General features: G+C 71.7%; 48 protein-coding genes (2 of these 48 cut by a window edge). 24 read left to right on the top strand and 24 right to left on the bottom strand.

The features are described from left to right. The 13 genes from HD593_RS10185 to HD593_RS10125 all read left to right on the top strand — a co-directional run. Positions 1 to 930 carry the 3' portion of a lanthionine synthetase LanC family protein gene (locus HD593_RS10185; protein WP_312903417.1) on the top strand. 168 nt of this gene lie to the left of the window's left edge, so the window shows 930 of its 1098 coding nt (coding positions 169-1098); its start codon lies off the left edge, out of view; the stop codon is at positions 928 to 930. Continuing rightward, positions 927 to 2189: a YcaO-like family protein gene (locus HD593_RS10180; RefSeq protein ID WP_185101932.1), complete on the top strand. Its 1263-nt coding sequence runs from the start codon at positions 927 to 929 to the stop codon at positions 2187 to 2189. The genes HD593_RS10185 and HD593_RS10180 overlap by 4 nt, the downstream gene beginning before the upstream one ends. Next, positions 2186 to 3496, top strand: coding sequence for a TfuA-like protein (locus HD593_RS10175; protein WP_185101931.1), 1311 nt, complete (start codon positions 2186 to 2188; stop codon positions 3494 to 3496). The genes HD593_RS10180 and HD593_RS10175 overlap by 4 nt, the downstream gene beginning before the upstream one ends. Then, entirely contained in the window at positions 3493 to 4278 is a 786-nt protein-coding gene (locus tag HD593_RS10170) for a twin-arginine translocation signal domain-containing protein (RefSeq protein ID WP_185101930.1), read from the top strand. Before HD593_RS10175 ends, HD593_RS10170 begins: the two co-directional genes overlap by 4 nt. After that, entirely contained in the window at positions 4275 to 5096 is an 822-nt protein-coding gene (locus tag HD593_RS10165; RefSeq protein WP_185101929.1) for a hypothetical protein, read from the top strand. The genes HD593_RS10170 and HD593_RS10165 overlap by 4 nt, the downstream gene beginning before the upstream one ends. Beyond that, positions 5093 to 6802: a tryptophan halogenase family protein gene (locus HD593_RS10160; RefSeq protein WP_185101928.1), complete on the top strand. Its 1710-nt coding sequence runs from the start codon at positions 5093 to 5095 to the stop codon at positions 6800 to 6802. Before HD593_RS10165 ends, HD593_RS10160 begins: the two co-directional genes overlap by 4 nt. Positions 6803 to 6832: 30 nt before the next feature. Next, positions 6833 to 7387 carry a bacilysin biosynthesis protein BacA gene (locus HD593_RS10155; RefSeq protein ID WP_185101927.1) on the top strand — a complete coding sequence of 185 codons (555 nt, stop codon included), beginning with the start codon at positions 6833 to 6835 and terminating at the stop codon, positions 7385 to 7387. Continuing rightward, positions 7384 to 8631, top strand: a complete 1248-nt coding sequence (locus HD593_RS10150; protein ID WP_185101926.1) for a DUF6421 family protein — start codon at positions 7384 to 7386, stop codon at positions 8629 to 8631. The genes HD593_RS10155 and HD593_RS10150 overlap by 4 nt, the downstream gene beginning before the upstream one ends. Before the next feature lie 14 nt (positions 8632 to 8645). Next, the gene (locus tag HD593_RS10145; protein WP_185101925.1) at positions 8646 to 9143 is read left to right on the top strand and encodes a nuclear transport factor 2 family protein; all 498 of its coding nucleotides are present in this window, start codon (positions 8646 to 8648) and stop codon (positions 9141 to 9143) included. Further along, positions 9140 to 10054 carry a branched-chain amino acid aminotransferase gene (locus HD593_RS10140; RefSeq protein ID WP_185101924.1) on the top strand — a complete coding sequence of 305 codons (915 nt, stop codon included), beginning with the start codon at positions 9140 to 9142 and terminating at the stop codon, positions 10052 to 10054. Before HD593_RS10145 ends, HD593_RS10140 begins: the two co-directional genes overlap by 4 nt. Further along, positions 10051 to 10722, top strand: coding sequence for an AzlC family ABC transporter permease (locus HD593_RS10135; RefSeq protein WP_185101923.1), 672 nt, complete (start codon positions 10051 to 10053; stop codon positions 10720 to 10722). The genes HD593_RS10140 and HD593_RS10135 overlap by 4 nt, the downstream gene beginning before the upstream one ends. After that, complete coding sequence (locus HD593_RS10130; RefSeq protein ID WP_185101922.1) at positions 10719 to 11036, top strand: AzlD domain-containing protein; 318 nt, start codon at positions 10719 to 10721, stop codon at positions 11034 to 11036. The genes HD593_RS10135 and HD593_RS10130 overlap by 4 nt, the downstream gene beginning before the upstream one ends. A 61-nt stretch (positions 11037 to 11097) precedes the next feature. Continuing rightward, a complete protein-coding gene (locus HD593_RS10125) occupies positions 11098 to 12009 on the top strand; it encodes an ADP-ribosylglycohydrolase family protein (protein ID WP_185101921.1) in 912 nt (303 codons plus the stop codon). Positions 12010 to 12022: 13 nt separating this feature from the next. Here the strand turns inward: HD593_RS10125 and HD593_RS10120 are convergent, their stop codons facing one another. After that, the gene (locus HD593_RS10120; RefSeq protein WP_221524702.1) at positions 12023 to 13072 is read right to left on the bottom strand and encodes an alpha/beta fold hydrolase; all 1050 of its coding nucleotides are present in this window, start codon (positions 13070 to 13072) and stop codon (positions 12023 to 12025) included. An 85-nt stretch (positions 13073 to 13157) separates the two neighbouring features. Between HD593_RS10120 and HD593_RS10115 the strand changes: the two genes are divergently transcribed. Then, positions 13158 to 13730, top strand: a complete 573-nt coding sequence (locus HD593_RS10115) for a helix-turn-helix domain-containing protein (RefSeq protein ID WP_185101920.1) — start codon at positions 13158 to 13160, stop codon at positions 13728 to 13730. Between the two features lie 7 nt (positions 13731 to 13737). Here HD593_RS10115 and HD593_RS10110 read toward each other — a convergent pair whose 3' ends face one another. Then, the gene (locus HD593_RS10110) at positions 13738 to 15579 is read right to left on the bottom strand and encodes a serine hydrolase domain-containing protein (RefSeq protein ID WP_185101919.1); all 1842 of its coding nucleotides are present in this window, start codon (positions 15577 to 15579) and stop codon (positions 13738 to 13740) included. 212 nt (positions 15580 to 15791) lie between these two features. Here HD593_RS10110 and HD593_RS10105 point away from each other — a divergent pair, with 212 nt between their 5' ends. Together HD593_RS10105 and HD593_RS10100 are read left to right on the top strand one after the other, a co-directional pair. Beyond that, the gene (locus tag HD593_RS10105; protein ID WP_185101918.1) at positions 15792 to 16457 is read left to right on the top strand and encodes a hypothetical protein; all 666 of its coding nucleotides are present in this window, start codon (positions 15792 to 15794) and stop codon (positions 16455 to 16457) included. A 251-nt stretch (positions 16458 to 16708) separates the two neighbouring features. Continuing rightward, a complete protein-coding gene (locus HD593_RS10100; protein ID WP_185101917.1) occupies positions 16709 to 16939 on the top strand; it encodes a hypothetical protein in 231 nt (76 codons plus the stop codon). Positions 16940 to 16949: 10 nt separating this feature from the next. On the opposite strand, the gene HD593_RS10095 is transcribed toward HD593_RS10100, so the two are convergent. After that, entirely contained in the window at positions 16950 to 17369 is a 420-nt protein-coding gene (locus HD593_RS10095) for an HIT family protein (protein WP_185101916.1), read from the bottom strand. 100 nt (positions 17370 to 17469) lie between these two features. Here HD593_RS10095 and HD593_RS60260 point away from each other — a divergent pair, with 100 nt between their 5' ends. Then, positions 17470 to 19536: a serine/threonine-protein kinase gene (locus HD593_RS60260; RefSeq protein WP_312903416.1), complete on the top strand. Its 2067-nt coding sequence runs from the start codon at positions 17470 to 17472 to the stop codon at positions 19534 to 19536. Positions 19537 to 19634: 98 nt separating this feature from the next. Further along, a complete protein-coding gene (locus HD593_RS10085; RefSeq protein ID WP_185101915.1) occupies positions 19635 to 20579 on the top strand; it encodes a hypothetical protein in 945 nt (314 codons plus the stop codon). 68 nt (positions 20580 to 20647) lie between these two features. Here HD593_RS10085 and HD593_RS10080 read toward each other — a convergent pair whose 3' ends face one another. The 4 genes from HD593_RS10080 to HD593_RS10065 all read right to left on the bottom strand — a co-directional run bounded on the left by HD593_RS10080 (position 20648) and on the right by HD593_RS10065 (position 29823). Continuing rightward, entirely contained in the window at positions 20648 to 23230 is a 2583-nt protein-coding gene (locus HD593_RS10080) for an FtsX-like permease family protein (RefSeq protein WP_185101914.1), read from the bottom strand. Beyond that, positions 23227 to 26298, bottom strand: a complete 3072-nt coding sequence (locus HD593_RS10075) for an ABC transporter permease (RefSeq protein WP_185101913.1) — start codon at positions 26296 to 26298, stop codon at positions 23227 to 23229. Before HD593_RS10075 ends, HD593_RS10080 begins: the two co-directional genes overlap by 4 nt. A gap of 157 nt (positions 26299 to 26455) precedes the next feature. Beyond that, positions 26456 to 27991 carry a DUF2961 domain-containing protein gene (locus tag HD593_RS10070; RefSeq protein WP_185101912.1) on the bottom strand — a complete coding sequence of 512 codons (1536 nt, stop codon included), beginning with the start codon at positions 27989 to 27991 and terminating at the stop codon, positions 26456 to 26458. Beyond that, the gene (locus HD593_RS10065; protein WP_221524700.1) at positions 27988 to 29823 is read right to left on the bottom strand and encodes a DUF4185 domain-containing protein; all 1836 of its coding nucleotides are present in this window, start codon (positions 29821 to 29823) and stop codon (positions 27988 to 27990) included. The genes HD593_RS10070 and HD593_RS10065 overlap by 4 nt, the downstream gene beginning before the upstream one ends. A gap of 226 nt (positions 29824 to 30049) precedes the next feature. Here HD593_RS10065 and HD593_RS10060 point away from each other — a divergent pair, with 226 nt between their 5' ends. Then, a complete protein-coding gene (locus HD593_RS10060) occupies positions 30050 to 31027 on the top strand; it encodes a LacI family DNA-binding transcriptional regulator (protein WP_185101911.1) in 978 nt (325 codons plus the stop codon). 22 nt (positions 31028 to 31049) lie between these two features. On the opposite strand, the gene HD593_RS10055 is transcribed toward HD593_RS10060, so the two are convergent. From HD593_RS10055 to HD593_RS10000, 12 genes are all read right to left on the bottom strand, one after another. Continuing rightward, the gene (locus tag HD593_RS10055; protein WP_185101910.1) at positions 31050 to 32483 is read right to left on the bottom strand and encodes an FGGY-family carbohydrate kinase; all 1434 of its coding nucleotides are present in this window, start codon (positions 32481 to 32483) and stop codon (positions 31050 to 31052) included. After that, positions 32483 to 33463, bottom strand: coding sequence for a substrate-binding domain-containing protein (locus tag HD593_RS10050; RefSeq protein WP_185101909.1), 981 nt, complete (start codon positions 33461 to 33463; stop codon positions 32483 to 32485). Before HD593_RS10050 ends, HD593_RS10055 begins: the two co-directional genes overlap by 1 nt. Next, positions 33460 to 34494: an ABC transporter permease gene (locus HD593_RS10045; protein WP_185101908.1), complete on the bottom strand. Its 1035-nt coding sequence runs from the start codon at positions 34492 to 34494 to the stop codon at positions 33460 to 33462. Before HD593_RS10045 ends, HD593_RS10050 begins: the two co-directional genes overlap by 4 nt. Next, positions 34491 to 35999: a sugar ABC transporter ATP-binding protein gene (locus HD593_RS10040; protein ID WP_221524699.1), complete on the bottom strand. Its 1509-nt coding sequence runs from the start codon at positions 35997 to 35999 to the stop codon at positions 34491 to 34493. Before HD593_RS10040 ends, HD593_RS10045 begins: the two co-directional genes overlap by 4 nt. Continuing rightward, positions 35996 to 38407 carry a glycoside hydrolase family 172 protein gene (locus tag HD593_RS10035; protein WP_185101907.1) on the bottom strand — a complete coding sequence of 804 codons (2412 nt, stop codon included), beginning with the start codon at positions 38405 to 38407 and terminating at the stop codon, positions 35996 to 35998. The genes HD593_RS10040 and HD593_RS10035 overlap by 4 nt, the downstream gene beginning before the upstream one ends. After that, complete coding sequence (locus HD593_RS64270) at positions 38394 to 39812, bottom strand: L-fucose/L-arabinose isomerase family protein (protein WP_185101906.1); 1419 nt, start codon at positions 39810 to 39812, stop codon at positions 38394 to 38396. The genes HD593_RS10035 and HD593_RS64270 overlap by 14 nt, the downstream gene beginning before the upstream one ends. A gap of 211 nt (positions 39813 to 40023) precedes the next feature. Continuing rightward, positions 40024 to 41025 (bottom strand): LacI family DNA-binding transcriptional regulator, encoded by a 1002-nt coding sequence (locus HD593_RS10025; RefSeq protein ID WP_185101905.1) that lies wholly within the window; start codon positions 41023 to 41025, stop codon positions 40024 to 40026. Between the two features lie 77 nt (positions 41026 to 41102). Beyond that, on the bottom strand, positions 41103 to 42182 hold the full coding sequence (locus HD593_RS10020; RefSeq protein ID WP_221524698.1) for a glycoside hydrolase family 172 protein: 1080 nt from the start codon (positions 42180 to 42182) through the stop codon (positions 41103 to 41105). 13 nt (positions 42183 to 42195) lie between these two features. Beyond that, the gene (locus tag HD593_RS10015) at positions 42196 to 42993 is read right to left on the bottom strand and encodes a carbohydrate ABC transporter permease (RefSeq protein WP_185101903.1); all 798 of its coding nucleotides are present in this window, start codon (positions 42991 to 42993) and stop codon (positions 42196 to 42198) included. Further along, complete coding sequence (locus tag HD593_RS10010; RefSeq protein WP_185101902.1) at positions 42990 to 43934, bottom strand: carbohydrate ABC transporter permease; 945 nt, start codon at positions 43932 to 43934, stop codon at positions 42990 to 42992. The genes HD593_RS10015 and HD593_RS10010 overlap by 4 nt, the downstream gene beginning before the upstream one ends. Before the next feature lie 76 nt (positions 43935 to 44010). Further along, positions 44011 to 45366 (bottom strand): ABC transporter substrate-binding protein, encoded by a 1356-nt coding sequence (locus HD593_RS10005; RefSeq protein WP_185101901.1) that lies wholly within the window; start codon positions 45364 to 45366, stop codon positions 44011 to 44013. A 100-nt stretch (positions 45367 to 45466) separates the two neighbouring features. After that, the gene (locus HD593_RS10000) at positions 45467 to 46714 is read right to left on the bottom strand and encodes a cation:proton antiporter (RefSeq protein ID WP_185101900.1); all 1248 of its coding nucleotides are present in this window, start codon (positions 46712 to 46714) and stop codon (positions 45467 to 45469) included. A 433-nt stretch (positions 46715 to 47147) separates the two neighbouring features. On the opposite strand from HD593_RS10000, the gene HD593_RS09995 reads away from it, so the two are divergent. After that, positions 47148 to 48422, top strand: coding sequence for an HEXXH motif domain-containing protein (locus HD593_RS09995; protein ID WP_185101899.1), 1275 nt, complete (start codon positions 47148 to 47150; stop codon positions 48420 to 48422). Here HD593_RS09995 and fxsT read toward each other — a convergent pair. Next, a complete protein-coding gene (gene fxsT / locus HD593_RS09990; RefSeq protein ID WP_185101898.1) occupies positions 48419 to 50956 on the bottom strand; it encodes an FxSxx-COOH system tetratricopeptide repeat protein in 2538 nt (845 codons plus the stop codon). The two genes, HD593_RS09995 and fxsT, sit on opposite strands and share 4 nt — an antisense overlap. A gap of 289 nt (positions 50957 to 51245) precedes the next feature. On the opposite strand from fxsT, the gene HD593_RS09985 reads away from it, so the two are divergent. Further along, complete coding sequence (locus HD593_RS09985; RefSeq protein WP_185101897.1) at positions 51246 to 51416, top strand: hypothetical protein; 171 nt, start codon at positions 51246 to 51248, stop codon at positions 51414 to 51416. 169 nt (positions 51417 to 51585) lie between these two features. Then, positions 51586 to 53553: an nSTAND1 domain-containing NTPase gene (locus HD593_RS09975; protein ID WP_341850702.1), complete on the top strand. Its 1968-nt coding sequence runs from the start codon at positions 51586 to 51588 to the stop codon at positions 53551 to 53553. Here the strand turns inward: HD593_RS09975 and HD593_RS09970 are convergent. Continuing rightward, on the bottom strand, positions 53508 to 54110 hold the full coding sequence (locus tag HD593_RS09970) for a hypothetical protein (RefSeq protein WP_185101894.1): 603 nt from the start codon (positions 54108 to 54110) through the stop codon (positions 53508 to 53510). The genes HD593_RS09975 and HD593_RS09970 overlap by 46 nt on opposite strands. 545 nt (positions 54111 to 54655) lie before the next feature. Between HD593_RS09970 and HD593_RS09965 the strand changes: the two genes are divergently transcribed. Continuing rightward, positions 54656 to 55660 (top strand): ArsR/SmtB family transcription factor, encoded by a 1005-nt coding sequence (locus HD593_RS09965; protein WP_185101893.1) that lies wholly within the window; start codon positions 54656 to 54658, stop codon positions 55658 to 55660. A gap of 18 nt (positions 55661 to 55678) precedes the next feature. On the opposite strand, the gene HD593_RS09960 is transcribed toward HD593_RS09965, so the two are convergent. Both HD593_RS09960 and HD593_RS09955 read right to left on the bottom strand, forming a co-directional pair. Beyond that, positions 55679 to 55993 carry a hypothetical protein gene (locus tag HD593_RS09960; protein WP_185101892.1) on the bottom strand — a complete coding sequence of 105 codons (315 nt, stop codon included), beginning with the start codon at positions 55991 to 55993 and terminating at the stop codon, positions 55679 to 55681. 55 nt (positions 55994 to 56048) lie between these two features. After that, on the bottom strand, positions 56049 to 56516 hold the full coding sequence (locus HD593_RS09955) for a hypothetical protein (RefSeq protein ID WP_185101891.1): 468 nt from the start codon (positions 56514 to 56516) through the stop codon (positions 56049 to 56051). A 167-nt stretch (positions 56517 to 56683) separates the two neighbouring features. Here HD593_RS09955 and HD593_RS60255 point away from each other — a divergent pair, with 167 nt between their 5' ends. Then, entirely contained in the window at positions 56684 to 57583 is a 900-nt protein-coding gene (locus HD593_RS60255) for a helix-turn-helix domain-containing protein (protein WP_221524697.1), read from the top strand. A 17-nt stretch (positions 57584 to 57600) separates the two neighbouring features. On the opposite strand, the gene HD593_RS09945 is transcribed toward HD593_RS60255, so the two are convergent. Further along, on the bottom strand, positions 57601 to 57671 hold the final stretch of the coding sequence (locus tag HD593_RS09945; protein WP_185101890.1) for a TetR/AcrR family transcriptional regulator C-terminal domain-containing protein. 565 nt of this gene lie beyond the right edge of the window; the window shows 71 of its 636 coding nt (coding positions 566-636); its start codon lies off the right edge, out of view — the gene reads right to left on this strand; the stop codon is at positions 57601 to 57603.

Here is a 57671-nt window from a genome sequence, read left to right as displayed (position 1 = left end):
CAGCTGTCCCGGTACACCGGCATGCAGCTCAAGGGCCTCGACAGGTTCGACGGCATGATCCTCGACTGGATCACCAACTTCCCCGACGACCATGACGTGGACCTGCCCAGCGGCCTGCTGGGGCTCGGCGTCTACGCGCTGTCCCATCCCGATCCCGCCGTGCGGGAGAAGATGACCGCGCAGCTCGTCACGGTCGTCGAGAGCCGGGCGGAGCACGACGAGCACGGCCTGTTCGTCCGGCTCGCGCCGTACGAGGCGAGGCTGCGCACCCGGCCCGAGGTCGTCGGGCACCGCGACCTGGGGGTGGCGCACGGCAGCGCCGGGCTGGTGTCCTTCCTGGCCTCGCTCGCCATGAGCGGGCTGCCGTCCGCCCAGCGCGGCGAGGAGCTGCTGCGCTCCGCGCTCGGCTGGCTGATGCACCACCGCCGGCCGCTGGAGGGCACCGTCTACCCGCACTCGGTCGAGAGCCGGTACGAGCCCTCGCGCAGCGCCTGGTGCTACGGCGACCCGGGGACGGCCATGGCCCTGGCCGTCGCCGCCCGCGCCACCGGGTCGGCCGAGGTCGCCGCCGAGGCGCGGGCGGTGGCGCGGGCCGCGCTCACCCGGCCGCCGGAGCGGGCCAAGGTGATGGACGCCTGCCTGTGCCACGGCGCGGCGGGGCTGGTGTGGTTCGGCTGCGCGGCGCGCGCGGAGTGGGAGCCGCCCGAGGCGGCCGACTTCGTCCACCACTGGTCGGGCTACATCCACCAGCAGCGCGCCGACGGCCCGCTGCACTACCTGGTGCGGGGCGGCTTCCACCGCGACCACTCCTTCCTCGAAGGCGATCTCGGGGCCGCCCTGGCGATGCTCACCCTGGCCACCGGCGTGCCGCCCGCGTGGGCGGGGCGCATGCTCGGCGCGGCCGTCCTGCCGCCGGAGCCACGTCCATGACGGACCGCACGTCACCGCCGCCCGCAGCGATGTCCCCCACGGAACTGGCGTCGGTGCTCTCCGGGGAGACCGCGAAGGGTTACTCGGACGGCACTCAGCGGACCGTTCCACCCGAGGAGACGCTCGCCCGCATCAGGACGTACCTGCCGCGCGCGGGGATCACCAGGCTGGCCGACATCACCGGCCTGGACAGCCTCGGCATCCCGGTCACGCTCGCGGTGCGCCCCAACGGCCGGGTGCTCAGCGTGAGCTCGGGCAAGGGGCTCACGACGGCGGCCGCGCTGGTCTCCGGCGCGATGGAGTCGATCGAGCTGCACCACGCCGAGGTGGAGTGGTCGCCGCGCACCGTCAGGCGCTCCTACGCCGAGATGCGCGCGGAGCACCTGGTGCCGGACGCGGCCGACCTGCCGCTCGCCAGGTCGGCCCCGTTCCCGCACGACTGGCCCTACCTGTGGACGTGGGGCTGGGACCTGGCCGGCGCGGCCGAGGTGGCGCTGCCGGTCTCCATGATCCACATGGGCAACCGGCACGCCCGCGTCTTCGACCTGTTCTCCTTCCAGGTCACCTCCAACGGCCTGGCCTCGGGCAACACCCTGGCGGAAGCGCTGCTGTCCGGGCTGCTGGAGGTGATCGAGCGGGACGCGGTCACCTGCCACACCGAGCGCTGGCGCAACGGGACCCCGCCGCCGCTGTTCGACCTCGACGCCGTCGCCTTCCCCTCGGTCGTCCCGCTGCTCGACCGGCTGGCCGCGGCCAAGGCCAGGGCCATCGTCTTCGACTGCACCCTCGACACCGGGGTTCCGGTCTACATGGCGCACGTCGTCGACGAGAGCGGCCTGATCTCCGGCACGTTCACCGGCTACGGCGCGCATCTCGACCCCGAGATCGCCCTGTCGCGGGCCATCACCGAGGCGGCGCAGGCCAGGACGGTCATCATCGCCGGGTCCCGCGACGACATCTACCGCCACCGCGACCTGGCCAGGCGCGTCAGCATGGAGCGCTGGCGGGAGTGGCAGGACGGCGCCGGCGACCTGCGCACCGTGCGGCCCGACCCGCTCTCGCGGTCCGGCGCGACGTTCGAGGAGGACATCAGGACGCTGCTCGCCCGGCTGCGCGCGGCCGGCCTGGAGCGCGTGGTGGCCGTCGACCTGAGCACGCCGCACTTCCCCGTCTCGGTGGTCAAGGTGGTCGTGCCCGGCCTGGAGGGCTACCGCATGGAGAACTACGCGCCGGGGCGCAGGGCCAGGAGAGCGGCATGAGCGTCGCGGTCTTCCTCGGGCCCAGCCTGCCTCTGGACGAGGCGCGCCGGCTGCTGCCCGGCGCCACGTACCTGCCGCCCGCGCGCCAGGCCGACCTGGTGTCCCTGCTGGACGACCCGCCGGCCGCCATCGGGCTGATCGACGGGGAGTTCCACCAGGCCCGATCCGTGTGGCACAAGGAGATCCTGCTCGCGCTGGAGCGGGGGGTGCACGTCTTCGGCGCCTCCAGCATGGGCGCGCTGCGCGCGGCGGAGCTCGAACGGTACGGGATGGTCGGCGTCGGCACGGTCTTCGAGCAGTACGCCTGCGGCCGCCTGACCGACGACGACGAGGTGGCGCTGCGCTACAGCCACGACGACGGCCGCTACGTGCCGCTGTCGGAGCCGATGGTCAACATCCGCGCCACGCTGCTGGCCGCCCGCGCGGCCGGACTGCCCGAGAGCCTGTGCGAACTGGCCGAGCGGGAGGCCAAGGCGCTCTACTACCCCGACCGCTGCCGGCGGGCGGTGCTGGACCGGCTGCGGGCCTCGGGGGCGGGCCCGGCCGAGGTGGCGGCGCTCGACGCCTTCTGGCGGGAGCACCCGGTGGACGCCAAGGCGGACGACGCCCGTGCCCTGCTCGACGTGCTCGCCGCGTTCGCCGCCGATCCCCCGCCGCCCAGGCCGCCGGGCGAGCCGGTGTTCCGCACCGCCGGGCTGGACACGCTGCACGACCGCGAGCGCCGGGTGCGCGTGGACGGGCGCGAGGTCGCGCTGGCCGACATCGCCGACGCCGCGCAGCTGTGGCACCGCGACGCCGCCACCGCCAACGCCGCCGCGCTGGACCGGGGCCTGGTACTGGTCCTGGCCGACCTGCTGCGCATCGAGCCCGCCGAGGAGGACGTCGGCAGGGAGATCGAGCGCTGGCGGATCAGGCACGGCCACACGTCCGACGACTCCTTCGCCGCGTGGCTGCGGCGCAACCACCTCGACCACGACGGGTTCCGCGACCTGGCCGCCGGCGCGGCGCGCCGCCGCCTGCTGTGGCGGTGGCTGCTCTACTCCCGTCACGTCGAGCGCAGCACCCGGCTCGTCATCGACCGGCTGCGCTGGGACGACGAGTACGAGCCGTGGGCCCGCGCCGCCGCCGAGGCCGGCGAGGCCGCGGAGATCGAAGAAGAGCTGCTGTTCAGCGCCGACCCCACCGCCCTGGCGCGCGAGCGCGGGCTGTCGATCGACACCGACCTCGCCACCTGGGCGGAGGAGGCCGGCTTCAACTCCCCCGAGCACCTGTTGCTCGCCCTGGCCAGAGAAGTGAGGCACCCATGACGCAGATCAACCGCCGCCAGGCCCTGCGGGCGGCGCTGGTCGCCGGCGCCGCCGTCGGAGCCGGCGCGCTCGCCGTCCAGCCGGCCCGCGCGGACGACGACCAGGCCGGGACGCTGGGCCACCACCTGCCGCCGGTCCCCGGCATGCACGGCGACCGGCGCGCCAACGAGCTGTGGTACGTCTACGAGCAGGACTTCTACCTGCAGCCCTCCCCCGAGGTCGTCGCCGCCTACCAGGCCGTCGGCGCGGTCGCCGGCGGCTCCATCGAGGGCGTGCTCTACCTCTACCGGGGCAGCAGGCAGTACGGCACCTACCCGGACAAGTTCGTCGAGCGGCTCGCCCCCGCCCGCGACGCGCTGGCGCTGCTGTCCGGCCTGCAGCTGGGCGTGCTGCACCGCTACTACCGCCACAGCCGGCTCGACGAGGGCTTCTACTACCTCGGCGAGGGCACCTGCTACGACCCGCGGATGCCGGACGGCGGCAAGGTCCACATGATGAACACCGGCCCGAACGGCGAGCCGGCGGTGAACTGGCACCTGTGGCACGCCATCGCCAGGGCCATGACGTTGCTCGACGTGGACGCCAGGGCGTGGACGTCGATCGACCCGATGATCGGGCTCGGCTGGGCGGCCCAGTCGGTGGCCCAGCCGAAGCCGGAGACGGTCAACCCGCCGCTGGAGCCGAGGGTGCGGCGGCGGCTCTTCCGGCAGTGGCGCGGCGTGGGCCCGGACGAGATGGACGTCCGGTTCGACTCCGTCCCCTACCCGCCCGAGATTCCGTGACCGGGGTCCTCGTCCGCGAGGTGTCCCTGCGGGACCCGGCCGCGGTGGAGTCGCTGGGCGCCGAGCGGCCGCCCGGCGCCTACCACCCGGCCGCCGTCGCGCGGCGGCCGCCCCCGCTGCCGCCGAACGTCAACAGGCACCTGATGACCCGGCGGCTCGCCGGCCGGATGCGGCGCCTGGCCCAGGCCGGCGGGATCGACGACCTGCACCTGCGGGTGATCAGCCACGCGTTGCGCCTGGACGGCCGCGAGGTGCCCGCGCCGCTGCACTTCGCGCTCGCCTTCCGCCACGAGGACCTGCGGGTGGCGGGACCGGTGTTCGTCTCGGTGCTGCACGAGGCGGGGCTGACCGTGCCGCCCGGCGTGCTGGCCGAGCCGTGGGCGGCGGGGCTGCGGGAGGTCGGCTCCCCGCTGGACGCGCTCGACCGCCGCCTGCTGCTGGAGCACTACCTGCGGGAGTACCGCGACGGGGCACGCGCGACGACCGACCTGACCGTGATCTGCGTGCCCGCCAGGCCGCCCGCCGCGCGCGCGGCGAGCCCGACGCACCAGGCGCTGCTCGCCCTGTCCGGAGCCGCGCCCCTCCCGGTCGGCTCGTGGGACGGCTACCCCGTCTGGCACGCCGGGCGGCCACGGCCGCTGCCGCCGCCCCTGCTGGACAGCCTCGACCTGCTCAGGCGGGAGTGGTCCGAGCAGACCCGCCTGGCCCACGAGAGGGGCGGCTCGAACCGGCAGAGCCACGTCGAGATCGCCGTCCTCGTCGACTGGATCCGTTCGTCCTGGCGTTCCGCCATGATCAGTAAAGGAGCAGTCCCATGATGACGAGCCCGAGCCTGGAGGCGCTCGCGGCCGGCCTGCCGTCCGAGGAGGCCGCGGCGGTACGCGCGTGGCTCGGCCATGGCGACGCGCTGACCCCGCGCCCGCTCGCCGTCGGCGCCGAGCACCTGGCGACCGGGATCAGCCGGCCGCGGCCCGGGGACGACGCCGCCGTGCGCCGGGTGGGCGTGATCGGCGGCGGGACCGCCGGCTACCTGACCGCGCTCGCGTTGAAGGCCAAGCGGCCGTGGCTGGAGGTCACGCTGGTCGAGTCGCCGGTGGTGCCCATCATCGGCGTCGGCGAGTCGACCACGCCGCTGATGGTCACCTTTCTCCACCACTACCTGGGCGTCGACCCCATGGACCTGTACCGGGAGGTCCGGCCGACGTGGAAGCTGGGCATCAAGTTCGACTGGGGGCCCGACCCCGACGGGTTCGCCGCGCCGTTCGACTGGGACACCAACTCCGTCGGCATTCGCGGCTCGCTGGCCGCCCAGGGCGACATCAACGCCGCGACGGTGCAGTCGCTGATGATGACGGCGGGCCGTACGCCCGTCTTCGACGTCGGCGGGCGGATCGTGTCGCTGATGAACCACCTGGCCTTCTCCTACCACCTCGACAACGGGCGCTTCGTGGCCTTCCTCACCAAGCTCGCGGCCGAGCGCGGGGTGCGGCACCTCGCCGCGCAGGTCGCCGACGTCGAGCTGGACGAGCGCGGGTGGGTCTCCAGGCTGCGCACCGGCGATGGGCAGGAGCTCGACTTCGACCTCTACGTTGACTGCAGCGGCTTCCGCTCGCTGCTGCTCGGCAAGGCGCTGGAGACGCCGTTCCACAGCTACGGCAGCAGCCTCTACACCGATTCGGCCGTGACGGGCAACGTCGAGCACGGCGGGCGGCTGAAGCCGTACACGACGGCGCGGACCATGAACGCGGGCTGGTGCTGGGCCATCCCCACGCGGGAGAGCGACCACCTCGGCTACGTCTACGCCTCCTCCGCGCTGTCCGACGACGACGCGGCGAACGAGCTGGCCAAACGTTTCCCCGGCGTGACGGAGCCGAAGTTCGTACGCTTCCGCTCGGGCAGGCACGCCGAGGCCTGGCGCGGCAACGTCATGGGCATCGGCAACTCCTACGCCTTCGTCGAGCCGCTGGAGTCCAGCGGCCTGCTCATGATCACGTGGGGCATCATCGCGCTGGTCAACCTGATGCCCTCGTCCTGGTCCGAGCCGTGCCCCCGCGACCTGGTCAACCAGGCGCTGGCGGACCGGTGGGACGCCATCCGCTGGTTCCTGGCGATCCACTACAAGTTCAACACCCGCCTGGACACGCCCTTCTGGAAGGAGGTGCGGGCCGGCGCCGACGTCACGGGCATGCAGCCCCTGCTCGACCTGTACGCCTCCGGCGCGCCCCTGCGGCTGCGCGACCCGCTCGCGCGCGGGTTCGCCGACGCGACCTCGCCCACCTTCTACGGCCTGGCGGGGGTGGACACGATCCTGCTCGGCCAGAAGGTGCCCGCCAGGCTGCTGCCGCCGGCCGAGCCGATGGCCCGCTGGCACGCGCGCAAGGCGGCGGCCGACGTCCTGGTCAAGCACGCCTTGCCGCAGCACCTGGCGTTGCGCGCGTACGACAGCGAGCCCCGGCTGCACGAGGAGCTGCTGCGGCAGCACGACAGCTGGGCGAGGGCGTCCGTCGCGGGTGCCGTGTTCTGACGTGGCGAGCCTGACACCTGGAGCCTTGCGATGCATTCCCTGAACACGACGGCTCGGACGCCGATCACCCACGTGCACACCCTCGGTCCGAGCGGGACCAACCTGGAGGCGGCCGCGCACGCATGGCTGACCCCCCAAGGGGGCGGCGAGGTGGTGCTGCACGCGAGCCTGGAGAGCGCGATCCCGCTGATCCCGCGAACCGGCACGCACGCGCTGCTGGCCTGCGCGGTCTACCCGGACCTGCACACCCTGGTCTTCTCCAACCTCGCCGCCCTGAACATGATCGACAGCTTTCTGATGCCGACGCACAACATGGTGCTGGCCAGCAGCGGGACCACGACTCCGAAGATCGTGGCCACCCACCAGGCTCCGTCCAGCCTCGTGCCCGACGAGACCGACAAACGCATCGTGCTGAGCAACGCCCAGGCCGCGATCGACTGCGCCGACGGCCTGGCCGACGGCTGCATCACCACGATCGTCGCGGCCAGGCAGCGGAACCTGAAGATCATCCATGACTTCGGGCCGGTACCGATGATCTTCACGGTGCACCAGGTGATGCCGGACGGCCAGGGAGGACGGGGATGAGACCGGATGACGTAGCGGAGCTGAACGGCGTGCTCGGCCGGCGGGTGATCCCGCTGGTGGACGCCTTCCGCGACCGCCAGGAGCTCGACGGAAGCCTCACCGGGCCGGACGAGGACGACACGCGCCTGCTGACCCGGATCAGGGACGAGGCGACCGCCGTCTACCTGGACCTCGGCCTGCCGCATCAGGCCGAGGCGCTGGCGCTGGACGTCGCCGGCTGGCTCGAGGCGGGGCTGTCGGAGCCGCCGGACTTCGCCCGCTCGCGCGACGCGCTGCGCTCCCCGGCGGAAGGCGAGCTCGCGCTCTTCCTCGCCCCCGTGCAGACGACGAACTCCACGCCGCCGGTCGGCCGCCGGATGGAGTGTTTCCTCGCCCGCCGGCGCGAACCCGTGACCTTCCACGACCTGGGCGAGAAGTTCCCGCATCCGAAGAACAACTGCCAGTCCATGGTGCTCCACGCGGCGAGCAAGGGCGTTCGCGAGGGCAACTGCCTGGTCTTCTTCCCGGAGAACGTCGCGGCCCGCGACCGGGTGACCGCGCAGGCGTACGCGATGTTCTTCTTCAGCAAGTTCCGGAAGATCCACGAGACGTACGCGATTCCCGCCGCCGTCTCCGTGCTCGGCTGCCGGCCCGGCGACCTGAGATCGTACGGGCTGGACCCGGACGAGTGCTACGAGGCCCGCGCCACGTGGGGCTACCTGCACGACTACTTCCACTACCAGGGCCGCTGGCCGTTCGACCAGAACATCTCGCTGAAGATGAACTGGTTCGTCGGCCTGCTCGAAGAGACCAAGGTCGACGCGAAGACCATCCTGCAGTGCGCGGGAGGCGGAGTCCCGCACGCCGAGCAGCAGATCGACATGATCCTGCTGGAGCGGATCTTCCGCTATCCCCTCGCGGACGACGCCACGCGCAACTTCGACTCGGGCACCGGCGTCTTCCTCTACTCGTGGCTGCGCGAGCACGGCGCGATCGGCACCGCCGGCGACCACCGCACGTTCTCCCACGCGGCGATCATCCAGGCGGTCCAGAAGTACGTGGACGTCATGGAGGACCTGGAACGCAGGGTGAACTCACCGGACGAGTACAAGGCCGAGGCGAAGGCGCTGGTACGGCAGTTCCTCGCCGAGGACCCGGAGGGCGGGGACCGCTTCGTGTTCTCGGCGGAGCAGCGGGTGCTGCTGCGGTCGCGGGCCGAGATCGACCGCGTTCCGCCCCTGACCTTCGTTCCAGGCGAGCTGTGAAGGAGATGCCCAGGATGGCCTTCCGGGACCGCGACGCCATGATCGCCGCGATTCGGCTCTACTTCGAGGGGTGCAACGAGGTGAGCGAGGAGAAACTGAGGCGCTGCCTGACCGCGGACGCCGTGCACTACCTGCCCGCCGGCATGGGGCCGCCGATCCACGGAGTCGAGGCGGTGCTGGCGCGCTGGGGCGCGGACGTCCGCGCCAACGGCTCCTCCTGGACGGTCCAGGAGGTGTTCGCCGACACCGAGGCGGGGATCGGCGTCGCGGAATGGACCGGGCTCAAGCCCGGTCTCGGCAAGGTGCTGCGCGGCGCGGAGCTCTACCGCTTCACCGAGGACGGGCTCATCGACGAGATCCGCATCTACTACGCCTCACCCCGCGACGACGGCCGCGCGGTGAACGAGCTCGACGGGTACGCCTACGCCGACAGGCCTCTCGTCGACGCTCTCGTGAGCGGGCACGTGGGCGGGCTCGTGGGCGGGCTCGTGGGCAGGGTGGTGAGCCGATGACGGGGGACTTCGCTCATCGGGAGGGCGTGATCTGGCTCGACGGCGAGTTCGTCCGCTGGCAGGACGCGACCCTGCACGTGCTGACCCACGCCCTGCACTACGCCAGCTCCGTCTTCGAGGGCATCCGGGTGTACGGGTCGAAGATCTTCCGGCTCACCGAGCACACCGAGCGGCTGGTCGCCTCGGCCGCCGAGCTCGGCTGCGTGCTGCCGTTCACCGTCCCGGAGCTGGACCGGGCGGCGTCGGAGCTGGCCGCCAGGAACGGCATGGTGGACGGCTACCTGCGGCCGGTCGCCTGGCGCGGCAGCGAGACGATGGGCATCGGCGCGCCGGGCACCTCGGCCCACGTGGCCATCGCGGCCTGGGAGTGGCCGGAGGTCTTCGAGCCGGGCGCCAAGCTCGACGGCATCTCGCTGCACGTCTCGCGGTGGCGCCGGCCGCCGCCCGAGTGCGCGCCGGTCCGCGCCAAGGGGGCGGGCCAGTACGCCATCGGCACCCTGGCCAGGAACGAGGCCGAGGCGGCGGGGGCGCAGGACGCGCTCCTGCTCGACCACCGCGGCCACCTCACCGAGGCCACGGGCGCCAACCTCTTCCTCGTCGTGGACGGCGAGCTGCACACCCCCGTACCCGACTGCTTCCTGGACGGGATCACCCGCAGGGTGGTCATCGGGCTCGCCCGCTCCTACGGGATCCGCGTCGTCGAGCGCCACATCCCGGTCGGCGAGCTGGAGTCGGCCTCGGAGGTGTTCCTCACGGGGACCGCGTACGAGGTGCAGCCGGTCCGGTCGATCGGCGGCCTCACCCACGCTTCCGCCTCCCGTCCGGGCGAGGTCACCCGGACGCTCGCCTTCCGGCCGGGCGAGGTCACCCGGACGCTCGCCGACGCCTACGCGAAGCTGGTGCGGTCTTGAAGGTCAGCCCTGCGGCGAGGCCGCTGATGGGCGGGGCGCGGGCGGCCGTCCCGTTCGCCGTCCCCGTCTTCGCCTTCGGCGTCTCGCTGGGCGTGCTGGCCAAGGGAGCCGGATACCCCTTCGCCGCCACGGTGCTGATGTCGTCGCTCACGTTCGTGGGGTCGTCGCAGTTCGCGACCGTCTCTGTCATGGCCGGTGGGGGCGGCCTGCTCATGGCGGTCCTGGCCGGGGCGCTGCTGAACCTGCGCTACCTCGTCATGGGGTTCGCGATCTCGCCCGCGCTGCGCGGCGGCAGGCTCCGCCGCGCGCGCGACTCCCAGCTCGTGATCGAGGAGTCGTGGGCCATCGCGGCGACACCGGGCGGCGGTTTCGACTACGCGCGGCTCATGGGCTCCGGCCTCGTGCTCTGGGCCGCGTGGAGCCTGGGCACCGCGATCGGCGCGGCGGGGCCGTTCAGCGGCGCCGACCTCGAACGGTTCGGCTTCGACGCGATCTCGCCCGCGCTGTTCTTCCTGCTCCTGACCTCCCACCTGGAGACCGGCGAGCAGCGCGCGGTCGCCGCCGCCGGCGGCCTGCTCTCGATCGGCTTCCTGGCCACCGGGCTCGTCAACTGGGCGATCTTCGGGGTCTGCGCCGCGGCGCTGTGGTGGACCTGGCGCCGCCCGTGACCGCGACCCTGGCGTGGGCGTCCGTCGCCGGCCTGGTGCTGGTCACGCTGCTGCTCAAGGCGTTCGGGCCCGTGGTGGCGGCCGGCAGGCGCCTGCCGGGCTGGTTCCCCGGGTTCGTGGGCCTCCTCACGCCCGCCCTGCTCGCCATGCTGGTGGTCACCCAGCTCCTGGGCTCGCCGGACGGGAACGTCGTGCTGGACGCGCGCCTCGCGGGCCTGGCCGCGGCCGTCGTCGCCTGGCGCCTCAAGGTCCCCACCCTGTGGATCGTCGTGATCGCCGCCGCCGCGACCGCGCTCACCAGGCTGATCAGCTGACCGGCGGCCCGAGCGGCTCTCCCGCGCACGCGAGGCCGCCCGTCCTCCACAATGGGGAGCGATGTCAGCTCACCTCCTCGCCCGGGCCGCCTCCTCCCTCCACGGCCTGGCTCTCGGCGACGCCTTCGGCTCCCAGTTCTTCGTCCCGGCCAACCGTCACGCCCTCGACTCCCGCCTCCTCCCGCCGGCCCCCTGGCAGTGGACGGACGACACCGAGATGGCCTGCTCCGTCTACCGCGTCCTGGCCGATCACGGCACCATCGACCAGGACGCGCTCGCCACGAGCTTCGCCACCCGCCACGACTTCGACCGCGGCTACGGCCCGGCGACGAACCGGCTGCTCCGGCTGGTACGCGAGGGAGGCGACTGGCGGGCGCTGTCGGCCGGGCTCTTCGACGGCAGGGGCTCGTGGGGCAACGGCGCGGCCATGCGGGTGGCGCCGCTGGGTGCCTGGTTCGCCGGCGACCTGGCCGAGGCCGTCCGCCAGTCCACCCTGTCGGCCCAGGTCACCCACACCCACCCCGAGGCCGTGGCCGGTGCCGTGGCCGTGGCGGTGGCGACGGCCGTGACCGCGACGGAGCCCGGCCTGCCCGCCGGGCATTTCCTCGATCGCGTCAGCGAGCACGTCCCGGACAGCCTGGTCCGCGACGGCCTCGCCGAAGCCCGGCAACTGCTCACCATCAGCGACCCCTCGCTGGCCGCCCGGATGCTCGGGAACGGCCGGCAGGTCACCGCGCACGACACGGTGCCGTTCGCGCTGTGGGTGGCGGCCCGTCATCGCCACGATCACGAGGCGGCGATGTGGACGACGGCGGCGGCCGGCGGGGACGTCGACACCACGTGCGCCATCGTCGGCGGCATCGTCGGCGCCGCCGAGTCCGGCCACCTGCCGCCGGAGTGGAGACGGCGCTGCGAACCCCTACCGTCCTGGTCCGGCGCCCCGCCCCTCGACCACCACGACCCCACCCCCTGACGCCCCCTGACCGTCACTCGGCCGTGAACGCGAGGATCTCCCGCACCACGGCCTCGGGGTTCTCCTCCGCGAGCCAGTGCCCCGACTCGGGGATCTCCGCCGCGCGCGTGATGTTGCGCAGCAGCGGCGCCACGGACGGCCGGGTGGCGGCGAGCGAGCCGGTGGCCGTGAGCAGGAGCGTGGGGGTGTCCACCGGGGTGGCCGCGACGTTGTCACGCTCGTCCTCGTCCAGGGTCCGGTAGAGCTCGAACCCCGCGCGCAGGACGTCCCGGCGGCTGTAGGTGCGGACGAACTCGTCGACCTCCGCGTCGGTGAACGGCGACCGCGTCCTCGTGCCGCCGAACGCCGCCCCGCCGTAGGCGACCTGCGGGTAGAACGCCGTGAGGTAGTCGCGCACGTCGCCCGGATCGTCGACGAGCCGCTCCGGTACGGCCTGCTGGCTGTTGAAGGCCATGTGCCAGGAGAAGGTCCGGTACTGCGCGGCAGGCAGCTTCGGCCCGGGGAGCGGATAGTCCAGATGCACGTACGACCTCACCTGCGCGGGGAACCGGGAGACGTACTGGAAGCCGACCCCGCCGCCGAGGTCGTGCGCGACCAGGTCGAAGCGGTCGAGCCCGATCCGGTCACGCAGCAGGCCGTGGACGTACCCGGCCAGGGTCTTCTTGTCGAAGCTCGCCGGGCGGCCCTGGCTGTCGCCGAGGCCGGGGAGGTCGAGGGCGTAGACCGTGTGACGCTCGGCGAGCGCCGGCATGACCTTCCGCCATTCGTACCAGGTCTGCGGCCAGCCGTGCAGCAGCACCAGCGCCGGCCCCTTGCCGCCGGTGACGTAGTGCATGCGCACGCCGCGGACGGTCGCGAACCGGTGCTTGAACGTCGCGTTGAACGCCGCGTCGTGCCTGGTGGCGGCGTCGTACGAGGTGGCCGGACCGTAGGGCGTCGAGGCGGCGGCGGCGGGAGGCGCCGCGTCGAGCACGTTCCATCCGGCGGCACCGCCCGCGGCGAGGGAGAGGGTGAGCGCGCCGGCTCCGAGAAGCAGGCGCTGTCGGCTTCGCATCAGTGTCATGCACCCAGCTTGAGCTGCGGACTTGCAGTTCGGCACACTTTTTTGCAGCATTGCAAGAACTGTCCGGGTGGGAGGTGGTCAGCCAGTGACGGAAGACGAAGCGGTCCTGCAGAGCGTCGGCCCGAGGCTGCGGCACTTCCGCAAGGCCCTCGGCCTCACCCTCGCCGACCTGGCGGAACGCACGGGGCTCACGCCGAGCACCATCTCCCGGCTCGAACGCGGGCACGTCCGCCCCACCCTCGAACAGCTCCTGCCGCTCGCCCGCGCCTACGCGGTGCCGCTGGACGAGCTCGTCGCGGCCCCGGCCATCGGCGATCCGCGGGTCCACCTGCGGCCCTTCACCAAGCACGGGCTGACGTTCGTGCCGCTGGGCGTGAAGACGGGGGGCGTGCAGGCGTACAAGGTGATCTATCCCCCCGTTTCGCAGCTCCCGCCACCGAAGTTCCACCGGCACCCCGGCCGGGAGTGGTTCTACGTGCTGCACGGGTCGGTCCAGCTCGTCCTCACCGGCACCCGGACGGTGCTGACGGCGGGCGAGGCGGCAGAGTTCGACACCAGCACCGCGCACTGGATCGGCAACGCCCGGGACGACCTGCCGGCCGAGACGATCGCCATCTACGGGCAGCAGGGCGAACGGGTGCACATCACGGAGGTCTGAGGGCGGATCAGGGCCAGCCATACACCTTCCTGACGGCGGCGGCGATCTCGGTGACCAGGCTGGTGCTGCTGCCGTTGGCCAGGACGGCGAAGCCCGCACCGAGCTTCGGGTAGCCGGTGAACACCGACTTGAAGCCGTAGTTGGAGCCGTCGTGGCTGTAGGAGAAGCCGTCGGTGCCCGCTCCGGAGAGGAACAGGCCGCGGCCCATGCCGGGCTGGGGCCCCTGGCTGAGCAGCGTACGGACCGAGGCTCTGGTGAGCGGGCCGGCGAGGTCGCCGGAGGCGGTGTAGGCCCGGTTGAGGTAGGACACCAGGCGGCACAGGTCCAGCACGTTGGTGTAGAGGCCGGCGGCGGCCGACTCGGGGTAGCGGTTGCGCCTGCCGGGGATCACCGCGCCGGTGGTGGTGTGGCCGGCGGCCGGCTCGAAGCCGGGGGTGAGGGCGTAGGAGCTGGTGGTCATGCCGAGCGGCGCGAACACCTCCTGCTGCATGTACTGGGCCAGCGTCATCCCGGTCTGCTGCTCCACCATCCGCTGCAGCAGCACGAACCCGGCTCCCGAGTAGTGGTACTCGGCGCCCGGCGCGGTGGTCAGCTCGATCTTCGGGGTGTTGCCCGCGCCGTTCATGATCTCCAGCAGCGTGGGCACGGTGGCGTCGGGGCCGTAGCCGGGGAAGCCGCCGCCGCCCGCGTCGAACCCGGTGCAGGCGCTCGCCGGGGTGGTCGAGCCGCGGCCGATCACGCCGGCGCGGTGGGTCAGCATCCGGTCGATCGTGGGCACCGCCGTGGACGTCACGCAGGAACGGCGGGGCAGGTTCCAGCCGAGGTAGGGACGGATGTCGGCGCCGAGCGCGATCTCGCGGGTCTGCAGCAGGCGCAGGACGCCGACCGCGGTGACGGCCTTGCTGATCGAGGCGGCCTGGAACGCCGTCTCGGGATGGGCCGCCGCGGCGCCGCCGGCCTCCAGCCACCCGTACCCGGTCGACCAGGCGATCTTGTTGCCGATGACCACCGCGACCGCGACCCCGGGCGTCCGGTACGCGTTCATCCGCTGCCAGATCGTCGAGCCGCCGACCGCGTTCTCGACCTGGCGCACCTTGTCGGCGGGCAGCGCCGGAGCCTTGCCGCGCGAGGCCAGCGCCCAGCCGCCGGACGGAGAGAAGGCCACGCTGTGCACCTGCCAGCCGCCGCCCGCCAGGGTGTTCATGCGATCGAAGCAGGCGCCGGGGATGCCGCGGGCGTGGAACTCGTCCTGGGCGACGACCGTCCAGCCGCCGGCGCGCGGGAAGGCGACGCGGGTGATGCGGCGCCCGCCCTGCGTGAGGTTGCGCATCATCTGGTAACACTCGTCGTCCACCCCCTTGGCGTGGAACCCGGCGGAGGCGGTCACCACCCAGCGGTCGCCGCCGGCCGGCGGGAAGGCGACGTCCACGACCTGCTGCCCGGCCTGGTAGAAGGACTCGGCGCGCTGCCGGCAGGCCTCGGGGATGCCGCGGGCCGTCACCCCGCGGTCGGTGGTGATCACCCACCGGTCGCCGCCCTCCGGCGGGAAGGCCACGCAGTGGATCTTCCTGCCGGCGGCGCTGAGCTTGCCGAGCTCGGTGAAGCAGGCGTCGGGGATGCCGCGGGCGAAGTACCGGCCGTCCTGGGTGACGACGACCCAGCCGCCGGACGGGGTGAAGGCGAGCGCCGTGACACCGTACGCGGCCAGCTCGCCCAGCTTGGTGTGCGCCTCGGCGGGGATGCCGGCGTCGTAGTGGGGGTAGCTCGCGGCCTGGGCGGGGGCGACGTGTCCGGCCGCGGCACCGAGGCCGGTGGCGCCTGCCAGGGCCAGGAAACGTCGGCGATCCATGCGGTGACTCCTCCTCGGGACGGGGCCCAACGATCTTAGACCCACGCCGGGACGGCCCCACGTCGAGGTCTTTGCCGCATTTGCCGTCATCGGCGGCCGGAGAGCGTCCCCGGCATGAAGCTTTCCAGCGGCTTCCTTGGTCAAGTCATGGGTGACCGGCTCCCCGTTGCGGAATCCTGGAGCGGGCGAGAACGAGTGCGATCGGCGGATCCGTGGAACAGCTGGAATACCGGAAGCTCATCAAGGTGCTGGAGCAGGTGGCCGGGGCCCGGCAGGGGGCGCTCTATCCGGTGCTGGCCGAGGCGCTGGCCGTGCACCTCGGGTGGGTCGACGCGTTCGTGGCCGAGAATCCCGCGTATCTGGCGGCGGGCGGCGACGGCGAGGAGCAGTACCTCACCACGTTCCGGCCGGACTTCGTGGAGGAGTACGTCGAGCGCTGGCGCTGGAACAATCCGTTCGCCTCGCACGACGGGGTCGCCTGCCTGACGCGCCACGGCGTGGCGACCCTCGGGCGGCTTCGCCTGCGGGCGACCGGCCCGGAGCGGGACTTCGCCGACCAGTTCCTGCGGCGCAACGGCATCGACGACATGCTGAAGATCGTCGTCAGGTCGGCGGCCACGGGCGCGGTCAGCACGCTGGGGGTGCCGTTCGACGGTGCTCGGCGGGCCATCGAGCCGCGCGACCGGCTGATGGCGGCCACGCTGGGCCCGCTGCTGAGCCCGTACTTCGGCGCGGCTCCCGGACCGCGCCGGTCCGCCGACGGGGCGAGGTGCGGGTCGGAGGTGGCCGGGCGCACCCCACCGCTCCCGCGCCTCGCCGTGCCGTCCGAGGTCGTGCGGGGTGGGGCTGGCTACCCGCCGGCCAGCCAGCCCCGGTAACGCCGCAGGAGCAGGGCGCGGCGGCGCGCGTCCAGGCGCAGCGCGGCGTCGGGGTCGGTGGTCTCGGGAGCGGTTCCGCGGGCGGCGGTCCGCCGCAGGATCCAGCGGACCGCCGCCTGCTTCGCGGCGGAGACCGTGGCCTTGTCGGACGACGGCGAGGCGGGCAGCGGCTCGGGGCCGGGACGTCCGGAGAGCCAGTCGCACGGAAGGGCGCGTCCTCCTGCTGGAAGCCGCCGCGCTGGAAGTCCGCCGTGTTGAGCTTGACGCCGAGCGCCGCGCGGGCGGGCATGGCCGCGCGTACTGCCCGCACGACCTCGACCAGCGCGCTGCGCTCCATCGGCTTCGGCGGCGTCACCGTCTTCGAGCTGATCGACCTCGAACCGCCGCTGCCACGCCTGCACGGCGACCTCGCCACCTTCGGGAAGCTGGGCTGGAGCGTCGAGCAATCGGGCGCGGTGCCCTGGCACCCGTCCAGTACCTGACCAGGAACTCTCAGTGAGCCGCGGCGGTCCTGATCCGATCGGCCAGTGGCGACAGCGACGACAGCGGCAGCTCCCGGTGCGTCCAGGCCCGCCTGAGATCTTCGGGGTCGTAGCGGGGCAGCAGGTGCAGGTGGAAGTGGAACACGCTCTGCCAGGCCGTGGCGCCGGTGGCGTGCCAGATGTTCATCCCGCCCGGCTCCAGCGCGCGCCGCAGCAGGGCGGCGGTGTGCACGGCACCCCGCATCAGCAGGCCCGCGCGGTCCGGGCCGATGTCGGTCAGGTCGCGGCAGTGCTCGCGGGGGACGACCAGGGTGTGACCGTGAGTCGCCTGCGAGATGTCGAGGAAGGCGACCGCGTGCTCGTCGGAGTAGACGATCTCCGCGGGGATCTCTCCGGCGATGATGCCGCAGAACGTGCAGGGTCCGGTCATGGCCACCTTTCGTCCACCTGATCGAGGCAGAGTGTAGCGACGCCGGGACCGATCCTGCCGCCCACCGAACCAAGAACATGTCCGCAACGTCTTCTATGACGTGATTACTCCAGACACGGTGCTGGCCGGCCGGTATCGCCTCCTGTCACGGCTCGGCAGCGGCGGGCACGGTGAAGTCTGGCGCGCGCAGGACACGCTGCTCGCCCGGGTCGTCGCGGTGAAGACGATCCGGGCGGCGCTGGCCGACGATCCCGAGTTCGCGACCCGGTTCCGTGCCGAGGCCCGCTCGATGGCCACCATCGACCATCGCGGCGTGGTGAGCGTGTTCGACTTCGGGATCGCCGAGACGGCCGGCGGGCGCACACCGTACCTGGTCATGCAGTTCCTCGACGGCGAGCCGCTGCACCTGCTGCTGGCCCGCCGGGGGCGGATCGCGCCGGGCGCGACGATGGACCTGGTCGCGCAGGCCGCCGAAGCGCTCCAGGCGGTGCACGAGGCAGGGGTCGTGCACCGGGACGTCAAGCCCGGCAACCTCATCATCCGGCCCGACGGGACGGTGGCGCTGACCGATTTCGGCATCGCCAGGGCGGCGGAGGGGCACAAGCTGACGGCCTCCGGGATCGTGCTGAGCACCGCCACCTACTGCGCCCCCGAACAGGCCGAGGGCTCCCCGCCCACGCCGGCGATGGACGTCTACGCGCTGGGCGTGGTCGCGTACGAGTGCCTGGCCGGGCGCGTGCCGTTCGAAGGGGACAACGCGGTCGCGATCGCGCTCCAGCACCTGCACGACCCGCCCCCGCCGCTCCCCGGCGACGTCCCGGGCGGTGTCGCGGAGGTCGTCATGCGGGCCATGGCCAAGGATCCGGCGAGCCGATGGCCGGACGCCGCCGCCCTGGCCGCGAGGGCCCGCGCGCTCGTGCACGACCTGGACGCGGAGCCCGGTTCGATCGCCCGTCCGGCCGCGGGGCGCAGTGCCGTCAGCGCGACGGAAGCCCGTCCGGCCACGGGCGGCGCGGAGCCCCGGGACGCGAGCGCCGCGCCACCGGATCCCGCTCCGGCCGCCGCGGGCTCGGGCGAGGACCGGAGCCGCGGCCAGGTCACCGAGTCGCGGCAGGCGCGCCGCCCTCGGCGAGCGGCGGTGCTGGCGGGGAGCACGATCGCCGCGGCGATCGCCGCGGCTCTGGCCTGGAACCTGCTGCAACCCGGCTCACTGACCCCGACGACGAACCAGGCACGCATCGGCCAGACACCGTCCAGTGCCGCTCCTTCTCCGAACCTCGTCACCCAGCCCGAGGACGACGCTTCCGCGAAACCCGACAAGTCGGCGAAGCCGGATGAATCGCCAAAGCCGGAGACCTCGGCGAAGCCTCAGGACCGCCCCACCACCCCGAAAACCGGCCTGATCGTCGGCGGCATCCTCCACGTCGGCGGCGCCTCTCCCGGGCCATCGGCCACCGACGGCTACCAGCCCGGCCTGGTCGAGGTCTTCACCGGCAAGAACAAGCGGGTCACGGGCAAACGTTCGGACCAGAGCGGTTTCCGCTTCGCCCTACCTCAAGGCGGCTACCGCCTCCAGACCCTGATCGGCAAGGAGACGTGCACGACCACGGCCGAGGTCAAGCAGGGCCGGACCACGCGGGCGGACCTGAAGTGCGACGTCTCCCAGCCTCCGCCACCGGGCTCGCAGAGCGCCTCCGTCCAGGACAAGCGGGGCGACGCCAAGGGCGGCCCGAACGCGGGCGAGGCGCCGCCGCACGCGGACCTCGTGAGCGCCGTCGTCAGGGGCGGCCCGAAGGGGGCGACCGCCGAGTTCACCACCGCCGGAACCATCCCTCCGAGTGCCCCGTCCGAGGGCAACAGCCGCAGCACCTGGACCGTCACGATCGAGCAGGGCGGCAGGACGGCCATCGTGTCGCTCACCGGCGCCAAGGGCGCGTGGACCCTGCGGTGGGCGGCCAGGAACGGCAAGACAGGCCTGCCCGACGAGAACGACCAGGTGACGGCCGCGGCCAAGCCCGCGATCTCCGGAGCGCGGATCTCCGTCGCGCTCGCCGCCCGCGCCCCGCTGAAGACGGCGCCGATCGACTTCGCGCAGCCGTACCGGATCGCCGGCGCCACCTCGAACGTGATCAACGTTTTCCACGGCTGGACGGACTCCGCCCCGTGACTCGATAAATGCCTTCTTGTCCGATTAGTGAGCTGATCACCCCCGATCGATGATCCCCTCCCTGGTCCACGAACCCGCAGGTCAGCAGGCTGGGTTCCATGACGAACACACTGAAGACCGCACACCGGCCGCTGCTCCACTGCACGGCCGCGATGCTGGCACTGGCACTCGTGAGCGGCATCGGACTCCTCATGGACGATCGGACCGTCCTGGGCGAGCCCGTCTGGCTCAAGCCGTTCAAGTTCTCCGTGTCCTTCGCGCTGTACGCCGTCACGCTGGCCTGGCTGATCGGCCAGGTGGACCGCTGGCGGCGGACGATGTGGTGGCTGGGCACCGTGATCGTCGCGGGCTTCGTCGTCCCCGAGATCTCCGCCATCACGTTCCAGGCCGCCCGCGGGGTGAGCAGCCACTTCAACCTCACTCCCGGGCTGGACGAGACCGCGTTCATGGTCATGGGCGGCGCCGCCTACCTCGGGTGGCTGTCGACGTTCGTGCTGGGCGTCCTCCTGATGTTCCAGCGCCGCGTGGACCGGGCCATGGCCTGGGCGATCCCGCTGGGCTTCGGCATCTCGCTGGCAGGCATGTCCGTCGGCTACCTGATGACCGCCCCGACCCCTGACCAGGCGCTGAGCCTGGCCGCCGGGATCGACCTGACCACCATCGGCGCGCACAGCGTCGGGGTTCCCGGCTCCGGCATGCCGCTGACGGGCTGGGAGACCGGCGCGGGCGACCTGCGCGTCGCGCACTTCGTCGGCATCCACGCCCTCCAGGTGCTGCCGCTGCTCGCCATCGTGCTGGGCCGCCTGTCGTGGCACGTTCTGGACGGCGCCAGGACCGGCCTCGTGGTCGTCGCCGCCGCGGGCTACGCGGGCCTCACCGGCCTGCTGCTCTGGCAGGCCCAGCGCGGCCAGGCCCTCATCCACCCGGACGCCCGCACCATCGCGGTGGCCGCGACGCTGGCCGCGTTCGTCGCCGTCGCCGCGGCGGCCGTCCTCCTCTTCTCCGCCCGGCGCGCCCCCGCCGTGGCGCCCACCGCCGGTTGACCACCTTCGCGGCCCAGCAACCCCGCATCCCGGCCGGACACCCGCCGCCCTGCCCGATCGACTCCTGGTCAGGGGTCGCCCACGCGGAGGGCCGCGTCGAGCTTGCGGCGGCGGGTCATGGTCGTGTGCACGTACGCCCCGAGCACCGCGCACAGTCCCAGCCCGGCCGCCAGCGCCACGGGCCTGAGCAGGCCGGGGGTGTGATCGGCGACGGGCAGGCCACCGGCGAAGGCGGACATGTCCACCCCCGGCCCGAGCGCGGCCGGCAGCCCCATGCCCAGCGCCACCCCCACCGGCGCCGTGACGAGGACGACGGGCAGCAGCTCCAGCAGGGTCAGCCGCCTGGCCTCCCGATCCGACAGCCCGAGGGTCCGCAGCAGCGCGACCGACCTCGCCCGCCCGGCCGCCCCTGCGACCAGCGACAGGACGATCGCGACCAGCGCGTACGCCCCCAGCGCCACCGTCACCACGACCATCGTCGTGCGGACCGTCCCGGTGAGCGGGTCGGCCTGGATGGCCGCCAGCGCCGCCTCCTGCGTCTCCACGGTGGCCGACGGGACCAGCCGCGCCAGCTCGGCGGGCGGGATGTCACCCTTGATCAGCAGGGCGTTGGCCGCGGGCCAGGGCAGCACCTCCCACGGCACCAGGAGGAACTGCCCGCTGGAGTAGAACCCGGGCACCGCGTCGATCACGCCCTGGCTGGTCAGCCGTACCGGCGACAGCCACCTGAGCTCGAAGGCGCCCCGCCCGCCCAGCGCGGGTGAGAGCAGCGCGGACGTGCTCCCGGACAGCGTGGGCAGGCTGATGGGCGCGCCCTCGTTGACCCGCCGCCACTGCGCGAGGTCCACGGCGACGGCGTACGGCCACTCCCCGGTTTCCCCGATCTGCACCCGGCCGGTCAGCGCGAGCGCCACCTGCTCCACCCCGGGCGCCCGGCGTACCCGCTCGACGGCGGCGGCCGGGAGGTTCCCGACCGACGTCAGCTTGATCGGCGCGCCCACCTTCTGCCAGGACGCCAGCCGCTGCGTCGTGCTGATCCCGTCGTGGACCACCGCGGCGAACACCGACAGGCTCAGCGCCGGCAGCAGGATCAGCACCGGCAGCGCGCCGGCGGACCGCTCCCTGGCCGCCCTGGTCAGCCCCAGGAACGGCACGGCCGCCCGCCCCCGCGCGGCCAGCCGGACGAGCAGCCGCAGCGGGTACGGATAGCACCGCAACGTGACCAGCGCCGCCGCGACCGTCAGCGCGACCGGGATCAGCAGCAGGAACGGATCCTGCTGCGCGGTGCCGGACGGCCCCCTGGCCCGCAGCAGGTACGCCCCGGCCAGCGCGAGCACGACGACCAGCGCCTCCACCGTCACCCGCCGCGCGGACGGCCGGGCGGCGACCAGGTCCGCCCGGTGCTCCCGCAACGGCGCGCGATGCGTGAGCACCAGGCGTGCCGCGGCGAAGCCCACCGCGACGACGGCCACGGCCGCCGGCCCGAGGTGCACGACCGGCAGCACGGGGCCCGGCAGCAGGAACGACAGGGCGTATCCGGCGAGGGCGGCGGGCCCCACCGTGAGCGCGGTCAGCGCGGCCCCGGCCGACACCACCTGCCGCAGGGAGGCGCCGCGCGCCCGCGCCAGGGCGAGCGTGCGCTCCATCCGGTCGGTCAGCAGCCGCACGCCCAGCACGATCACGCCGAGCCCGACCGCGAACAGGCCGCCGAGCACCAGGTACATGACGGTCTGCGCGGAGGACAGCACGGCCAGGAAGCCGGCGAGCAGCTGGGGCAGCCCGGTGACCAGGCGGTAGCTGGTGGCGCCGGTCCCCTGGACGTCCACCTGCCGCTGGAACTCGGCGACCGCGGCCTCGACGGCCGGCACGTCCAGGGCGCTCGCGGCCCGCCCGTCGAGCGGGAGCACCCAGTGGTAGGTCAGGGTGCGGGCCTTGTTGGCCAGCGCGCCCAGCCCTTCGTCCGGCATCAGCGCGGTGATGTGCAGCTCCTCCGGCGCGTCCGCCGGCAGGACCCTGGTGACGTGCAGGAGGTCGGCGTCGTGGCTCCAGGCACGATCGGCCGGGTCCCTGGGCTCGAAGACGCCGACGATCTTCACGGCCGTGTGCACGCTCTCGCCGAGCAGCCTGGTCCGGCCGACGTCCAGGCCCATCCGGGTCACGGCCTCCGCCACCACGCCCACCTCGATGACCGGGATCGTTTGGCCCCCGTACCGCATGGTGGACGGCGCGCCGGGGGCGCGGCCCCGCACCCACTGCACGCGCCGGTCGGCGTCGGACAGCCAGCCGAGGTTGACGAAGGAGCGGATGTCGCCCGTCTCGTTTACGGGCGTGCGGTGGGTCTTGGCGCTGATGTGGCCGCCGGACCCGATCAGGGGCCGCAGCGCCGCCGGGAGGAGCCGGCGCCAGTGGAGGTCGCCGCCCTCGAACTGCGCGCGCGAGTGCAGCTCACCGGCGGGCAGGACCGGAGCCCCGGCGACGGTCAGGTCGGCCCGCACCGCCTCCGCCCCGGACAGCGAGCGGCGCAGCGCCTCGTCGAACGACGCCTGCATCGTCCTGGGCAGCCCGGCGACGAGCAGGCAGGCGACCACCGTCAGCACGACGAGCAGCGCCGACGTGCCCGCGTGCGTCCGGGCACCCAGGGGGATCCTCACCGCTCCTCCAACGTCCGCCCCCGCCACATGCGCCGGGCCAGCCCGGCGACGATCGCGACCAGCACCAGCGTCACCAGCGCCAGCATCGCGGCCACGGACGCCCACGGGACGTGGAACAGCACGCCTGGCGTGACCGCCGACGCCTGCCCGGTCAGCACGATCCGCGGGACCACCAGGTTCCCGACGACCACGGCGAGCCCGGTGCCGGCCGCGAGCGACAGCCCGATGACGAACGCCTGCTCCGTGGCCAGCATCCCGAACAGCTGACGGGAGCCCGCGCCCAGCGCCCGCAGCACGGCGAACTCGGCCCGCCGTTCCCGCGCCGCGACCACGGCGTTCACCAGGAACCCGAGCACCGCGAACCCCAGCGCCGCGGCGAACCCCAGGGTCAGCCCGCCCTGCAGCGCCCCGGCCAGCGGGTCGTCGCGCAGCGTGGCCGCCAGCTCGCGCCGGTCCACCGCGGTCACGTCCCATTGGGGGTTGCTTCTCAGGATCTCCCGCGCGGCCGCTGAGCCGGTGGTGGCGAGCCACCATTCGGTGGCGGCCCGGGACGGCTGCGCCGCGGCCAGCTCGTACGCCTGCAGCGTCTCCCAGTCGGCGAGCACGCCCTGCTGGTCAGGGGCGCTCGTGGGCATGCTCGCCACGAGGCCCACCACCTCGATCCGGACGACCCGGCCGGCGAAGCGGACGGAGCCTTCCTGCCCGGGGTTCAGCTTGAGCGTGGCGGCCAGGCCGGAGGTGAGGACCACGGGCAACGACCGGGGCTCCCGCGCCGGCCCGAAGCCGACCACCCCGTGCGGCAGCGCGACGGCCCCGGTCACCGGCACATCCCGGCCATCCCCGTCCTGGCCATCCGCGCCCGGCACGTCCCGGCCGTCCACGCTCAGCCCGGTCAGCCTCAGGCCGGACTCGTCGCCCGCCACGAGACCCCGTACCGACAGCGGATAGGCGATCGTGCCCGCGCGCCCGGCCAGCGGGGTCAGGTCGAGCTCGATCCGGTTGCCGCCCAGCCGCAGCTCGCCGAGCGGCAGGTCGCGCCACACGCCCAGCGCGTCGGACAGCACCAGCCTGGCCGGCGCGGCGGCGCGGGACTCGGCCCGCACGGTGAGGGTGCGCGGCCGTCCCGGCAGCTCCAGCCGGCCCGCCCGGTCCCCGGGGAGCGCCGCGGAGAGCTGCGCGACCGTCAGCTCCGACAGGTCGCGGCGCAGGCGGAACAGCTCGGGGAGCCGGCCCGCGTCCAGGGCGAGCAGGAGCGCGCTCTGGCCGCCCACCTCGGTCGGCGCCCGGAACGCGGGCGAGGCGGCGGTGACGCCGGGCAGCGCCGTGAACGCCGTGCCCCGGCCGAGCGCCCCCAGCTCGGGCCCCTCGGACGGGCCCGACAGCCGCAGGTCGGCCGCCGCCTGGTGATCGGCCTGGTCGCGCTGCGAGTCCTGCCAGGTGGAGGTGGTGGCCATGGAGATGACGCCGATCGCGACGGCCAGGGTCAGCAGCAGCGCGGGGCCCGCGTACTTGAGCGGCCGCCTGCTGACCTGCCAGGCGCCCAGCGCGGGCGCGAGCGTGGGCCGGCGCGAGGTCAGCCGCTCGGCCAGCCGCGACACGCGCGGCACCAGCCGCAGCCCCAGCAGGCCGCCCGCGAGCAGCGCCAGGGCCGGGCCGGAGATGATCAGCGGGTCGATGCCGAGCCCGCCCGCCGCCGTCGCGGTGACGGGCCCGCCGTAGCGCTGGAGCTGCCAGATCGCCAGCCCGGCCACCGCCAGCAGCGCCAGATCCGCGCCCGCCCCCTGGATCAGGCCGCGCCGCCCGCCGCGCCCGCGCGCCGACTGCTCCTCCACGTACGTACGCCGCGCCCCCGCCACGGCCGGCAGCGCCAGCAGCACGGCCGCGGCCAGCGCCACCCCGAACGAGACGAGGTACGTCCCCGCGTCCGCCACCGGCGCCAGCCGCACCCCCGAGGACCTGATCCAGGGCAGCAGGCCGACCAGCGCGAGCAGCGGCGGCCCGAGCAGCGGCGCCACGACCGCGCACGGGACCGCGACCAGCAGCGCCTCGCTCCCCGCCAGCGCCGCCAGCCGGGCCGCGCCCGCGCCGCGCGAGCGCAGCAGCGCCACCTCCATCCGCCGGTGGTCGGCCAGCAGCCGCGCGGTGAGCATCAGCGCGTATCCGGCCAGCAGCAGCAGTTGCAGCACCGGGATCAGCATGGTGGAGCGTGCCACCAGGGACGCCGTGCCGAGCTGGGTGAGGAGTGCGGGCAGCTCGCCGGCGGTCAGGCAGTTCACGCAGCCGGCCGCCGCCAGCCGTTCGCCGACCCGGCCGACGGCCTGCGCCAGCGGGCCCAGCCGCTCGGGCGTCAGCGCGCCGAGGTCCGGCTCGGCCGCCCAGACGGCCCTGACGCCGGTGGCGAAGCGCGCGGCGAACGTCTCCTGCGTCACCATCAGCGGCCCGTACGTGGTGTACTCGCCGCGTTCCACGCCCCTGCTCAGCAGCTCCTCACCGGCCCAGCGCCCGCTCACGGGGTCGTCGAGCCGGAAGACGCCGACGACGCGGACCCGGACCGCGCTCCCGTCGAGCCGCGCCTTCGTCACGAACTCCCTGCCGGCCTCGAACCCGGTGGCCTCGGCCGCCCGCTCCGAGATCGCCGCCTCCACGACCTGTCCGCCGGTTCGCGGCCACGTGCCCTCGACCAGCCGGGCGTGCCGGTCGAGCCCGTCGTGGCTGCCGAACCGCAGCAGCTCGGGCAGCTCCTCGCCGTCCTGGCCCGGCATGACGTACGAGTCCGAGCGCAGGCTGGTGGTGACGCCCGGCGGCGCCCCGAAGGCGGCGGCGAGCTCGTCGCGCACCATCCGGTCGTAGGCGGGGAAGGTCCTGGCGTCGACCTGGGCGCTGATCGTGGTGGTCGTCTGGCGGTACGAGGCCGTCTCCAGCGCCCTGCGCACCCCGGCGCCGGCGATGGAGGAGGCGTACATCGTCAGCGCCACCAGCGTCGTCGTCGCCAGCAGGATCGACCCGAGCGCGGCCAGGAGCAGCAACGGCTCGTCAAGGGCCCGCTTGACGACCAGCGGCGCCCGCATTCCCGCTCTCCTTCCCCCGCTGACTAGACCATCGGGGGCGGGCGGGACCGGGGGCAAGGGCCGGAACGCAGCTGATACGCGCATGTGATCAACGCCGGACCGGGACGGTCATCTCACGGCTCCCCGCCCCCGGCGGTTCCGGGGACGGGCTCCGTGTTCATGGCACGAGCTGGCTGGGCCGGGGCCATTCCGTGCCGGCGGCGAAGTAGTCGTGCCACTTGACGGCATCCGCCCGGAAGCGCCCGCCGTCGGACGTGGCGACGTGGACGTCCGCCGCGTCGCCACGGGTGAAGGCGATCGCGTCGGCCCGGCCGTCACCGTTGACGTCCCCGACCCCGGGCAACCGGTCACCGGCCGCGAAGCCGTCGTGCCACTTCCACGAGCGCTGGACGAACGCGCCACCGTCCGACAGGGACACGTACACGTCGGCGGCGGTCCCGCCGGTGAACGTGGCGAGGTCGTCACGGCCGTCGCCGTCGAAGTCGCCGACCGCCGGGATCTCCTCGCCGACGGCGAAGTGGTCGTGCCACTTCCACGACTGCTGCACGAACCGCGTGCCGTCGGACAGGGACACGTACACGTCGGCGGCGGTGCCGCGGGTGAAGGTCACCGCGTCGTCGCGGCCGTCCCGGTCGAGGTCGGTACGGGTGGGCGTGCCGGCGCGGCCGGAGACGGCCGGGCCGACGTCGGCGGTGCGGCCGGACGGGTCCACCGCCACCACCCGGTAGTGCCAGGTGGCGCCGGCGGCGGTCGTGTACCAGCCGCCTGGCGCGGTGTCCATGGCGAACAGCAGCGACCGCGCCGGATGCTCGCCGAGCCCCGACCCGAAGAACTCGCCCACCGGCGAGTCGGCGGTGGTGCGGCCGTCGAAGGAGAGGCGCAGCCGCAGCCCGGCGAGGGTGTCGTCGGTGGCCTGCGCGTCCGGCACGCGGACGCGCAGCGCCGAGATCGCGCCCGAGCCGGTGAGCCGGGCCGTCTCGGCCTGCTGCCCGGCCGCCAGCGTCACCTCGCGGGTGGCGGTTACGGCGCCCGGCCGCGCGGGCTCGGGGTCGCGGGTGCCGGACGCGCGCAGCAGCGCGACGACGTCGGAGGCGTCCTCGTGGGGGTCGAACCGCGTGACGCCCTCGGCGTCCGGGAAGTGCCGGTACGTGACGTGGTGGAAGAGCGGGTTGTTCTGGACGGTGACCCGCATGGACTCCCGGTACGGCATCGGCACCTTGACGTAGACGCCGCCGGAGGTCTGGCCGGCGTTGGCCACCAGCGGGTACACGAACGGCGCGCCCAGGTCGCCGTTGACCAGCGCCTGCAGGGGCGCGCTGACGACGGTGACGCCGTCCAGCTCGACGGTGATCGTGCCGGTGGCCGACACGTCGCCCCCGTCCCTGGTGAACCAGATGGAGGAGATCTCGCCGGGGCCGCCGTCCTCGGCGATGACGCAGCCGGCGCCGGTCGTGCGCAGGCAGGAGTAGTGGCCGTCGAAGCCGTCGTGGAGGTTCCCGCCGGTCCGGTCGAAGCTGGAGAACTGGCGGGTCTGCGTGCCGGGGCTGAGGTACGGGAGGCGGTCGAGGCGGCGGAACACGTCCCAGCCGACGGGGCCCTTGACGGAGCCGGCCGCGGTGGCGGGGTGCGGGGCGGCGACGACCAGGGCCGCCGCCGCGAGCAGGCTCACCACCAGGGCGATGATCTTTTTCACAGGGTGGTCTCGCCGTTCAGGCCGAAGAAGTCATGCCATTTCGCGCCCGCGGCGAACGCCGTGCCGGTGGAGGGGGCCGCGTACACGTCCGCGCTGGAGCCGTGCGCGAAGGTGACGACGTCGTCCTTGCCGTCACCGGTGAAGTCGGCGGGCGAGCCGCCGAACACCTTGCCCGGCGTGCTCGTGTAGAAGACCTCCAGCTCACCGATCGAGGTGAACGTGCGGGTGCCGCCGGGCACGCCGATGACGCGTACGCCGTCGCCGTCGATCGGGTCGAAGCCCAGCTCGTACGTCTTGTTCGGCCCCGCCGTGTGGTCGTAGGGGTAGTCCGGCGTGATCCGGAGCCCGCTCACGTCCACCCATTGGTGGTCCCTGCGCACCTGCACCCGCAGGTCCCGGGCGAACCAGCCGCCGTCGGAGAACATCTGCCCGCTGGTGAAGGTGACCTTGTTCATCAGGTACTCGCGCGGCCAGGTGTAGCCCCACCAGCTCGCGCCCTTGCGCTCGTCGTTCCAGTCGTCCTCGCTGTGCGAGCGGTTGCCGTCGTGGTAGAAGCCGGGCGTGCCGAAGTGCATGGCGCGCTCGACGGGCACGGTGCCGGGCTCCCTGGCCAGGTTCCCGCCGCCGTCGGGCTGGTTGCCCGGCGTGGTGGCGGCGTGCGGCTCCAGGCGCAGCTTCCGCAGCGAGAACGTGTACGCCCAGTGCTCGCCCTCGGGGTAGCCGCCTCCGCACGGGCAGACGTTCGACTGCAGCCACATGGACTTGCCGTCGGCGCTGATGTACTTCGACGGGATCGTGGTGGCGTAGCCGCCGTGCTTGGTGCGCGTCCACGGGTAGCCGCCGAAGTCCTTGCTCGCGAAGTGCTTCCACGGGCCCCACGGGGTGGGCGACTCGTAGAACTCGAAGGTGTACTCGGTCCAGGAGGTGTAGATGTACCGGTCGAGCGGCTTGTTGTAGACGACGCCGCCCTGGCTGATCACGCTCAGGTTCTCCACCCGGCCGGCGGTGTACACGTCCGGGTAGAGGCGGCGGTCGTCGTGCAGGACGGCGACGCGGCGGCCGATGTCGGACGACCAGGTCGGCGTGCCCGAGGCGGTGAAGCCGCTGGCGAACTGCCAGGCGGACCGGTTCTGCACCTGGTCGCGGGGCACCCGGGCGAGCCAGACGTCCACGGGGTCGGGCACCCGGTCGGCGAAGGAGTCGCGCCAGTTGTGGTCGAGGCCGTAGGCGTAGACGTAGCCGTCGGGGGCGTTGGCGTACGCCTTCCCGTAGTCCAGGAACATGATCGTGGTGAACACGCCGTTGCCGAACATCGGCCCTGACCTGTCCCACGTCCACGTCCTGCCGTGGTCGGTGGACTTGGCGACGGTGGCGGCGGGGGCGTCGTCGAAGTCGAAGGCGAGGTCCTGGACGGCCAGGTAGAGGGTGCCGTCCACGCAGGCCATGCCGGTGGGCTTGCGGGTGTGGTTGGCGGTCCACACCTGGCCGACGTCGTCGCCGATGGGGAGCTGGGTGCCGGTCAGGTTGCCGGGCGTGCCGGAGATGCGGGCGACGCCGATGTCGCTGAAGGTGCCGGCGAAGCCGATGCCGTCACCGTAGGCGGTGTAGACGTGGTCGTCGTCGGACCAGCAGTTGGGCCACAGGTCGCCGTGGTTGCGGTTGTCGCCGGCAGCGGGGGCGCCGACCGTCGCGCCCGGGTCGAGCTGCACGGTCGAGAAGTACGTGCTGGGCGGCGGCGAGGCCGCGACGGCGGTCTGCGGCACCGCCAGCGTGGCTCCTGCCAGCAGGACGGCCAGCCCCGCGCCCAGGCGTCGTCGAAGGGTCGGATACATGACTTCTCCATGGCGTGGACGCCCCGTGAGCGCGTGGCAGTCAAGGGGCGGCGAGGGCGGGGGTGAAGGGAGAAGAGCTGTGAGCAATCGATTTCTCGATAAAAGTACAATCGGCTCCTGACAACCGTCAAGACCCGCCTTGTAGGGACTTCAGTTGCGCGTTCCGCTGCGAGAACGCCGGGCGCGGCGGGATCCTGGACCCCCGCGATGGTAGAAACTTGGTGCGATGCCCACCATCTACGATGTCGCCCGCGCGGCCGGTGTATCCGCGGCCACCGTCTCCCGCGTGCTCAACGGCCAGCGCACCGTCGACCCCGACATGGTCGCCCGGGTGCTCACCGCCGTCCGCGAGCTCGGCTACCGGCCCAACGCGGTGGCCAGGAACCTGCGGCGCAGCCGTACGACGTTGTGGGCGGTGATCATCTCCGACATCGGCAACCCGTTCTTCACCTCCATGGTGCGCGGGATCGAGGACGTCGCCCAGCAGGCCGGCTACTCGGTCGTGCTGTGCAACAGCGACGAGGACCCGGACAAGGAGGAGACGTACGTCGCCGCGGCGCTGAGCGAGCAGATGGCCGGAGTGATCATCTCCTCGTCGGGCAGCGTGAAGGCCGCCAGGTCGCTGCTCGACTCGCCCGTCCCGGTCGTGGCGGTGGATCGCGAGCTGCCGCGGGGCGAGGTGGACACCGTCGTCGTCGACAACGAGGCGGGGGCGCGCACGGCGACCGAGCACCTGCTCGCGGCCGGGTACCGGCGGATCGCGTGCATCACCGGCCCCGAGGGCGTGAGCACCGCCGACCACCGGCTCGCCGGCTACACCGCCGCCCTGCCCGCCGAACCGCTGGTCATCCGCACGGACTTCCGCGAGCAGGGCGGCTACGACGCCATGGCCGCGCTGTTGTCCGCCGCCGAACGCCCGGACGCGGTGTTCGTGGCCAACAACCTCATGACCGTGGGCGCCCTGCGCTGCCTGGCCGACCGGGGCGTGGACGTGCCCGGCGAGATGGGCCTCGTCGGCTTCGACGAGATCCCCTGGGCCGACCTGGTCCGCCCGTCCCTGACGACCGTGGCGCAGCCGACGTACGAGCTGGGCCGCATGGCGGCCCGCCTGCTGGTCGACCGCATCGCCACCCCGGCCGCCAAGCCGGCCACGGTCGTCCTGCCCGCCGAGCTGCGACCGCGCCAGAGCAGCACCCGCCCCTGACCCGCCCGCCGGGCGGGGCCGGTCAGGCCAGGGCATGGGAGATGTGGGACGTCGAGCGGTAGAGGTCGCGGTAGAGGCCGTACAGGCGGGTGTAGGTCTCGGCGGCCTCCGGATCGGGGGTCACCACGTGGGCCGGAGGGTTCCAGCCGTCCGGGGAGAGCCCGGCCGATCGGGCGGCCAGCATGGCGTCGCCGAAGGCGGCGCCGACGGTGTGGGACGGCACCACCTGCGGTTGCTGGAGGACGTCGGAGACGATCTGCGTCCACAGGCCGCCCCTGGTGCCGCCGCCCACCGCGACCAGGCGCTTGGCCGAGCCGCCCGCCGCGCGCACGGCCTCCAGGTTGTGCAGCACCCCGAAGGCGGTGGCCTCCAGCGCGGCCCGGTACAGGTGGCCGCGGCCGTGTCGCAGGGTGAGGCCGACGATCGTGCCCCGGGCGTCGGGGTCGAACAGCGGCGTGCGCTCGCCCGCGAAGTACGGCAGCATCAGCAGCCCCTCGGCCCCGCGACCGGCGGCGGCCGCCTCGGCCGTCAGCTCCTCGAACGAGGCGCCGGTCAGGTCCCGCAGCCACGCGGTGATCGCCCCCGACGTGGCCATCCCGGCGGCCAGGTTGTACGTCTCCGGATCCACCCCCACGGTCCCCCACAGCCGCGGCGAGGCGGCCCGCGAGGCGAGCACCTCGACGAGGAACATCGTGGTCCCGTACATGAGCATGACGTCGCCGGGCGAGGTGACGCCGACGCTCAGCGCCTCCGCCCACGCGTCGATGGTCCCCGCGACCACCGGGATCCCGGCGGGCAGCCCGGTGGCGGCCGCCGCCTCCGGCGTGATCGTGCCGGCGACGTCGCCGCTCCACAGCAGCTCGGGCCGTTCCAGCTCGGGGACGAGGTCCCAGTCGGTGATCCACGCGTTGGCCCGCGTGTCGTACAGCGGCGTGCACTGGCTGGCCGAGTGGTGGTCCAGCACGTACGCGCCGGTGAGGCGGTGGACGAGCCACGAGTGGGCCATGAACATCCGCCGGGTCCGCGCCCACACCTCCGGCTCGTGCGCCCGCAGCCACTCCAGCTTCGGGCCGGCGGCCTGGGAGGTGAGCGGCGAGCCGCACCGGTCGAGGATCGCCTCCGCGCCGTAGCGGGCGGTCTGGGCGGCGATCTCGGCGGTGGCGCGGGTGTCGACGCCGTACAGGATGGCGGGGCGGAGCGGGGCACCATCGGCGGTGCAGAGCAGCACGCACGGGCCGATGCCGCTCAGCCCGGCCGCGGCGATGCCCGGGCGGGCCAGCTCCGCGGCGATCGAGGCGAAGTCCGCCCACCACACCTGCTCGGCGTCGTGCTCGAACCAGCCGGGACGCGGGGTGGCGGTACGGTGCTCGCGTACCGCCGTGGCCACCACGGTGCCGTCGGGCGCGACGAGCACCCCCTTGGAGCTCGACGTCCCGATGTCGACGCCGAGGAACATCAGTTCTGCCCCGACAGGTCGAACTGCTTGTACAGGTCGGCGGCGTTGTCCTTGGTGACCTGCGTGGTGCCGAGCACCTGCTCCTTCTCGACCTGCTGACCGTGCAGGATCTTGTTCACGGTCTCGGCGGCCTCCTTCGCGCCCGTGGGATAGATGAACGTGGCCGAGAGCTGGCCGAGCTGCACGGCGCGGATGCCGCCGTCGGGGATGGCCAGGCCGTCGATGCCGAGGAACCTGATCTGCTCGGCCTTCCCCGCCGCCTTGGCCGCCAGGTACGCGCCCAGCGCCATCGGGTCGTTGTGCCCGTACACGAGGTCGATGTCGGGGTGCTGGGCGAGCCACTGCTGCATGATCGGCGTGGCCTGCTCCTTGAGCCACTTGGCCTCGCGGTCCGCGATGATCTTGATCTTGGGGTTGGCCGCGATGGCCTCGCGGAAGCCCTTGTCGCGGTCGATCTGCGGCTGGTTGGACAGGATGCCGCGCAGCTCGACGATGTTGCCGCCGTCCGGCAGCAGCTTGACCGCCTCCTCGCCGGCCTTGCGGCCGATGAGCACGTTGTCGCCGCCGATGAAGGCGGTGTAGCAGTCGGTGTTGACGGTACGGTCCAGGATGATCACCGGGATCTTGGCGTCGCACGCCTGCTGCACGGCCGCCGTCAGCGGCGCCGGCTCGGTGGGCGAGACGATGAGCGCGTCGACCTTCTGGGTGATGAAGTTCTGCACCTGCGACACCTGGGTGGCGCTCGACTGCCGGGCGTCGGCGATCGGCAGCAGCTCGATGTCCTGATACTGCTTCATGAAGTGCTGGAGCTGCAGGTTGAGCTGCGCCCGGTACGGCTCGGCGTTGTTCGACTGCGAGTAGCCGACGACGAACGTCTTCTTCTCACCGCCGCTCTCGGCCGACGTGGCGGGGGCGGGCGCCTTGGACGCGCACGCGGCGGCCAGCAGCGCGCACAGCGCCAGGGCGATGGTCTTCTTCATGATCGAGACCCTCCTCGGAAGAACGTGAAGAGATCGGGACGCTGCAGGACGACCGCCACGACGACGATCAGCCCCTTGATCACGAGCTGCCAGTTGTCACTGACCGCGTTGAGCCCCAGCACGTTGTCCAGGAGCGTGAGGATGAGCGCTCCGACGAACGTGCCGGCGATGGTGCCCTTGCCGCCGGCCAGCGAGGCCCCGCCGATGACGGCCGCGGCGATGGCGTCCAGCTCGTACGACTGCCCGGCCTGCGGGTCGGCCGAGGCGCTGTAGGCGGCGTCGATCGGGCCGGCGAACCCGGCGAGCAGGCCGGACAGCGTGAAGACCGCGATCGTGACGGCCGTGACGTTGACGCCGGACAGGCGGGCGGCGGTGGGGTTGCCGCCCACCGCGTACACGTGCCGGCCGAACCGGGTCTTGGTGAGGATCAGGTGGAAGACCACGCAGACCACGATGAAGGCCAGCACCGGGTAGTAGACGCGGCCGAACAGGTTGTGGCCGGGCGTGCCGAAGAGCTGGAACGCCTCCGCCTGCGGCGTGAGCTGCCCGTCCGGGCCGGTGATCTGGGTGCCCACGCTGACGTTGTCGCTCACCTGCCGGTCCAGGCCGCGGACGACCGACAGCATGGCCAGTGTCATGACGAACGACTGGATGCGCAGCCAGGTGGTGCCGGCGCCGTTCAGGAACCCGAAGAACGCCCCCACCACCATGCAGATCGGCACGATCTGCCACGGCTCCAGGGAGTGCTTGGACAGCATCATCGCGGCCGTCATGGACGCGATGCCGAGCAGCGAGCCGACGGACAGGTCGATGCCGCCGGTCAGGATCACCAGCGTGACGCCGACGGCGAGGATGCCGCGCGAGGCGAAGGCGCCGATCGCGTTGGTGAGGTTGGTCTCGTTGAGGAACATCTCGCCCTTGGTGGCGATCCCCACGGCGAGGACCAGCACCAGGCCGATGTACGCCTGCGCAGCGCCGAGCGCGGACAGCGTGCGCCGCAGCCCGCCGGGCGGGGCGGTGTCGAGTGTCATGTCGTGGTCACCTGTTGACGTGCCATGGCGGCTTCGAGGATGGCTTCCTGGGTGGCCCGGCCGCGCGGGAACTCGGCGGTGATCCGGCCCTCGCACAGCACGAGGATCCGGTCGCACATGGCCAGCAGCTCGGGCAGCTCCGACGAGGCCACCAGCACGGCCTTGCCCGCGGCGGCCAGCTCCGACATCAGCGCGTGGATCTCGGCCTTCGCGCCGACGTCGATGCCGCGGGTGGGCTCGTCCATGAGGATCAGCGAGGGCGCGGTGAGCAGCCACTTGGCCAGCACGACCTTCTGCTGGTTGCCGCCGGACAGGTTCCCGACGGTGAAGCGGGTGCCGGGGGCCTTGACGCGCAGCTCCCGTACCTGCTGCTCGACGGCGGCGTTCTCGCGGCGGCGGTCGATGACCCCGAGCCGCAGGAACCGCTTCAGCGAGGGCAGCCCGGCGTTGAAGCCGATCGTGTTGCCGAGCACGAGGCTCTGCCCCTTGCGGTCCTCCGCCACCAGCGCGACGCCGCGGGCGATGGCCTGCCGGGGGCTGCGCGGCCGGTACGGCCGGCCGTCCAGGGACATCCCGCCCCCGGACGGCCGGTACGCGCCGAAGATCGTCTCCAGCAGCTCGCTGCGGCCGGCGCCCATCAGACCGGCAACGCCGACGATCTCGCCCGACCGCACCGACAGGGACACCTCGCGCAGCGCGGTACGGCCCGAGCCGGCCTCGCCGGGCACCGACAGGCGCTCGACGCGGAGCAGCTCGGGGCCGTCGGAGCCGCCGTTCTTGCGCGGGAACAGCTCGCCGAGCGGCCGGCCGACCATGAGCTGGATGAGGTCGTCGCGGTCGACGGAGGTGCGCTCGCCGACGTACCGGCCGTCGCGCAGGACGACCACCCTGTCGGCGATCTCCTCCAGCTCCTCCAGCCGGTGCGAGATGTAGATGACGGCCACGCCGCGCCCGGTCAGGTCACGGATGACCTGGTAGAGCCGGTGCACCTCGGCGTCGGCCAGCGCCGAGGTGGGCTCGTCCATGACCAGGACGCGGACGTTCTGCGACAGCGCCTTGGCCACCTCGATGAGCTGGCGTTCGGCGATCTTGCACTGCTTGACGAGCGTGCGCGGCGACAGGTCGAGCCCGAGGCCGCGCAGCAGCCCGGCGGTCCGCGTCTCCATGTCCTTGCGGTCGAGGAGGACGCGCTCGCGGCCGAGGAAGATGTTGTCCGCGATGGACAGCTCGGGCACCAGGTTGAGCTCCTGGTGGATCATGGCGATGCCGTGCCTGCGCGCGTCCTTGGGCGAGTGGATGCGGGCGGGCTCGCCGCCGATCTCGATCTCGCCCTCGTAGTCCTTGAACACGCCGGCGAGGATGTTCATCAGCGTGGACTTGCCCGCGCCGTTCTCGCCGAGCAGGGCCACCACCTCGCCCTCCCCGACGGAGAGCGAGACGCCGTCGAGCGCCCGCACGCCGGGGAAGGACTTGCCGATGGCCCGCATCGCCAGAACCGTCGTCACCGGAGACTCCACGCCGTGTACGAGGCCGCCGACCAGGGGGTCTTCGGGACCAGCCGGACCGTGATCGTGCTCCTGCCGCGGGTGACGTCCGCCGGGATCTGGTAGACGTCCTCCAGCCACCTGCGGCTCTGGTTGCCCAGCGGCTGGACCCAGTCGGCCAGGCGTCGGCCGTTGACCGTCACCTCGGCGTGCTGGCCGGCCAGGCTCTGGTCACCCATGCGGCGCAGCTCGGCGCCCCGGTTCTGCCTGTCGAGCTTCAGGGTGAAGCTCACCGGGTCCGCGGTGACGCGGTGGACGGCCTGGTAGGGCGGGGTGTTGCGGAAGTCGCCCTCGAACGCCGAGTCCAGGGTGGCGGGCTCGCCGCCGCCGGTGTAGCCGTGCGCCCGCTCGCTGGCCGGGTCGCCGACGGTCAGGGTGTCGGTCCGCCGCGTGGCGGGGCGGTCCGTGCCGTACCAGTAGGCGGTGGAGCCGTACACGCCTTCGACGTCGTTGGTCCAGCCGTGCTCGATGTCGAAGGCGATCGACTCGGCGAACGGGACGGCGTCGCCGACCATCAGCCGGTACGCGGCCGTGCAGTCGCCGTCGGCGGGGCAGCCGGTGGCCGGGGCCAGGTGGGCGGGGTTGCCGTGGAACGGGGTGTTGAAGGTCTCCCGGTTGAAGTACCAGCCGGCCTGGTAGAAGTCCTCGGTGCCGGTGCCGTGGATCTGCGGGGTGCGGGAGCCGTCCACGTGGACGCGCTCGTCGCCTTCCAGGTAGTTGCGGTTCGTCGGGCCGCGCATGGTGTGGCTGACGCCGACGAACTTGCCGTGGCCGGTGGCGCGCAGGAACGTCCAGCTCTGGCCGGGGGTGGTGCCGCCGGCGCGGGACTGTGTCCGGAAGTATCCGGCGTTCGCCGGCATGGCGCGCTTGGCGGACGTGACGGACGCCTCGCCCTCGATCGTGCGGCCGGTGTCGTTGTGGAGCTCCACGGTCGCCCCGGTCCGGTACGGCATCGGCCACCAGGCCGACATCGTCCGGCTCTCCGCGTCGATGGCGTACATCAGGGACTTGACCGGCATCATCGCGTGGCCGCTGCCGAAGAACTCGCCGACCGGCGAGTCCACCGTGCGCTCGCCGTCGAAGCTGATCCGCAGCCGCAGTCCCTGAAGGATCTCCTGCGTCGCCCGCACCTTGGCGAGCTGGTCCGCCGGCAGCGGGAAGGCGAACGTGCGCTCGCCCTGCCACGTCTGCGCGACGATCCGGTACCCGTGCGCGGCCTCGCTCGCCGGGTCGCCGACGTCGACGGTGTCGGTGCGCTTCCCGGCGCTGTCCACCCAGTACGTGAACTCGTTGTAGTCCAGGTCGGACGAGACGAACACGTTCCTGATCGTGATCTTCGACTTGCCCTTGGTGGCGCTCGCCGGCAGGTCCACGACCTCCTCGGCCCACATGCCGGAGGCGCCGAGCCTGCTCGGTGCCCACTGGGCCGCCTCCTGGCCGTCCACCAGCACCTTGGCGACCTGGCGGCCGATGGCCGGGTCGATCCGCCGGGTGAGCCTGACGCCCTCGTTGGCCGGGTCGATCGCGACCGTGAACTCGCTGGAGCCGTTCCCGCCGAACGCCCGGCCCTCGTCGGCCAGGGTCTCCGGCAGGACCTGCTCGGCCTGCGGCAGCCGGAGGCTGATCTGCGACAGCAGGCCGGAGCCCGACGTGCTCGCCAGCCGTACCGACCGGCCGGGGGCCAGCGAGAGCCTGGCGTCCTGCGTGCGCGCGCCCGGCAGCGCGGGCTTGGGGTCGCCGCCCGCCTTGAGCCGGTCGATGACGTCCTGGGCCGGATCGGCCGGGTCGAACGTGCGCACGCCCTCGGCGTCGGCGAAGGTGCGGTAGCCGACGTGGTGGAAGTACGGGTTGTGCTCGGTGGTGACCCGCATCGACCGCGTGAACGGCATCGGCACCTGGATGTAGACGCCGCCGGAGCTCTGGTCGGCGTTGCCCACCATCGGGTACACGAACGGCGCGCCGAGCCTGCCGTTCACCACGTCCTGGAGGCTCGCCTCGACGACCTTGACGCCGTCCAGCTCGATGGTGATCCTGCCGGTGCGGGTGACGTCGCCGCCGTCCCTGGTGAACCAGATGGCCTGCAGCTCGCCCGCGCCGGTGTGCTCGGCGATCACGCAGCCCTCGGCGGTGGTGCGCAGGCAGGAGTAGGTGCCCTCGAACCCGTCGTTGTTGTCGCCGGTGCGGTCGAAGCTGGAGAACTGCTTGGTCTGGACGCCGACCGGCAGCTCGGGCAGCCGGTCGAGCCGGCGGTAGACGTCCCAGCCCACCGGGCCCTTGGCGGGGGCCGGGGCGGCGGCGGCCTGCGCCGGGGTGGTGAGGCAGGCGGCCAGGAGAACCCCGGCGAGCAGCGTTGACCTAGCGCGCGACATCCCCGAACCCTTCGAACTCGACACCGAGCTGCTTGCAGACCGCCTCCAGCTCGGTGACGTAGTCACCGGGCACGGCGTGGATGTGGTTGGAGCCGAACCGGCTCAGGAACTCCGTCGCCGGCACGTGCAGCCTGGTGAACGCGTGCGGCCACTCGAACGTCGACTGCCGGGCCATCGCCTCGTTGGTGGCGTCGTCGTACAGCTCGAAGTCGCCGCGCATCACGTGCATGCGGTACGTGCCGTCGCGGCGGGTCAGGCGGGCGAACGTGGCGGCGCCGGGCGCGGCCAGGTGGTGCACGCTGGCGCCGCCGGCCGGGAAGAAGAACACCTCGGGGTAGAAGTGGGTCCTGGCGAGGTTCTCGGCCGGGTCGTCGGAGCGGGCGGCGTACCAGGTGGCGTGCTGGCCGGAGTTGGCCAGGTCCCAGACGTCCTTGTCGGCGTGGTAGTGCCGGACGTCGGCGAACAGCACCGGGTCGCCGCTCAGCAGCTTGAGTATCTGCATGGTCAGCGCGCCGTCCATGTCGGCCTCGGTCGCGCAGACGTGCGTCTGCTTCGGGCCCTCCCAGTCGTACGGGTCGTTGAGGAACGCCTCGGCCAGGTCCATCGTGCAGAAGTGGGTGGTCAGCTCCGGCTGCCCCTTGATGCCGGAGAAGTCCAGGTTCCACTCGTCGATGAGCTCGCGCATCGCGTAGTACGTACGGATCTGGCGCTCGAAGAGCTCGGGCGTCAGCTGCTTGCCGTCGTAGTGCACGTTGCCCTTGGCCTCCAGCCACTGGCGGGCCTCGGTGACGCGGGCCTGGGAGGCGTGCTCGCTGCGGCGGACGATCTCCCACTGGTCGATCTCCTCGACGTCCACGCCGAAGGTCTTCATCCACTGGTCGGCGTTGGCGACCGCCGTGTACATGCCCATCGGGCGCCCGCCGATCCGGCCGAACGTCGAGCCGCGCAGCCCCCGGACGGCCTGCGCGGCCCGGACCTCGGTCAGCACCCGGCTCCTGACGTCGGCGTCCTCGATGTCGCCCCAGGCGCGGGCGTGCACGCGGCCGATCTGGTCCAGCGCGCCGCCGCCGGCCAGCATGCCGACCATGCCGGGCTGGGCGGGGTCGATGTTGGCCATGAGCAGCAGCGGGCCGGGGGTGGACTCGGCGGCCAGCATGGTGAAGTGCGGGAAGGCCCAGACGGCGTAGTTGAAGATCGTCAGGTCGGGGCGCTGGTCGGCGAGCCGGCGGGCCTGCGAGGTGGCCAGCTCGTTGGTCCACACGATCTCCGGGGCCACGATCACCTCGTGGCCCTCCTTCCGCAACGCCTCCGCCAGGGTGGTGGTGGCGGCGTTGATGTGGTCCACGAGATCGCGGGCGACGAAGTCTCGCCCGTCCGAGATGCTCAGGACTCCGATGCGTGCCACGGTCGTTGACCTCCAGAAAGCATGCTCGCTGAGAAATCGATTACTTAGAAATCGATTTCCCCAAGCTAGATCGGACCCTGGGGACCGTCAATGCCGGATCACATCACAGAATGGCAACGGCGCCCGGTCTCGTACGGTGCGCTCGTCGCCGCACGACCGATGGCCCGCCCGCCCGGTGCCGGGCAGGCAGGCCACAGGTCTGCGGGCGGGGTCAGCTCGTGCGGGTGCGGGAGCTCTCCCGGGGATGGAGTTCGGTCTGCAGGACCAGGCGCGCGGTGGGGCGGGCGGGGTTGTCGATGCGGTCGGCCAGGAGCTGGGCGGCGGCGCGGCCCAGCTCGTACGTGGGCTGGCGGACCGTGCTCAGCCCGGGGCGGAACAGGCGGGCCCAGGGGATGTCGTCGAAGCCGATCACGCCGACCCGGTCGGGGATGGGCACGCCGCGCTCGGTCAGGCACTCCACGGCGCCCACGGTCATGAGGTTGTTGGCGGCGAAGATGGCGTCGATCTCCACGCCCTCGTCGAGCAGGGAGGCCATGGCGGAGTAGCCGCCCTCCTCGCGGAAGTCGGCGTGGCGGATCAGGGCGCGGTCCTGCGGCAGGCCGGCGGAGCGCAGCGCGCGCTGGTAGCCGCGCAACCGCTGCATGGCCGTGGACATGCGGCGCGGCCCGGTGATGCAGGCGATGCGCCGGTAGCCGGACTCCAGCAGGTGGCCGGTCGCCATCTCGGCGCCCTTCTCGTTGTCCACCATGACGGCGTCGACCTCGGTCTCGGCCAGCTCACGGTCGATCGTCACCACGGCGGTGCCCGCCGCGACCAGAGCGCTTATGTCGGTGTTGTCGTCCGCCGGGGAGATGATCACGCCGGCCATGTTGTCGGCCAGGGCGACCGCGATGTACTCGGCCTCCCTGGCCCGGTTCTCGTCGGTGTTGCACAGCACGACGGAGTAGCCGAACTGCCGGCCCCCGTCCTCCACGCCGCGCACGAGCGAGGTGAAGAACGGGTTGCCGACGTCGGAGATCAGCACCGCCCAGAGCGTCGTCTGCCTGCGCCGGAGATTGCGCGCCACGCCGTTGGGCCGGTATCCCAGCTCCCGGACCGCGGCGTGCACGCGTGCCGCCAGCTCCGGATTGACCGTGGAACGGCCGTTGAGCACGCGTGAGACGGTCGCGGCGGAGACCCCCGCATGCCGCGCGACATCTTGAATTTTGAGCAAACTCGTCCCATCTAGTGGCAGGCAAACCGCGGTAACTGATCCGGGCGGGATTCTAGCCCGCCTGGAAATCGATTACCTTACTGGGAGGGGAAGGGCAGCCGCTCCTCCACCGGCGCGAGCCCGAACGGCCTCGACGGCAGGGTCTGGTACCAGTACGCCACCGACGAGAAGTCGTCCGAGCGCTTGTTGGCGTGACCGTGCTCGATCGTCACCCGGATCGACTCGGTGAAGGTGACCGGGTCCTCGACGTGGAAGCGGTAGAGGGAGATCTCCCCGCTCCAGTTGTCCCCGCCCGGCAGGGTGATCCCGTGGTACGGCGCGTGGTACGTCTGCGTCGGGCACCAGGCGGTGTTGAAGTAGTCCTCGGTGCCGGTGCCGTGCAGCGACGGCGGGAACTGCTCGCCGTCGATGAAGATCATGTCGTCGCCCTCGCCGTACCAGTTCCAGTCGCTGGTCTCGCGCAGGTTCCGGATGTTGAGCACGCAGCCCACATAGTGGCCACGGCCCTCGGCCTCCAGGATGACGTAGTTGCCGTCGCCGGTGTCGTTGATGCCCTCGACCTGGTACTCGCGGTTGCTCTGGGAGCCCTGCTCGACGCCGTCCGTCGGGCGCTCGCGCCGCCACTGGGCGTGGAAGTAACCGAGGTCGTCAGCCGGGGAGTCGAACAACTCGTAGTCGATGTAGTAGTAGAAGAACACCGGCTCCTGCGACAGCTCGCTGATCAGCTCCACCTTCGCCCGGCTCGCGAACGGCATGTGGAACCACGAGTTGAAGCCCTTGCCGTCCTGCGGGCTCATCTGCAGCGGCGCGGAGACGAAGTTCGCCGTCTTCGCGTGGCCCATGCCGAAGAAGTCGCCGAGCGGCACCAGCACGCTGGGGTGCTCCTGGTCGTCCCAGGTGATCTTCAGGACGAGCCTGCGCAGGTAGTCGACGTCCACCGCGTCCGGCACGTCCTTCATCGGCAGCGCCACGGTGCACCAGATGTGGTTGATCGACCCGGGGCCCTCGATGTCCGCGAGGGTGACGGTGGTGCCGGCCTGGACGGTCAGCCGGTCCTCGTTGCCGCCCGTGCGGTCGTAGCTGCTGACGCGCTTGCGCCTGGAGGTGCGGAGGCGGGGCAGGTCGCGCAGGCTGCTGCCGTACTGGCCATAGGTCATGCCGTTCATATCCTTACTTCAGTCCGGAGGTCTTGATCGCCTCGACCAGCCGGCGCTGGCCGATCACGAAAGCGATCAGGGTGGGCACGGCCGCGACGACCGTCGCGGCCAGGATGTAGTTCCAGGCGGAGCCGTACTGGCCCTGGAGGGTGGCGATCCCGACCTGCACCATGCGCAGTTCGGGGTCTCGGGTGGCGGTCAGCGGCCAGAGGAAGGCGTTCCAGTTGGCCAGGAAGAAGAGCACGGCGAGGGAGGCGAGGATGGGCCGGCTGAGGGGCAGGACGACCTGCCACCAGCGCCGGAAATATCCGCATCCATCCAGGTCGGCGGCCTCCTCCAGCTCCCGTGGGATCGACAGGTAGTACTGCCGCAGCAGGAAGATCCCGAACGCGTGGAAGATCGCCGGCAGGATGAGCCCCGCGTACGTGTCCAGCAGCCCCAGCTCCTTGACCACCAGGAACAGCGGCACGAGGATCACCGGCAGCGACACCAGCAGCGTCGACACGATCACCGAGAAGATCACCTGCCGCCCGGGGAACCGCAGCCGGGCCAGCGCGTACGCCGCCATCGAGTGCAGCACGAGCGCGATCGCCGTGACCGCCACGGACACGATCGCGCTGTTCAGCATGTACCTGCCGATGGGCACCTGCGTGAGCACGTACAGGAGGTTGTCCAGGGTGATCCTGCTCGGCAGGGCCACCTGGAACAGCTCGTCGGCGGGCTTGAGCACCGCCACCAGCAGCCAGATCAGCGGCGCCACCGTGATGGTGGCCAGCACGTACCCGGTCAGCGCGCGCAGCTTGGTCGTCATTCGAACCGGCCCCCCTTCGTGGCGCCGAACATCAGCCCCGTCGCCACCACCAGGAACCCGACGACCACCGTGGTCAGGGCCGCCGCGTAGCCGTAGTTGTTGAAGGTGAAGGCCTGCTGGTAGATGTAGAACACCACCGTGGAGGTGCTGCCCGCCGGGCCGCCCTTGGTCAGCACGTACACCAGGTCGAAGGCCTGCAGGCCGGTCACCGCGCCGACGGTCGAGTTGACCAGCACGAAGAAGCTGGTCGGGCGCAGCAGCGGCCAGATCACGTGGCGGAAGCGCTGCCAGGCGGAGGCGCCGTCGACCCGCGCCGCCTCCTCGTACTCCTTCGGGATGTCCTTCAGCCCGCCCAGCAGGATCAGCATCTGGTAGCCCATCAGGAACCAGATGCTGATCGCCACCAGCGAGCCGAGCGCCAGCGCCGGGTTGCCCAGGAACGACACGTCCCCCAGCCCGAACGGCCGCAGCAGCGCGGGCACCGCGCCCTGCTTGTCCACCAGCAGGAACTGCCAGGCGATGCCCACCACGACGAGACTGATCACGTGCGGCAGGAAGAACAGCGTGCGCACCAGGCCGACGCCGGGGAAGTGGTCGCGCACGAGCAGGGCCAGGCCGAGGCTGATGACGAACCCGAGCGGCACGAACGTCACCATGTAGGTGAGCGTGACCTTGATGCTCTCCCAGAGCTGGGTGTCGTCGGCCATCTGCTTGAAGTTGTCCAGGCCGGCGAACGTGTAGCCGCCGAACCCGTCCGCGCTGAACAGCGAGAGGCCGAGCGCCAGAACCATCGGCAGGCCGACGAAGACGATCAGGCCGATCAGGTCGGGCGCCACGAAGGCGTACCCGGCCAGCGCCTCGCGCCTGCGGCGGCTCAACGCCCGGCCCCCGGCGTCCGGCGGCTTCCTGACCGCCGTGCCCGGGTCGACCAAAGTGGCCATTGCTTATCGCCTTTCTCCGTTGGGGGGTACGGCGCCCGCCCGCCGTACGGGCGGGGACGCCGGGACGACGCCGCGGTCACAACATGGGCGCACCCTTGTAGCCCTTCAGGAACGTGTCGATCTTCCCGGCGGCGTCGGCCGCGGCCTGCGCCGCGTCGACCCCGCCGAGCTGGGCGGCCTGGATGGCGTCCGAGACCGCCTTGTACACCTCGGGGGTGTAGCGCGGCTCGCCCCGCCCGCCGGGCACGATCCGCTCCATGAAGATCTTCAGCTCCGGCGTGTCGAACGCCCCCGCCGACTTGGCCGCCTCCTGGACGGACTTGCGGGCGGGCAGGTTCGTCTTGACGACCGTGTTCCACTGCCGGCCGCGCTCGACGCCCTCGGCGTCGGTCGCGCCCAGCGCCCAGGCGATGAACTTGGCCGCCGCCTCGGGGTTGGCGCCCTTGGCGTTCGCCACGAAGGCCCAGCCGCCGATGTCGGTCGTGTACGTGCCGCCGTCCGGCGTCGGCAGCGGGAAGACGCCGTACTTGTAGTCCTTCTTCTCCGTCGCCATCGCCGACACGGCCCAGATGCCGCTCTGCTGCATGGCCACGTACCCGCTGGCCAGGTTCGCCGGCAGGTTGCCCGCGCCGTCGCCCTGGGGCTTGCGCGGCGCGACCTTGCTGTTGACCGCGTCCTGCCACAGCTTCAGCGCGTTGTGCACGGCCGGCGCGTTGAAGCCCGCGCCGCCGTTCTCCGGCACCGCCGAGCCGCCGCCCATCCACATGAACGGGTACCAGGTGAAGTTCTGGTAGTAGCCGGGGATGGTCTCGAACAGCACGCCGAACCGCTCGCCGGTGGTGGTCTTGGCGGCCACGTCCAGCAGCTGGTCCCACGTCTTGGGGAGGTCACCCTCCGACAGCTTGGCCTGCTCGAACGCCTCGACGCTGTAGAACATCGCCAGCGGCTCGGCCTCCATGGGCAGGCCGTAGACCTTGCCGTCGACCATGCGGGTGCCCAGCACGCCCTTGTCGAAGTCGGCGATCTGCTCCGGCTTCATGTGCGGCGTGAGGTCGGCCAGCACGCCCCCGTTGTAGTAGCGGAGGAAGTCGCCCGGGCTGAGCAGGAAGATGTCCGGCCCCTCGCCCGCGGAGAACGCGGTCTGCAGCGCCGTGCCGGCCAGGTACTCCGACACCGGGAGGTAGTGCAGCTTGATCTTGACGTCGTTGTTGGCGTTCCAGGCCGCCACCAGATCGGTGAACCACTTGCTCTGGGCGTTCGCCTGCGGGTTGGGTCCGTAGAAGTTCCAGAACGTCAGCTCCTTCGCGGAGGAGCTGCCGCCGTTACCCCCGCCCCCACACGCTGACAGCAGCGGCGCCGCCATGGCCGAACCTAACACGACGGCTCCGCCACGCAGCAGCGAGCGGCGGGTCACCCTCTCGAAGGCCGACATAACCATCCTCCTGATGTTGAGAGCTCAGGGGCGAGCAATCGATTTCTCAAGAATGTAGGAGTCGGCATGGCCCAGGTCAAGAAGATGCTGTTACAGCTTGCTAAAGGCGGGAATCGATATCTCCGGTTGACCCGGACCAGCGGCCAGGCGCAGCCCGGCCGGGCCGTGGACGGCCGGCCTTCGCCGGCTCGACCAGTTTCAGCAGCGGCCCGCAGGCCACGGTCGTGATCACGGCCATCGCGACCATCAGCGAGTACAGCCGGCCGTCCAGCAGCCCGACCTGCAGCCCGATCGTGAGCAGCACCAGCTCGGTGAGCCCTCGGGTGTTCATCAGCGTGGCCAGGGCGAAGGACGAGCGCCGGTCCAGGCGGACCAGCCTGGCCGCGCCGTAGACGCCCGCCAGCTTGCCGCCCATCGCCACCAGCAGGATCAGCGCGAGCTCCAGCAGCCCGGAGGCGTCGAGCCCCGACAGATCCACCTTGAACCCGGCCACCACGAAGTAGACCGGTAACAGCAGCATGGCCAGTTGCCCCACGCGCACGTCCAGGTCCCTGCGCAGTTCCTCCTGGCGGGGCATGATCAGGCCGAACAGGAACGCCCCGAAGATGAAGTGCAGCCCGATCCACTCGGTCACGCCGCCCGACACGAGCACGCCGACCACCACGATGGCCAGCCGCGACGCGCCCCTGGCCCGCGCCAGCAGCCGCGTCATCAAGCGCGGCACGACGGTGGCCATGAGAGCCAGGTAGGGCAGGGCCAGGGCGAGCAGCCAGGGGTGCCCGCCCGCTCCGCGCCAGGCCAGGATGACCGCCAGCAGCGTCCAGGCGACCACGTCGCCGACCGCGGCCGAGGCCAGGGCCAGCCCGCCGACCCTGGTCCTGCCCAGGTTCCTGTCGGCGATGATCCTGGCCAGCACCGGGAAGGCGGTCACCGCCATCGCGGTGCCCATGAACAGGACGAACCCGGTCCCGCCCGGGTGCCCGCCGCTCAGCCAGAGTGCCAGCAGCGCGCCCAGGCCGAAGGGCACCACGACCGAGCCGATCGAGACGGACACCACGGCCCGGCCCTCGCGGCCGATGACCCGCCGGTCGAGCTCCAGCCCTACCAGGAACATGAACAACGCGACCCCGAGGTTGGCCAGGGCGCTGAGCATGGGCCGAATTCCGTCCGGGAACAGCGTGTCGGCGACCCAGCCGTGGAAGAACGTCGGGCCGATGAGAATGCCGGCGACGATCTCGCCGATGACCGCGGGCACGTCCAGGCGGCGGGCAAGGGCCCCGAGCAATTGGCTGACCACGAATATCAGCGCCAGGCCGAACAGCAGGGACACGACGTCTTCGGACTTCACCGATGGTCCTCCGGGGTCGGGCCTTTCGCGGTCTTACCACTGCCGATCGAAGCACAGGCCGATATAGGAACTCTCCATATGCGCTGGTTGCCATCCAGCGGCCCGCCGGCTTGCCCGCCGGACGCCTCCGTCTCGACGCGGTGCGTGCAACCCCTGCCCAACCTGGCCGGCGACTTCCGCTGCCACGTCCACGACACGCTGGGCGCTGCTGCTGCGCACCGGAGGCCTGGTGCGCGGAAGGTAGTGCGGCGTTTCCGCTCGTCCGGATTCGCCCGGCGCGATTCCCGCGAATGGGAGTGAATCATTCTGGCCGGCGAGCCGCGGCCTAAAATGTGATCATCCAGGCTTCGTCACCGTCGACAGCCGCCGGCCCCGGACAGAGGGAAACGATGTGGTGAGCCTTCGCGCGCACAAATTACCGGACCAGGCTTTCATGGCCCTGGCGGCGGGTGACGGAGGAACCGACGCCGTCCGGCATCTCATCGCGGCGGAGTACAGCAAGCACGTGCTGTTCGTGCGCGGCATCGTGGACGAGACCCGGCGGCTCGGGCATCCTGACGCCGCTTACGTCCGGCGCGCGTACGACCTTCTGGCGACCGCCCAGGAGCATGACCTTCCGGCGGCCGAGAGCGTTCTGCGCTATCCGTCGGTCGGCGTCTGGGCGCGCAAGGTGTTGTGGGCGTTGCGCGATTCGAGGAGATCCGCCAAGGAGCCGCTCGGCCTGGCCGCGGTCGCGGCCGCCGCCGCCATCAAGGCGGGGCTTGCCTTCTCCCTGGAGATCACGCCGGCGGACGGAACGATCACGCTGCCTTCGCTGGGCCAGATCCTGCTGCCGGGCCGGCCCGGCGCGGTCACCGTCCGGTCGGCGGGCGACGGCGAGGTCCGCGTGCTCGCCGGAGGGGCAGAGATCCATGTCCCCGCCAAGGACGGCGAGGTGTGGCGAGGGCTGCGTCCGCTGAGCGCCTCGGCCGACGACAGGACGATCTCCCTGCTCGTGGACGACCTCGACCCCTACCGCATGCCGGCCGCGCCCGTCGCCGGGCGGCTGACGGAGGCCGAGCACGAGGCCTGGCAGCAGGCGCTGACCGACGCGTGGCTGCTGCTCGTACGCCATCACGAGACCACCGCCACCGAGATCCTGGCGATCTTGCGTGTCCTGACCCCGTTGCGGCGCCCGGCCACGGGCGTCAGCAGCGCGACGTCGCGCGACGCCTTCGGCTGCGCCGCGATGTCCACGCCCCCTGACGGCCTGGCCATGGCCGCCACGCTCGCGCACGAGGTGCAGCACGCCAAGCTGTCGGGGCTCCTGGACATGATCGCGCTGACCCGGATCGACGACGGGCGCCGGTACTACGCCCCCTGGCGGGACGACCCCCGGCCGATCAGCGGCCTGTTGCAGGGCACGTACGCCTATCTGGGGGTCACCGCGTTCTGGCGGCGTCAGCGCCTGCACGGGGAAGGGGCCGACGCCGTCCACGCCCACACCAGGTTCGCCCGCTGGCGGACGGCCGCGCTCTCGACCGCGGACGTCCTGCTGCGGAGCGGGGCGCTCACCGCCCGCGGCGAAGAGTTCGTCACGGAGATGCGCCGGACGCTGCGCGCGTGGGCGGACGAGCCCGTCCCGCCGCAGGCCCTGGCCGATGCCGACCGCGAGGCGGAGGAGCATCGGCGGGCCTGGCGCGAGCGCAACCCGCACGTGCCGGGTTAGAGCGGTGGCGGGTCGAAGTCGAAGTCGAGCTGGCGGCCCTCCTTCGCGGCCCGCGTGTCGGCGTGGGCCATGCCCAGCGTCCGCGCGTAGCGGTTGAGGGCGTCCTCGATGAGCTTGTCGGCCGCGTCCTCGCCGCCCTCGGTGGCCCGCAGGCTCAGCGAGAGGTTGGCGGCGCAGCCGACGGTCATGGGGTGGTCCTCCCCCAGCACCTGCTGGCAGCGCTCGTAGGTGTCCTTGCCCAGCTCGACCGAGCCCTCGTGGTCTCCGAGGACGAACAGGTCGGTCGCGAGGTTGACGGCGATCGTCAGCGAGTAGTGGTGGTTCTTGCCGAGCTTGTCGACCAGGCCGCTGAAGGCCTGCTGGTTGAGGTCCCTGGCTCCGGCGGCGTCTCCCTGCACTCTGCGGAGCAGGGCCAGGTTGCCCAGGCAGCCGTAGTTGTAGGGGTGGGTCTCGCCGTACAGCTTCGGGTAGCGCTCCATGGTGTCGGCGGCGATCTCGTACGCCTCGCCCTCCCGGCCGACTGTGCGCAGGATGTTGGCCAGCGACATCGCCGCCGCCAGGGTGTCGGGCGCGTGCGGGCCGAAGAGCCGCTTCGACCGGTCGAACACCTCGTGCGCCAGCTCCAGGGACTCGTCGTAGGCACCGGAGCGACGCTGGGCGTTGGACAGGTCTCGCGCCGCGACTATGGTGATGCGGTTCTCCGCGCCCAGCTCCTGGCGGCCGAAGTCGTAGGCGTCCTCCCCGAGGAACCTGGCCTCCGCGTAGTCGCCGCACAGGCGGACGGCGCGGGCGAGGTTGGTCCACGACGACAGCACGTCGGACTTGTTGGAGCCCTCGCTCTCGCTCTGCAGCATGAACGTGCGCTGGTGCAGGTCTCTGGCGGCGCGGTAGTCGCTGTTGAGTGCGTGGTCGAGCGCCAGGTTGTTGAGGATGTTGAGCGTACGCGCGTGCTGCTCGCCGAAGGCGGACTGGTAGAGGCGCAGCGCGGCCTCGTCGTGGTTGCGCGCCTCGGCGAACTCGCCGGCGGCCCTGAGGTCGGAGCCGAAGCTGCTGAAGATCGCCAGCGCGTTGGCGTCCTCCATGCCGAGGACCCGCTGCGCCCGGTCGATCGCGTCGCGGTTGACGTCGTAGGCGGCCTTGAACTCTCCGGCCAGCCGCATGAGGTGGGCGAGCTGCCACTGTGCCATCAGCACGTCGGGGTCGTCGGGCCCGGAGTCCTCGATCCAGTTGCTCAGGAACAGGTCGACGAACCGCCTGGCCGAGCGCGGGTCGCCGGATCGCTGGAGGTAGCGCACCATGTTGACGGCGAACTCGCGGACCTCGCGCACGCGGGTGGTGGCCACCTCGGTGGGGATCACGTGCGGGACCAGCTCGTTGAACCGCGGCCACTTGCTCTCGTCTGAGGCGTCGGCGGGAGCGGCGCCGCCCAGCAGCAGGTGAACCTCCTCGCGGAAGGCCTTACGGTCCTCCGCTGTCAGCTCCTCCTGCAGCAGCGCCTGCACCAGCCGGTGGATCTGGATCGTCCTGTTGACCGGGTCGATCCGGCCGAGGGCGAAACGCCCCAGTACGCGCACGGCCTGCGTACGCAGGATCGGATGCCCGAGCAGGTCGCGCAGCCGGGGGCCCGCGGCCGCGGCGCCCCGGCGGAAGACGTCGAGCGGGATCGGCTCGGGGCCGAAGAAGGCACACGCCTGCAGCAGCAGGACCGCCTCGGGGAGCTGCTCCCGCAGCTTCGACACCGACAGCTGCCAGGCCGCGGTCATCGTCGCCGGGTATTCCGACGCCCGCACCTGGCCGAGAATCGCCGCGGGCTGCTCGCTGAGCAGTTCGAGGTACTCCTCGGCCGACATGCCGGTCTCCGCCTGGAGCGCGCCCGCCTGCTCCAGGGCCAGCGGCAGGTCGCCGAGCCGCTCCGCCAGGCGGACGGTGTCCTGCGGGCTCAGCGAGTCGGGGACGCGGCGGTTGAGGAACTGCATGCTCTCGGTCCGGCTGAAGACGTCGACCTCGAGGGTGTCGACCACGCCCTTCCAGCGCTGATTACGCGACGTAATAAGGACGTGTCCGGAATGCGGTGGAATATATGGAGTTATTTCGGCGGGTTCGTCCGCATTGTCGAAGATGAGTAGCCAACGCGAAAAAGGCTCGCCCAGGCGCAACGCCTCCAGAACGGCCGCCGCCGCCTCCTCGATGCCGACCGCCTTCGCCGACGGCAGGTTGAGGTGCGGGGCGAGCGGAGCCAGTGAGGACGGGATCAGCGACGGCTGGTCGGCGGGCACCCACCAGATGAGGTCGTATTCACCTCGGCAGCGGTAGGCGTACTCGATCGCCACCTGGGTTTTTCCGACACCACCGATGCCGTGCAGTGCCTGCGGCAGCACCGCGGTGACCCGTTTGCCCGCATCGTCCTTGAGTACCCGAAGCAGATCCTCACGGCCCGTAAAGTTCCGGTTCCGGGGAGGAATTTTCCCCCACACACGGGGCGCGGGCCCTGCGGCCTCTACGTTTGTCACGTGCCCGCCTCCGGATTTCGGCATTGACGCATGAGCATCATCCTACGCATCCATGAGGTTCTGCTAGGTACTTGACCACACCGGGACCTGACATCGGCCAAACAAGGCACATCTGCGTTAAGTTGCCGTGGCGGGACATATCGGACTTCCCGTTGCGGCCTTTAGGGGTGGCTGAAAGGGAGTCGACAAGTATCCCGCGGTCGTGTATGTGTAGGGGCGAGGGATGAGTGATCTATCCCCGGTGGATCGGGTAGCGCTGTTTCTCGCCGGAAATGCTAAATGTTGACGGTGGACGACCGACTGGACGAGGATCATGATGCGCGGGGACGCCTCCGACCCGGACGACCAACTGGCCGACGTTACCGACCTGAGCCTTCGCGACCTGGACGACGTCGAGGAGACGACGCTGGCGCGCGCGGTCCGGCTGGCCTTGGGCCCACCTGCTCGTGACGCCGAAGTCAGCGCCACCGCCCAGAGCCCGTGACCCCGGCTCTGGATCGCTGAGCACACGACCGCCCTCAATCACAGGTGATGCCAATGCGAGCAGCGTCAGTAAGCGGTCACCGTAGCCGAGGGCCCAGGCATGTCGCAATCGGCGCTGGTGAACGTGTCTCTGACCGCACGCACAGTCGGGCTCGGTACGGTGTCCTACTGTGACATCCGATATTCTGCCTGGCAGCGTGGATGGCGGCCCCTATGCGGGGCCTCGGCCCTTTGCTACGCGGGACGCCCATCGATTCTTCGGGCGTTCCCCGTCGGTCGCCTGGGTGGCCAAGGCGTGGCAGGAGCGAAAACTCACCATATTGTCCGGTTCGTCCGGCGTTGGGAAGACTTCACTGATTCAGGCCGGCGTCCTGCCGCAGTTGTCCGCCGGCCGTTTCGACATTCTGCCGATGGGCCGGGTCTTCGACGGCCTCGCCTTTCCGGTGGCGGCCTTGCCCGACCACAATCCGTACACATTCGCGTTGCTGCGAGCCTGGCGGCCCACGGAGCCGCCGACCCGGCTGGCCGGTCTCACCGTCAGCGATTTTCTCCGGCGCAGGAAATCGCGCACCGACTGGTACGGAAATCCCGTCGCGACATTGGCGGCCATTGACCAGTTTGAACAACTCTTTCAGGGAACGATCGGCACCGCCGAACAACGCGACGCCTTCGTCGCCGAGCTCGCGGAGGCGCTCGACGCCCATCATGAATTCCATTTGCTCATTTCCGTAAGAGACGAACATCTACCCGACGTGGTCTCCTACAGCCGGCTCATGCACGACGCGGTGACGGACCGATTCCGGCTCCAGCCCTTCACGCCGGAGGCCGCGCTCGACGCGGTTCGCGGGCCGGTCACCGGCTCCGGCCGGTTCTTCGCGGAGGGCGTCCCCGAGGAGATCGTGCGCGAGTTGCGCGCCGGCCCCGCCGGCACGGTCTACGACACCGTGGAGCCCGCCCTGCTCCAGGCGGCGTGCTTCCATTCCTGGCGCGCCCTGCCCGGCGACCACGGCGCGATCACCACCGAGGACCTCGCCGTGAACAGGGCGCTGGCCGAGTTCGTCGGCGAGGCCGTGCTGGAGACGGCGCACGAACATTCCGTGCCGGCCGAGGGCCTGCTGAGCTGGCTCCGGAGCACGTTCGGCGGCGGCGGCTCCACCGTCGAGGAGAGGTCGGGACAGGTCGCGGGCCTGTCGGCCGTCGTGGTCCGGGCGCTGCAGAGCCGCCACGTGCTCAAGGCGGAGTGGCGTTCGGGAGCGCGGCACTACCGGCTCCAGCACGAGCGCCTGGCAGGGCCGCTCCGCTCCGCCACTGTCCCCTCTCCTGAGGCCCCGACCGCCGAGGACAGTCTGCGGGCGGCCGAGTACGTGCTGTTCGAAGGCGACCTCGGCCGCGCCCACGCGCACGCCGAGAGCGTCATGTCCAGCCCCGGCGAGATCCGGTTGCAGGGACAGGCCGCCAGCCTGCTGGGGAACATCGCCTACGCGCAGGGCCGCCTGGCGGAGGCCGAGACCCACTATCGCAAGGCCGCCGTGTGCTTCGAGGTCGTCCAGGACAACGTCGCGGTCGGCTGGCTGTTCGCCGTCATCGGGCGCGTCCTCGCCATGCGCCGCGACTGGAAGCCCGCGCTGGACGCCTTCGAGGCGGCGTTGAAGCGCTGCCCCGACGACCCGCAGGTGCGCACCGAGCTCGGCAGGACGCTGTGGCTGCTGGGCCGCCCGCGGGCGGCGTTGTCCATGCTCAACGACGTGCTCGACCGCACGGGCGACCACACGGAGGCGCTGCGGGTGCGGGGCCAGGTGCTCGCCGATCTCGGCCAGGCCAGGGACGCGCTGCGCGACCTCGACCGGGTGCCCGACCGGCCATGGCACCAGCGGTCGCCGGCCATCCGCGCCGCGCGGGCCGTCGCCCTGGCGGGCGTGGGCTCCTTCGACGCCGCACGCGAGGAGAGCAGCCAGGCGGTGGAGGACGAACCCGCCAACGGCCCGGTCCTGCTGTACGCGGCCGAGGTCGCCAGCCTGACCGGCGACGGCAGGTCCGCCCAGGAGCTGGTCAGGCGCGCCCTGGCCGCCGACCAGCCCGAGCTCCCGCCCCATCAGCGCGAGCGCGCCCTTCTCGTCCAGCGGCTGCCCGAACGCTGAACGTCCGCCTGCGTGACCGGCTCGAGCTCCTTGGCCGGTGCCGCTTCGGGGGCCACGCTCGTACAGAGCTCATCCAGAATCCTGTCGAACTCCCGGAAGTCCGGAGCCGCCTTTACAAAGCCACCGAGATACTGCATTTCGGGGCCGTTCACATGCCCCATCTCCGTATTTTTCACGACTTCGGCCGCCAGTGCGCTGGCGGCGGTCGCCAGCGACCTCGCCAGCGTGGCCGACGGCTTGGGGAGGTACATGGCGAGCTGCGTGGCCTCCACGCCGACGGAGACCGCGTGCTGCTGGATCGTGAGCACCCTGATGTCCATGTCCCGCCACTGGCGCTGGCAGGTGATCTCCAGCTCGACGCGGAGGGTGGCGGCCGCGGCGAGCATCCGCTGGTGCGTCTCCTCGCGAGCCGTGAGACGCCGGTCCCGGTGCCGCTGCTCTTCCTGCGCGAGGTCGCGGCGGAGCGTGCTTCGATGGGATATCAGCACTCCGCCGATCCCGCCCAACAATGCCCCGCTGGTGGAGATCAGCGTCGTCCAGAATGCAGGATCGGGCATATCGCGATTCTTCCACCCGACGCACGGCTATGTGGCGCTTCTGCGCATTTAGTGCACCATCGGATGGCCTCGGTTATGGTCTCGGCAATTTCCAGGCCCAAGGACGGTTCCTCCCCCGTGAGGCAGCGCGCCCGTTGCCACGTAGTCGCCGATGCAGTAGCCCGCCGCCGTTGCCCTTCCACCGGGCGATGCAGCCGTCCGAGGTGCGCACGCCGACGAGGTCGCCGGCGGCGGGGGCGGAACGGTCGTCTGGGCCGGCGGCGGCTCCCACGGCGGGTTCTGCAGCTGGGGCGGGTTGGGGCTGGCGTGCAACCGTAAACAATCGTTTATGCGCACGCGTTTCTCCTCGCTTTCGACGACGCCATCAGGAGTAGCAGAATGACTGCGAAATGGGCCACGTTGTTCGACGTCGTTCAAAGGAGTCGTTTTACGCAAGGCGTTCAGGTATCAGCAGCCTTCCGGGACGGTCCGTACAGAACGACAGGGGTCCGCCGTCCTTCTGGGACGAGCGGCTGGCACACGGGGAAAACGGGGAGATGGAGCGGATGCGCATTCATTTCACGCGCGCTGACCTGGCACGCACCCACGTGGCGAGCGGACCCGACGTGATGTGGGAGGTGGTCGGCAGCCTGCAGGCGCTGCAGACCGGCTACGGGAAGCAGGCGTTCGGGCAGTGGCGCCGGCAGGCCCGCCACGACCTGCATCGCGCGGGCCTGGCGCGGCAGGTGCACGACCGGCTCTTCCCGGTCGCGCCGCACGCCGCCTACTACCCCGACCTGCTCACTCCCGTGGAGGGCGCGCTCGCCCTGGACGAGGCCCTGGACACGATCCTGAGCACGCCGAGGCGCCGATTGGGCACGGAGATCGGCCGCCTCAAGGGCGGCCCCGGCCAGGGCGCCTGGCTCGACGACCTGCGCACGGCCAGGAAGGCCGCGCTGGCCGAACTCGCCGCCACCCTGCGCGCCTACCACCGGCTCTCGGTCGAGCCGCACTGGCCGGCCGTACGCGCCTGCGTCGACAGCGATCTCGCCCGCCGCCACCAGGCCCTGCGCCAAGGCGGCGTGCACCGGCTGCTCGACAGCTTCCGCCCGATGATGCGCTGGAACTCCCCGGTGCTGGAGATCCCCGCCCATCCCTCCGGACGGGACGTCCACCTGGGCGGGCGCGGGCTCCTGCTGATCCCCTCCTATTTCACCCATCTGCATCCGAACACCATCTTCGACGCCGGACTCCCCCAGGTCATCACCTACCCGGCGCTGCACCCCGCCGCGACCACCGCCGGGCACGACGCCGCCCTGGACCGGCTGCTCGGCGACACCCGCGCCGCGGCGCTGCGTGCCGTGGCCGCCGGCGGCACGACCAGCGAGGTGGCCCGGCGGGTCGGGGTGTCACTACCGACGATCAGCCATCACACCGCCATCCTGCGGGACGCGGGTTTGATCATCAGCCGGCGGACCGCCACCAGGATCCTGCACACGCTGAGCCCGCTGGGGGAGGCACTGCTCCTCGCCGGCCACCCCCGGCGAGATCGCGGACGTGAGGATCGTTAGGGGGAATTCCGCCGGCGGTCACGCGAGGGAGTCGAGACGCTCGCGCCCCTTGTCCGTCAACGACGCCAGATGTACCCCTACGCCGAAGGTGGTGAAGCCCGATCTGGCCGCTTTCGTGAACTCTGCGACCACCACGTCGGACGGATACTGCTTGACCAGGACGTCATAGGCTTCGAATCCGTGGTCACGGACGGCGGCGAGGATCATGTCCGTGTTCAGCTCGGGGTTTCCCACGATCTTCCTCCAGCAGGTCGCCTTGCCCTCCAGAGTCCCACCGTCCGCCGAGACCTGCCATCCCCAAACGACTTGCTCAGTAGCCAGTCCCAGCTTCATGCCGCGGGACGCGTCGTGTGGCCGATGCCGCCGCGGCATCGGCCACACACCACGTTCACCTCTTACATGTCTTCACGAAGAAGACCGGGCCCCAGTTCACGATGGGCCTCCCGCCGGACGCGATGCGGCGAATCACCTTCTGGTTCCTGTCGAGGAGGTGCACCCGCAACGATCCGTGATTGTGCGTGTGGTAGCGCCCCTGGAAATCGAGGAGCCTGAACGTGCCGCACCTGAACATCTTGTACGCCCGGTACGTATTCCTGGGCGGATAGTACTGGATGGTGCAGAACGAGTCGCCGCAGTTGCCGCGCCTGTGAACCCATTTCCCCGCACGGATGAGACCCTGACGGGTGTGCGGGAAGTCCGCGTGCCGTACCTCCCCGCCTCTGATGGGCTGGACGTGGGGAGTGCGGACCGCCTGGTTCTGCTGGGCCGGCTGCGCCGCCGCCGAATGGGCGCCGGCCGACAGGACCGAGAGGAGGGCGGCAGTCGCCGTCGCTCCCCTCAGAATCGCTGTGCGCATTTAACGAACTCCTTTCTTGCTGGCTTACGAAGGTCCGGCATAGCCGCCGGCTGTTTTCCTTTTCCTCCGAAGAGAACTTTTCTCGGTGTCGCTCGTTCCCTACGACAGCCACCTTCGCGACCGCGAAAGGCGCCTTGCAAGAAAGCGCGTCGAGATGGGATGGTGGGATGGGTTTCCGGCTGCTACCTGCGCTCTTCGCCCACCAGGTGGGATGCGGGTGGGACACCGGAAACGGAGGTGATGAGCAGGTCGCATGGTCGTACGGGGGTAACGTGATGCGATCAAAGGAAAGCGAGCGGTTCGCCGCCCGGATAAGAGCACTGAAAGATCGCGCCGAGATCAGTTTCGAAGAGCTGGCCAGGCGCACCGGAGTCAGTAGTTCGAGCCTTCACCGCTACTGCTCGGGAACCAAGATTCCGACCGGCTACGGCGCGGTCCACACATTCGGGAAGGCCTGTGGCGCGAGTAACGAGGAACTGCGGGAACTTCATCGGCTGTGGGCACTCGCCGATGCGTCACGATCGTCATTAACCGCGCCCGGCGAAGGAGCAGCAAACGTCGCTGCTCATGAGGAAGTCGCGCCATCGCCGGCATCGGACGCGGACACGCTCGTATCATCACACCGCCGTCGCCGGCTGGCGCTCGGGACCGCGGCGGTCACCGCCCTGACAGTTGCGGCCGCGGTCGTGACCGTCTCGCTGAATTCCGCTGACGGGCCTGACGCGTCCGTGGTCTCGGGCTCCGGCGTGACCGCCCGCCTGCGGGTCTTCAATATCGAGGAACGCTGCAGGAAACGCAGCGACAGAGCCCCGGGCTGCAGTATCGGCCTGGCGATCGATCCACGGCTGAACTATGACGCCAAGAATGTGGTGAGCCACCGCGTGTGGCATGACGACGTGTTGAACGCCGACTGCATTCTCTACGACGGCGACGAGGTCACCGACGAGATCGGCACCAAGAGCACCCGCTGGTACCGGGTCCGGCTGGACGACGTACCTCGCGGACACGCCTGGTTGTCCGGTATACGCACCCGCGGCAATCCGGCACTGCCGACCTGCGCCCCATGATCTCGCCGAGCTGACCGTCAGCGCCGCTGAGCCGCGAGACCGTCGAGAACGACGGCGAGCTGCCGTTCGAACCTGCGGTCACCGTCGT

This window comes from Nonomuraea rubra (genome assembly GCF_014207985.1).
Taxonomy (GTDB): Bacteria; Actinomycetota; Actinomycetes; order Streptosporangiales; family Streptosporangiaceae; genus Nonomuraea; species Nonomuraea rubra.
The sequence above is the reverse complement of the archived record's forward strand: the minus strand, read 5'-3'. Positions and strand labels throughout refer to the sequence as shown.

What these genes read in the sequence shown, in the direction of transcription:
- HD593_RS10015 (WP_185101903.1), bottom strand. Translation starts at nt 42,993, where the DNA reads ATGACGACCAAGCTGCGCGCGCTGACCGGGTACGTGCTGGCCACCATC.
- HD593_RS10120 (WP_221524702.1), bottom strand. Translation starts at nt 13,072, where the DNA reads ATGACACTGATGCGAAGCCGACAGCGCCTGCTTCTCGGAGCCGGCGCG.
- HD593_RS10180 (WP_185101932.1), top strand. Translation starts at nt 927, where the DNA reads ATGACGGACCGCACGTCACCGCCGCCCGCAGCGATGTCCCCCACGGAA.
- HD593_RS10160 (WP_185101928.1), top strand. Translation starts at nt 5,093, where the DNA reads ATGATGACGAGCCCGAGCCTGGAGGCGCTCGCGGCCGGCCTGCCGTCC.
- HD593_RS09995 (WP_185101899.1), top strand. Translation starts at nt 47,148, where the DNA reads ATGGCCCTGGCGGCGGGTGACGGAGGAACCGACGCCGTCCGGCATCTC.
- HD593_RS10145 (WP_185101925.1), top strand. Translation starts at nt 8,646, where the DNA reads ATGGCCTTCCGGGACCGCGACGCCATGATCGCCGCGATTCGGCTCTAC.
- HD593_RS10065 (WP_221524700.1), bottom strand. Translation starts at nt 29,823, where the DNA reads ATGTATCCGACCCTTCGACGACGCCTGGGCGCGGGGCTGGCCGTCCTG.
- HD593_RS10060 (WP_185101911.1), top strand. Translation starts at nt 30,050, where the DNA reads ATGCCCACCATCTACGATGTCGCCCGCGCGGCCGGTGTATCCGCGGCC.
- HD593_RS60255 (WP_221524697.1), top strand. Translation starts at nt 56,684, where the DNA reads ATGGGTTTCCGGCTGCTACCTGCGCTCTTCGCCCACCAGGTGGGATGC.
- HD593_RS10035 (WP_185101907.1), bottom strand. Translation starts at nt 38,407, where the DNA reads ATGTCGCGCGCTAGGTCAACGCTGCTCGCCGGGGTTCTCCTGGCCGCC.
- HD593_RS10075 (WP_185101913.1), bottom strand. Translation starts at nt 26,298, where the DNA reads ATGCGGGCGCCGCTGGTCGTCAAGCGGGCCCTTGACGAGCCGTTGCTG.
- HD593_RS09955 (WP_185101891.1), bottom strand. Translation starts at nt 56,516, where the DNA reads ATGCGCACAGCGATTCTGAGGGGAGCGACGGCGACTGCCGCCCTCCTC.
- HD593_RS10020 (WP_221524698.1), bottom strand. Translation starts at nt 42,182, where the DNA reads ATGACCTATGGCCAGTACGGCAGCAGCCTGCGCGACCTGCCCCGCCTC.
- HD593_RS10150 (WP_185101926.1), top strand. Translation starts at nt 7,384, where the DNA reads ATGAGACCGGATGACGTAGCGGAGCTGAACGGCGTGCTCGGCCGGCGG.
- HD593_RS10125 (WP_185101921.1), top strand. Translation starts at nt 11,098, where the DNA reads ATGTCAGCTCACCTCCTCGCCCGGGCCGCCTCCTCCCTCCACGGCCTG.
- HD593_RS10175 (WP_185101931.1), top strand. Translation starts at nt 2,186, where the DNA reads ATGAGCGTCGCGGTCTTCCTCGGGCCCAGCCTGCCTCTGGACGAGGCG.
- HD593_RS10045 (WP_185101908.1), bottom strand. Translation starts at nt 34,494, where the DNA reads ATGACACTCGACACCGCCCCGCCCGGCGGGCTGCGGCGCACGCTGTCC.
- HD593_RS10085 (WP_185101915.1), top strand. Translation starts at nt 19,635, where the DNA reads ATGACGAACACACTGAAGACCGCACACCGGCCGCTGCTCCACTGCACG.
- HD593_RS10005 (WP_185101901.1), bottom strand. Translation starts at nt 45,366, where the DNA reads ATGTCGGCCTTCGAGAGGGTGACCCGCCGCTCGCTGCTGCGTGGCGGA.
- HD593_RS10055 (WP_185101910.1), bottom strand. Translation starts at nt 32,483, where the DNA reads ATGTTCCTCGGCGTCGACATCGGGACGTCGAGCTCCAAGGGGGTGCTC.
- HD593_RS09960 (WP_185101892.1), bottom strand. Translation starts at nt 55,993, where the DNA reads ATGAAGCTGGGACTGGCTACTGAGCAAGTCGTTTGGGGATGGCAGGTC.
- HD593_RS10155 (WP_185101927.1), top strand. Translation starts at nt 6,833, where the DNA reads ATGCATTCCCTGAACACGACGGCTCGGACGCCGATCACCCACGTGCAC.
- HD593_RS09970 (WP_185101894.1), bottom strand. Translation starts at nt 54,110, where the DNA reads ATGCCCGATCCTGCATTCTGGACGACGCTGATCTCCACCAGCGGGGCA.
- HD593_RS09985 (WP_185101897.1), top strand. Translation starts at nt 51,246, where the DNA reads ATGATGCGCGGGGACGCCTCCGACCCGGACGACCAACTGGCCGACGTT.
- fxsT (WP_185101898.1), bottom strand. Translation starts at nt 50,956, where the DNA reads ATGCCGAAATCCGGAGGCGGGCACGTGACAAACGTAGAGGCCGCAGGG.
- HD593_RS10010 (WP_185101902.1), bottom strand. Translation starts at nt 43,934, where the DNA reads ATGGCCACTTTGGTCGACCCGGGCACGGCGGTCAGGAAGCCGCCGGAC.
- HD593_RS10050 (WP_185101909.1), bottom strand. Translation starts at nt 33,463, where the DNA reads ATGAAGAAGACCATCGCCCTGGCGCTGTGCGCGCTGCTGGCCGCCGCG.
- HD593_RS10140 (WP_185101924.1), top strand. Translation starts at nt 9,140, where the DNA reads ATGACGGGGGACTTCGCTCATCGGGAGGGCGTGATCTGGCTCGACGGC.
- HD593_RS09965 (WP_185101893.1), top strand. Translation starts at nt 54,656, where the DNA reads ATGCGCATTCATTTCACGCGCGCTGACCTGGCACGCACCCACGTGGCG.
- HD593_RS10110 (WP_185101919.1), bottom strand. Translation starts at nt 15,579, where the DNA reads ATGGATCGCCGACGTTTCCTGGCCCTGGCAGGCGCCACCGGCCTCGGT.
- HD593_RS10170 (WP_185101930.1), top strand. Translation starts at nt 3,493, where the DNA reads ATGACGCAGATCAACCGCCGCCAGGCCCTGCGGGCGGCGCTGGTCGCC.
- HD593_RS10095 (WP_185101916.1), bottom strand. Translation starts at nt 17,369, where the DNA reads ATGACCGGACCCTGCACGTTCTGCGGCATCATCGCCGGAGAGATCCCC.